Raw genomic sequence first — 57296 nt, 5'->3', positions numbered from 1 at the left:
CTGCGCATCCGCACTCCATTCCGTACGTACCGTCACACGGAGGCTGACGCATGGCCGTTCCCGTTGATTCCCCCGTCACCGGCACAGTCCTCGCGGCGCGCCCCCGACTGGCCCCCTGGGTGGCGATGTACCACTCCGTGGGCGACTGCTCGGACGACCCGTACCGCATCACGGTCAGCCCCGAGCGGCTGGAAGGGCAGCTGGCCTGGCTGAGCCGACGCGGGCTGCGCGGTGTGTCCCTGCGTGAACTGTTCGCCGCCCGCGCCCGGGGGCGGCGAAGGGGCCTGGTCGGCCTCACCTTCGACGACGGATACGCCGACTTCCTCACCCACGCCCTTCCGGCGCTGCTGCGCTGGAACTGCGGCGCCACCCTCTTCGTCCTGCCCGGACGCCTCGGCGGCGTCAACTCCTGGGATCCTCTCGGTCCGCGCAAGCCGCTGCTGAGCGCGGACGGCATCCGGCGCGCGGCCGCCGAGGGCATGGAGATCGGCTCGCACGGGCTGACCCACGTCGATCTCACCCGGGCCGACGACGCCACCCTGAAGGCCGAGGTCGCCGACAGCAGGGCGCTGCTGGCGGAGCTGACCGGCGCTCCGGTCGACGGCTTCTGCTATCCCTACGGCACGGTCGACCGGCGCGCCGTCGCCGCCGTACGGGAAGCCGGGTACACCTACGCCTGCGCCATCGCTCCCGGCCCGTTGACCGGCCCGCACGCCCTCCCGCGGCTGCACATCGGCGAGAACGACACTGCCTGGCGGCTCCACCTCAAGCACCGGCTGCACCGGCTGCGCCGGCGCCCCGTGGCGGGTGTGTGACATGAAGGCTCTGCACGTCATCACCGGTCTCGGCGTCGGCGGCGCCGAACAGCAACTGCGCCTGCTGCTGCGTCATTTCCCCGTGGCCTGCGAGGTGGCCGCCCTCACCAACCCCGGTGCTGTCGCCGACGGGCTGGTCGCCGACGGCGTCCGCGTGCACCACCTCGGCATGGGCGGCAACCGCGACCTGTCCGCGCTCCCTCGCCTGGTCCGCCTGATCCGAGCGGGCGGCTACGACCTGGTGCACACCCACCTCTATCGCGCCTGCGTCTACGGGCGGCTCGCCGCCCGCCTCGCGGGCGTCAGGGCTGTGATCGCCACCGAACACTCCCTCGGCGACTCCCAGATGGAAGGCAGAAAACTGACGGCGGGCGTCCGCGCCCTCTACCTCGCCAGCGAGCGCCTCGGCTCCGCCACGGTCGCCGTCTCTCCCGTGGTCGCCGACCGTCTCAGACGCTGGGGTGTGCCCGCCCCGCGCATCGAGGTCGTCCCCAACGGCATCGACGTCAGCCGTTTCCGCTTCGACCTGTCCCGGCGCCACCACACCCGCCGCCGGCTCGGCCTGCCGGAGCACGCCTACGTCGTCGGCGGGATCGGCCGGCTCACCCCGGGCAAGCGCTTCGACGTCCTGATCCGGGCGATCGCCCGGCTTCCCGACGACCACTGGCTGCTGCTGGTCGGCGCGGGCCCGGAGTCGAGCGTCCTGCGTCGCACGGCCCATGAGGCCGGCGTGGCCGAACGCGTCCTGTTCACCGGCGAACGCCCCAATGTCCCCGACGGCTCCCCCGGCCCCGACCTGCCCTCTCTCACCGCCGCCATGGACCTGCTCGTCTCACCGTCCCTGGAGGAGTCCTTCGGACTGGCGGTCGTGGAGGCCCTGGCTTCCGGGCTGCCCGTGCTCTACGCCTCGTGCCCGGCGATCGAGGACCTGCCCCCGCGGGCCGCCGCCGCGGCCCGGCGGGTGCGCGGCGGTCCGGAGGCGTACGTCCGCGCCGTCGCCGAGGTCCGCGCGGCCGGTGCACGGCCTCGTACGGTCCCGGCCGCCGCCCACCGCTACAGCATCACCCGCAGCGCCGCCCGGCTCATGGACGTGTACGCGGCGGCGGTGTCCAGTTCGTCGTCCCCCTCACCCCAGGGAGCCAGTTCGTCATGACCGAAAACCCCATCCCCTGTTCCCGGCCGTCCGGGCGTCAGTCCCGCGCCGCGGCCTGGCTGCCCTGGGTCCTGCTCGTGGCCGGCACGCTCGTCGGCGGCCTGGCCGGCGGCGCCTACGGCCTGCTGAGAGCCCCGGTGTACACGGCCACCAGCTACGTCGTCGCGGTACCCACCGAGGAGTCCGACCCGGCCTCCGCGCTCGGCTTCGCGCAGGCGTACGGCCGGGCCGCCACGCAACTCGCGGTGCTCGGGGACGCGCAGGTGTCGGCGGACGTGCCGGTACGGACGCTGCAGCGGAGCGTGCGGACGGCCACCTCGCCGGACGCCCCGATGGTCGCCGTCTCGGCCACCTCGCGACGCCCCGGTGCCGCCGCCCGCATGGCCAACGCCGTCGCCCACGCGCTGACCCTGCACGCGAACGACACCAAGTACAGCACCCACGTCCAACTCGTCCAGTTCTCGCAGGCGGTGCGGCCGACCGAGCCGTCGTCCGCGTCGCCGCAGTTGACGACCCTGGTCGGCACCAGCGCGGGCGGCCTGCTCGGCGGCCTGCTGCTGCTCGTCCGTCCGAGGCGCACCACGACCGGGGACGACGAACCCGTCCGACCCGCTTCGGTGCCGGTTCCGGCCCCAGCCGCCGACGTGCACGGACAACTGTGACAGCGGCGTACACCACGGAGATCGTCACCGACACGCACGCCTTCGCCGAGCTGGCCTCGCAGTGGGGGCGGCTGTACGAGCGGTGCGGCGCGGCGACCCCCTTCCAGAACCACGCCTGGCTGCACTCGTGGTGGCTGTCGTACGGCAGGCCCGGCCGGCTGCGGCTGGTGCTGGTGCACGCGGGCGCCGAACTCGTCGCCGCCGCGCCCCTGATGTTCCGGCGCGGTCCGGTGCCCACACTGGTACCCCTCGGCGGGGTGATCTCCGACTACGGGGACGTGCTCATCGAAGACGAGCGGGCGGACCGGGCGGCCGCCGCGCTCACCGAGGCGCTCTCGACCGCCGCCCGCACGGCGCTGATCGACTTCCGCGAGGTGCGGCCGGGCGGTGCGGTCGAACGCGTCTACGACCGTTGGAGCGGCCCGCACCGCCGGATGCAGGACTCGCTGTGCCTGGAACTGCCGGCCGCGCCCATGGACGCGCTGGTGTCCCGGCTACCGTCCCACGGAGCCCAGCGGGTGCGCGCCAAGCTGCGCAGGCTGCGGTCGCTCGGTGTGGAACGGCATGTCGTACGGCCGGACCAGGTGAACGCGGCGCTGCGGCGGCTGCTGGAGCTGCACCGGCTGCAGTGGCAGGGACGGAAAGTGACGCCGGAGCATCTGCGCACCCGTTTCTGCGAGCATCTGGTCCGCTCCGTGGGACCGATGGTGCGCTCCGGCGACGCGGTGATCACCGAGTTCCGGCTCGACGGCGACGTGGTGGCCGTGGACCTCACGCTGCTGTCGCGCCGGATCACAGGCGGATACCTGTACGGCGCCCATCCGCGTCTGCGGGAAAGCAAGGCGGACGTGGCGGTGATGCTCCTCGACGCGTGCACCCAGCACATGGGCATCAGCGGACTGGGCACTCTGAGCCTGCTGCGCGGCGACGAACCCTACAAGCACCGCTGGCGCCCCGAACCCGTCGCCAACCAGCGGCTACTGCTGGCCCGGCGACGCACGGCCCCGCTGATGTCGGCGGTGGTCGGCGACGTGGCCGCGCGTCGCCGGTGCAAGGAGTTACTGAGTCGCTTCCAGTAGTGGTCCACGGCCACCTGTCGGGACGCGAGCACACCTCCGGCCGAGCCAGGACTCGACCCAGTCGCCAAGACGCAGCGGCGAGCAGCCCGTCGAGCGCCACGGTGCGGGACGTGCGGTGGGCACGGGCAGCGTCGCGGGTTCGCCGGTGCGACCGGAGAGCACGGACCGGTACACCCGGGACGAACCCGGATTGGCCGGGCACTGCCAGACACCGTGCGGACAGTAGTCGGTCAGCGTGTTGTACAGCGGCTTGTGCGCATCGATCCAGGCGAGCATCCGCCGCATGTATTCGTCGTTGTCACCGTTACGGAACAGCCCCCATTCTGGATAGGAAATAGGCTTGTTGTGGGATTTTGCGAAATCCACGTGCGCTTGAAGTCCGTAGGGCTCATTCACCTGTTCGTCGAAGGAAGTTCCTCGCGGCTGGTCGTACGCGTCCATGCCGATGATGTCGACGGTGCCGTCCCCCGGATAGCACTGCGTCCAGGGAATGGCGTCCCGACCGCGGCTCGGCGTGAAGTCGAACCGGAATCTCTGGCCCGGCACCGAACGCATGGCGGTGACGATGTTGTTCCAGTACTTCTTCCAGGCCTCCGGGTCGGGCCCGCAGCGATGGGTGTACGTCGTGCCGTTCATCTCCCAGCCCAGCACCAGGATCGTGTCCGGCACGCTCAACGCGACCAGCTGCTCGGCGAGGGTGCGGAAGTGGTGATCGAAGTGTCCGGCAGCGCCCTGTCGCAGCAGCCACCGGACCTCGGCGTCCGAGACACCCGCCTCGTTGCGCTCCAGCATGGGCACGTTGAGGACGAACAGCCGGTCCTCCTTGGCCCTGCGCCAGCGCGCCCACACGTCGAGGAAGCCCGGAGCGCCCTCGATGTTGCTCCAGCGGTCGCCGGGCAGATAGCTGTGACCGACGCGCAGCTCGGCACCCCCCAGCCAGTTGCTGAGTCCCTTCATGCCCACCACGCCCTGGGTCCCGGAGTGGAGGAAAGCGCCGAAGGCGGGGCTCTCCTGGCCGGGCGCCGGGTTCGTCGGCCCGGTGTCGGAAGGGGTCGGCGGGGTCGGCTGCGGCAGCTCGGGGAGGGACGGGACCGGGGTGACCGCGGGCGCCTGCGGCGCCTGCGGGGACGACGACGCGACCGATGCGGTCACCCCGGGCCCTGTCGGCGCCGGGGCGGCCGTCGTCGGAGCGGAAGGACCGGCGGAGGGCGGTGTCCCCGCCGCGAAGCCGGCGCCGGACGCCAGCGTGGCCGAGAGGGCGACTGCCGCGGAGACGACCGTCAGCCGCCCGGTCCGGACCCGGCAATTCCGTAGAACCATGCCTGCTCCTCTCCCCGCTCTCACTCTGTCCTCTGCCCTCGTTCTATCCGTGCCGCTCTACTGACGCCCAGCCACATGCAGTCAGCCACATGAAATGGAATGACGCCATCGCGCTTACGGCTTTCGAGTACCTCGCTCCCCTGTGCGGGTGAGCCGATCCGAAGGAATGAAATCCGTGCCGCTGCTCGACACCCGCGTCCCCGCCGTTCTGCTGCGGATCGACCGGAATCCCTTTCACCACGGAACGCTGGGCGCCGTGCGCTCGCTCGGCAGAGCGGGAGTGGAGGTGCATGTGGTCGCCGATTCCATGGGAAGTCCCGTCACCAGATCGCGCTTCGTCAGCGAAACGCATCCTCCGCCGCCGCCCGGGGCATCCCCCAGCGAGATCGCCGTCGTGCTGCGCCGGGTGGCCACCCGGGTCGCGCGTCCCGCCGTCCTGGTCCCGATGGACGACGCGAGCGCGGTCGCCGTGAGCCGCATGCGCGAGGAACTCACCCCCTCGTATCTGCTGCCCGCCACGCCCGGCGCACTGCTCGAACGCGTCGCCGACAAGGCCGGACTGGCCCTCGTATGCGCTTCTGTGGACATCCCGCACCCAGTCACGCTGATCCCGGACAGCTCGACGCAGGCCGCCGACGCAGCCCGGCGGCTGGGTCTGCCGATGGTGGCGAAGTGGAGCCGGCCCTGGCAGGTGCCGACGGGCAGCGGGCTGCACAGCACGGTGCTGGTGAGGTCCGCGCAGCAGGCGCGGGAGCTGTATCTGCGTACCGCGGAGGCCGGCAGCCCGCTGCTGCTGCAGGCGTATCTGCCACCGGGCCCGGACCGCGACTGGTTCTTCCACGGATACGCCGACCGCTCCTGCGCCGTGCGCGCGGGCGGGCCAGGCCGCAAGCAGCGGGCGTGGCCGCGCGGAGCAGGCCTGACCGTGGTCGGACGCTGGACGGACAACCCGCAGGTGCGGGCGCTCGCCGAGCGGCTCACCGGTGCGCTGGGCTACCGCGGAATCTTCGACCTCGACTTCCGCCGCTGCGACACGACGGGCCGCTACCACCTGCTCGACTTCAACCCCCGCCCCGGCGCCCAGTTCCGTCTCTTCTCCGACACCGCCGGGCTGGACGTCGTACGCGCCCTGCACCTCGACCTGACCTACCGCCAACTGCCGGCGGCCCAGCCGCTGGTGGGACGGTCATTCGTGGTGGAGAACTACGCGCCGCTCGCCGCGCTGCGGCCGGCGCCCCGTGGGCGCGAACTTGCCTGGCACGCCCCGGACGACCCGGCTCCCGGCCGGGCGATGCGGGCCCTGTGGTGCCGCCATGTGTTCCGCCGGATGCGGGAGCGGCTGCGCGCGGCCGCGACGGCTCCCGCACCGACGCGCGTGGTCCGCCAGGCGGCCACGCCGATCGCGTTCGACGACGAGAAAGCGAGTAGCTGCTGATGTACGACCTGCTGGTGGTGGGCGCCGGACCGTACGGCCTGTCCATCGCGGCCCATGCCGCGGCAGCCGGGCTGAACCTGCGCGTCCTCGGGCGGCCCATGGCGTCCTGGCGTGACCACATGCCTCGCGGCATGTTCCTCAAGTCGGAGCCCTGGGCTTCCAACCTCGCTGATCCCGTCGGCCGTTGGCGGCTGGACGCCTACTGCGCGACCCAGGGCCTGACGGCGCGGCACGCCGAACCGATCCCGGTGGCGACCTTCGCCGCGTACGGCCTGTGGTTCGCGCACCACGCCGTACCCCAGGTGGACGAGCGCATGGTGAGCCGGGTGACGGCCCGCGCGGCCGGATTCGAGGCGGTCACGGAGGACGGGGAGGTACTGCGGGCCCGGACGGTGGCACTGGCGGTAGGCGTCATGCCCTTCGTGGAGGTGCCGTCCCCGCTGCGTGGCCTGCACCCCGCGTTCGTCTCCCACAGCAGTCACCACAATGACCTCGGCCGCTTCCGGGGCAGGGACGTCACGGTGATCGGCGGCGGCCAGGCGGCCCTGGAGACCGCTGCGCTCCTCGCCGAACAGGGCACGCGTGTACGGGTACTGGCCCGAGCCGACGGGCTGGGCTGGAACGATGTGCCACCGCCGTGGCAGCGCCCCTGGTGGCAGTCGGCCCGTGCCCCGCACAGCGGGCTCGGCTGCGGCTGGCGCAACTGGTTCTATGCCGAGCGCCCGGGGCTCTTCCGCCGTCTTCCCGAGCCGACCCGGGCCCGCATCACGGCCACCGCGCTGGGACCGGCGGGCGCCTGGTGGGTACGGGACCGGGTCGAGCAGGCGGTGGAAGTGCTGCTCGGCCAAGAGGTCGCAGCGGCCCGTGTGGTGCGGGGCGGCGTTCGGCTGGAGACGGTGAGCCGGGCCGCCAAGCGGTGCTCCCTGGAGACCGGACACGTGATCGCGGCCACGGGGTTCCGGCCGACCCTGGACCGGCTCGGCCTGCTCTCCGAAGAACTACGCGGGAGCCTGGCGACGGCTGCCGACGGCTCCCCCGCGGTCGGGCGGGACTTCGAGTCCTCACACCCGGGACTGTTCATGGGCGGACTGGTGACCGCCTCCACGTTCGGGCCGGCCATGCGCTTCGTCCACGGCGCCACGTTCACGGCCACGACGCTCGTACGAGGGGTGTGCCACCGACTGCGCACCACGCCGCCCGTCGGAACGATCCCCGCAGCGGTGGGCCGGGGGCGCCCGGAAGCGGTGCAGGCACACCCCTGACGGACGGGAGTGGCTCCGGGTGCCGGACACGGTCCGTGTCCGGCACCCGGACCGGGACGCTACCGACGGGACGCGGCCCGGCCTCGGCGGTACAGGATGGCGCCACCCGACATCAGCAACACGGCGGCACCCGCGGCCATGAACGCCTCCTCTCCGGCGCCGGTGTTCGGAAGGGAGGGTGGCTCCGCCGGAGGTGAGACAGGCGGGGTGACGGGCGGCGTGGTGGGGGGAGTTGCAGGCGGCGTCTCCGAGTCGTCGCCGTAACCGCCGTCTTCGCCGTAACCGGCCTCGTCGCCGTAGCCGGCTTCGTCGCCGCCGTAACCGCCGTCTTCGCCGTAACCGGCCTCGTCGCCGTAACCGCCGTCGTCGCCGTAACCGGCCTCGTCGCCGTAACCGGCCTCGTCGCCGCCGTAACCGGCCTCGTCGCCGCCGTAACTGCTGTCGTCGACCTTGCCGCTGTCATCTACCTTGCCGACGACATCCTTACTGCTGCCATCTACCTTGCCGACGACATCCTTACCGCTGTCATCTACCTTGCCGACGACATCCTTGCCGCTGTCATCTACCTTGCCGACGACATCCTTGCCGCTGTCATCTACCTTGCCGACGACATCCTTGCCGCTGTCATCTACCTTGCCGACGACATCCTTGCCGCTGTCATCTACCTTGCCGACGACATCCTTGCCGCTGTCATCTACCTTGCCGACGACATCCTTGCCGCTGTCATCTACCTTGCCGACGACATCCTTGCCGCTGTCATCTACCTTGCCGACGACATCCTTGCCGCTGTCATCTACCTTGCCGACGACATCCTTGCCGCTGTCATCTACCTTGCCGACGACATCCTTGCCGCTGTCATCTACCTTGCCGACGACATCCTTGCCGCTGTCATCTACCTTGCCGACGACATCCTTGCCGCTGTCATCTACCTTGCCGACGACATCCTTGCCGCTGTCATCTACCTTGCCGACGACATCCTTGCCGCTGTCATCTACCTTGCCGACGACATCCTTGCCGCTGTCATCTACCTTGCCGACGACATCCTTGCCGCTGTCATCTACCTTGCCGACGACATCCTTGCCGCTGTCATCTACCTTGCCGACGACATCCTTGCCGCTGTCATCTACCTTGCCGACGACATCCTTGCCGCTGTCATCTACCTTGCCGACGACATCCTTGCCGCTGTCATCTACCTTGCCGACGACATCCTTGCCGCTGTCATCTACCTTGCCGACGACATCCTTGCCGCTGTCATCTACCTTGCCGACGACATCCTTGCCGCTGTCATCTACCTTGCCGACGACATCCTTGCCGCTGTCATCTACCTTGCCGACGACATCCTTGCCGCTGTCATCTACCTTGCCGACGACATCCTTGCCGCTGTCATCTACCTTGCCGACGACATCCTTGCCGCTGTCATCTACCTTGCCGACGACATCCTTGCCGTAAGCGCCGTCGTCGCTGTCGCCGCCGTAACCGTCGCCGTCGGCGTGCCCTCTGAAGGAGTTGTGATCAGCGTGCTCGCGAGGGGCGCTGTCGTCGGACTGGGCACCGACCGATCCCCCCACGGTCCCTTCCGAGTGCGCATCCGCGAACGCCGGGATGCCGCACAGGGACAGGATGCCGGTCGCGGCTGCGGCCACGACCATTCCCTTACTCAGGTTCTGTCGCAATCTCGTCGTCTTCCTATTCGAAGAAGTGGGAAAATCCGACCTGGAACCGAGGGACTGGTCGAAGGTCAGCCGGCCACAGCCAGTCGGCTGGTGCTCACACGCCTAACCATTCGCCAGACTGGCAGGTTCTGTGCGGAAACTTGTACGTGTTGTACGCCGGAATCCGTGGGATTATCTGGCACAGAAGCCGGACCCCAGGGCGGTCGGGAGTGGGTTCGGTTCCCTGCAGCGGGAAGCGAACCGGAAAGACTTTCTCGTCAGCTCCTCCCTCTCTTCCTGCGGCTGCGCCGGGGAGCGGCTTCACGCCTGCCGTGGTTTCGTCGCCACTGGATTTTCTGACTGGTCAGATGATGGGACCCGGTGAAATGCCAGTGCCGGCATCCGGGGCACCTGTAGATCCGGTCCGGAATCTTCTCGATCAGTGGCTGCCTGATGAGCCAGGCACGAGCTTCACTCTCGGTCCGGAATGACGCCTTCCCCGTTTCCGGGCAACGCGGCAGGATGACCGTGTCACTCATGTCCCCTCCGAAGTGCGCTCCACGATGCGGTCGCCTACGGCGTAGTGATTTCTTGCTGAAGGACCGCCTCGGGAAACGGAAAGCGCCTCTCCCCTGGGCGAATGAGGACGTCACCTCATCCGCCCGTCAGGGAAAGACGCTTTCAGGTCAGGTCACGGCCCCCAAGGGGATCAAGAAAGGATGCCCCGAACCGCTGAACTGGACTCGAGCGATCAGCCCGCCACCGGCACGGCGACCTCGTCGCCGTCCAGCAGGTCGATGACCAGGTCAAGGGTGTTCGTCGAGTCGACAGCGGCCGTGGCCGTCGCGGTGTTCTCGTTCTCGTTCTCGTTCTCGTTCACGTTGACGTTGGTGTTCTCGTTCGTGATGGTGATGGGCTGGTCGCCGCCACCAACGGGGGTGCTGTCGCAGGCGCTGGCAGCCGAGGCGGAACCCGCGAGGAGGGCAACCGCCGCGAGGGTCGAGGCGGCGCCCAGCTTCATGCTCTTGCGCATTCGAAATCTCCGTTCTGTTTCTTCCTCTCTGGAAGAACGGAACCGATATTGCCCCGGCGTGGAAGGCCGCACAACTTGAAAGGGCCCAGGCCCCGGAAGTTCATCCACATGGCCCTGTACGGCAGATGGCATGGACTAGGAACACCCAGGCCACACCAGGTCGGCCACCCAATGGAGCAATGACATACAAGACGAGAAACCGACTTGAATGACTGCCATTTCGAACTCCAGCCCGACGTGCGCGGTCGGCAGTCAGCACTTCGACAGCGGTTCTCCCTTTCCACTGACACAGGCACTGCTTTTGACCGAGGGGACTTATGGCATGTCGTTCGGCGGTGGCGCCGCGGGTCGATACCGCGGCAGCCGCCAGACGGGCGCCGCCGAGGGCCCTGTCAGTAGGTACGGAGTGCGGGCCGGCGTTGGTCTGGGCGGCTTTGCAGACCACGACAGCGGACGATCCGCCGCCGTGCTGGGTGCCGGTGAGGTCGACCCAGTCGAAGACACCTGATGTCCACGTCCAGGACCCAGCGGTAGCCGCGGGCCGTAAAAATGAATCTCGGCGATCGCGTCGTGTGCCCGTCGCAGGGGCCGGAAGTCGTAGAGGACCGGCTTGGAGACAGCCTGGGACATCGGCTCCAGCACCAGCTTGAGGATTGCCCGGACCGCCCGGTCAGCGACGGCCGGGATGCCGAGCTCGCGCACCTTCCCACTGCCGTGCGGAGCGAAGATCCTTCAGGACGCACCGCCTCCAGCCCATATCCGCCAGGTTCGAGCTGGTGAGGAGTGATGAGGTGTCAGATCCCGGGTCGGGCGACGAAACCCACAGGGCCCCGCATGCGCGCAAGGACGCACGGAAGCCGACACTCCCGCACGGAAGTACGGACATGCGCCGCCATGGCCGCCGGACCGGGGGGTGATGTGCGTCTGTAGCCGAGCGGGAGGTCACCTGAGTGGAGCAGCAGCATGTTGCGAGCTACTTGCGACATGTGGTCACATCTTCCCGAAAAAGGCGCGTAAGGGGTTTTAGGCGCCGTAATCGAGGGCAACGGCCGCCTGTGGCGGCCTGCTTCCAGTGACACTTTGAGAGGAATCCATGCCTCACCGCATGCTCCGTTCGGCGGCCACCGTGCTGCTGGCTTCCGCGCCGCTCTTCACCGCCGTGCCCGCGCAGGCAGCCGCGCAGCAGGACTTCCCCTGTGACGTGGACGTCAAGAAGGTCGACGACGAACTGACCAGTAAGGTCACCTTCACCATCGCATGTGACGAGGCACGGACCGTCGTTGCGAAGATCGCAGTCGGCGGCGCCATCGTGAACCAGCGCCATACCATTCAGGCCGGTACCGCACAGTCCTTCTCCATCACCGTGAACAAGGTCCCGCAAATCTGCGCCACGCTGGAGACCGACGGTGAGACAACCACGGTCTGCAGCGCCTGACGGGGATCCGTTAGCCTGACCGTTTCGATTCCGGCGGTGTCCGGATCACGACGGAATAGCGAAAGTGCCTTCTGAGCTGGGGCGATGCAGGGCCTGTTCCAAGGTCTCCGTAGTCCGAGCGGGAAGGCACTTTTTGCGCGCGCACTACCGGGTCTCGCCCCGGGCTCGTCGTCTCGTCCGACGGTCGCGGGGTGCTCAACTGCCGGACCCCGCCCGTCGGCCGATCAGCCGATGCCACCGGCCTCAGCCTTCGCCGACACACGGCCTCGGCGACGTCCGAGCGGCACCGGACGCGCCCCGGACGGACCACAATCGATCTGGTGATGCCCGCCGACGGCGGCGAGGCCACCGTGGACCTGTCCCTGCCACGCGACCGGTCCGAGGTGTTCGGGCCATCGGCCCCCACCCCGACTGCCTGGCGTCTGCCGGCCGGCACCGAGCCGCCTCATGGCACTGCGGCCGGCCCGCGCCGCCACACGCAACCTCCTCGTCGGGGATGTCGAGGCCCTCCGTGGTCAGTTCGGGTATGCCCCTCTCGTCCAACCTGCGATGGCCCCAAGCTCAACCCCGCGGCTGTGGCGATGACATCGCGGGCGACGCCGACGCGGCCCGCCAGGCCGGGCCGTGCGGACGTACGGCGGGTGCGCTGGCCGGGCCGAGACGAAGCCGAGAGGAAGCTGTGCGGATGAGCCCACGGCTACCTGAGGTCGCGGGCCCGGTGGATCGCTTCGGCGAGTTGGCGTATCGCCTTGGTGTCGGTGATGACGGCCAGCTTGTCGGCCCGTTCGGCGAGTTCCAGCAGGGACGGGGCGGCCGGGAGCGGGCTCCAGCGGGTGTCGGTACGGCTGTGGGTATCGCCGTAACCGGAGCGTAGAGCGTCTGCGAAGTACGCGGCCGTGGCGGCGACTTGGAGGCCACTGTTCGCGCTCCACAGGGATTGGCCGAGGGAGGCGGTCTCCACTTGGCCCGACTCCTCGTGCGGGGTGCGCGTCTCGGGGTCCTGCCAGCGGACGGTGGCGGTGGCGACATGGCCGTCGGCACCGGACTTGGTGCGGACGGCGTAGAGGGCGGTGACCGTGTGGCCGGGGCCCACCTCGCCGCCGTCGACACGGTCGTCGCGGAAGTCGTCGTCGGCGACGCGGCGGTTGTCGTAGCCGACCAGGCGGAACTCGGCGACCGTCTCCGGGTCGAAGGCGACCTGGGCCTTGGCGTCGCGGGCCGTGAGGTCGATGTTCTTCGGGAGCTGCTCGCAGAAGACCGTACGGGCTTCCTCGGCGTCGGAGACGTACGTCGTGTTGCCGTCGCCCTTGTCGGCGAGGCGTTCCATCAGGGCGTCGCCGTAGTCGCTGCCGACGCCGACGCCGAACAGGGTGATGCCGTGTTCGCGGCGGGCGCCGTCGATGCGTTCGAGGATGGAGTCGGGGTCGGTGTCGCCGTCGTTGGCGAGGGCGTCGGAGACGAGGACGACCCGGTTGGTGGCGCCCTCGCGCAGGCCCTTGACGGCCGTGGCGTAGCCGGTCTCGACGCCGGCGCCCAGGTTGGTGGAGAAGGTCGGCTCCAGGTTGTCGATCGCCTCGTGGATCTCGCCGCGGTTGCCGTCGAGGCGGGTCATCGGCAGGACGGTCTCGGCCTTGTCGCTGAAGGTGACGATGGCGACCGAGTCGTCGTCGCGCAGCCGGTCCGTCATCACGCCCAGGGACTTCTGGGCGAGGTCGAGGCGGCCCGGTTCGGCCATGGAGCCGGAGATGTCGATGACGAAGGTGAGGGCGGCGGGCGGGCGTTCGCCGCTCCGCTCGGCCGCGCCCCGGGTGGCGAGGCCCACGCGGACCAGGGACCAGTCGTCCTGGTCGGTGCGGGCGCCGTCGACGGTCACCGTGAAGCCGTTGCCGTCGGGGCGTTCGTAGTCCTGGCGGAAGCTGTTGACGAACTCCTCGGGGCGGATCGTCGAGGGGTCGGGCCGCTGCCCGTCGGCGAGGGTGCGGCGGGCGTAGCCGTAGGAGGCGGTGTCGACGTCGAGGGCGAAGGTGGAGAGGTAGTCGGGCGAGGGGGCGACCTCGCGGGACTCGTCGTCGGGGCGGTCACCGTCCTGTTCGCCGGTGCCCCGGTTGTGGTCGGGTGCGGGAAAGCCGGTCGCGCCGTCCGCGCTGCTGCGGTCGCCGCTGTCGCCCGCGCCGCAGCCGGTGAGCAGCAGGCCGCCCGCCGCGGTGAACGCGAGCAGGGCGGCGCGCAGCCGCCGTATCCGATATCGCTCCATCTTCCGTGCCCCCTTGGTCCGTTGACGCCTTGTCTGTGACTGTGACGGCGCAGGGGGACGGAACGTGCGCTACGGAGCGTTGCGGATGGATCTCGAAGAGGGCACGGAAGGCGGCCGTCGAGACCGGTAGGTGATCCTCCGGTGACCTACGACACCACGTCCTTGCGGGCGAAACCCCGGAAGGCCAGCGCGAACAGCACCACGGCGTACGTTATGGAAACCGCCGTCCCCTGGATCATGCCGGACCACTCGGGAGTGGGCTGGATGGCATCGGCCCAGGCGAACTGCCAGTGCGCGGGCAGGAAGTGACGCCAGTCGCCGAGGGCCGTCACGGCGTCGAGGACGTTGCCGACGATGGTGAGGCCGACCGCGCCGCCGACCGCGCCGAGCGGGGCGTCCGTCTTGGTCGAGAGCCAGAACGCGAGTCCGGCGGTGACCAGTTGCGACACGAAGACGAACGCCACGACCACCACGAGCCGCTGGGCGGCCGTGCCCGGCGCGAGCGAGCCGCCGGTGGGGATCTCCAGGGCCCCCCAGCCGTAGGCGGCCGAGCCGACGGCCAGGGCCGTCACCGGCAGCAGGATCATCGCGGCCAGGCTGAGGCCGAGCCCGACGACGAGCTTCGACCACAGCAGCCGGGCCCGCGGCACGGGAGCGGCGAGGAGATAGCGCAGGGAGGACCAGCTGGCCTCCGAGGCGACCGTGTCCCCGCAGAACAGGGCGACCGGGACGACCAGCAGGAAGCCCGCGGACACGAACAGGTTGACGGCGGCGAAGTTGGCGCCGGACGCCGTCGCCGTGTCCATCAGCGTGATCCGGTTGCCGCCGCCGTCCGGCTCGCCGCCGATGGCGAAGGCGATGAGCAGGACGAACGGCAGGGCGGCGAGGATCCCGCCCATGACCAGCGTGCGGCGCCGCTTCAGCTGGCGGACCAGCTCCACCCTGAGGGGGAGCGTGCGGTCCGCGCGGTAGCCGGAGGCGACCTCCGGGCGCTCGACGAGCGTGCTCATGCGGAGCCTCCGATCAGGGTGAGGAAGGCGTCTTCGAGCCGGCGGTGCGGGCCCACGGACTCGACGGGCACTTCGAGCCGGACGAGTTCGACGACCAGGCGCTGCGCGCTGCCGTCGGCGCCGAGGCGGACCAGGAGTCCGTCGTCGGTGCGTACGGCCGAGGTCACGCCCGGCAGCGCGGCGATCTTCTCGACGACCGGCTCGTCGACGGCGGTCCTGGTGCCGACGAGCAGGGTGCCACCGGAGCCGATGATCTCCGCGACCGGGCCGGCCTGCACGAGCCTGCCCCGGTCCATGACGACGATGTGCGTGCAGGACTGCTCGACCTCCGCCAGCAGGTGGCTGGAGACGATCACCGTACGGCCGGCGGCCGCGTAGCGGATCATCACCTCGCGCATCTCGCGGATCTGCGGCGGGTCGAGGCCGTTCGTCGGCTCGTCCAGTATCAGCAGGTCGGGCATGCCGAGCATGGCCTGGGCGATGGCGAGGCGCTGGCGCATGCCCTGCGAGTACGTGCGCACCGCGCGGGCCAGCGCGTCGCCGAGGCCCGCGATCTCCAGGGCCTCGTCCAGGTGGGCGTCCTCGGCCGGGCGGCCGGTCGCCGCCCAGTACAGCTCCAGGTTCTCCCGGCCGGACAGGTGCGGCAGGAAGCCCGCGCCCTCGACGAACGCGCCGACCCGGGACAGCACCGGGGCGCCCGGGCGGATCGCCCGGCCGAAGACGCGGATCTCCCCGTCGTCCGGCTTGATCAGGCCCATCAGCATGCGCAGGGTGGTCGTCTTGCCCGCGCCGTTCGGGCCCAGGAGGCCGAGGACCTGGCCCTTCTCCACGCGGAAGGACAGCTCCCTGACCGCGTACCGGTCCGCGGACTTGGCGTACCGCTTGCTCAGATCCGTTATCTGCAGGGGAACTTCGGCGAGGTCCGGGTCGGGGGGCGACGTGGAGGTACGGCGGCGGCCGGTCAGCAGCAGGACCAGGGCGACCACCGCGCCCGCGAGCGGCAGCCACCACACCCACGCGGGCAGCGGGGCGGCCGCGGTCGTCACGCCGGGGGCCGTGGGCAGCTCGAGGTCGCTCTTCAGGGAGACGGTGTACGTCGCCGGGGCGGCCGGGGAGGCGTACCCGAGGTCGGTGGAGGCGAGGACCAGACGCAGCCGGTGGCCCTTCTCGACGTCGTGGTCGACGGCGGGCAGCGTGATCGTCACGTCCTTGCCTGCCTTGGCGCCCTCGACCCTCACGGGGGTGACCAGCTGGGAGGGCAGCACCTGCTGGGTGCCGCCCGGGCCGACGTCGTACACCTTGGCGAAGAGGACGGCGTCGTCGCTGGTCGACCGGACGTGGACGGTGGCCGTCGGCGATCCGGTGATCCGGACGTCGTCGGCGACCGGCTTCGACTCGAAGCGGGCGAACTGGCCGGGGAAGTCCAGCGAGACGCCGACGCCGAGCGAGGAGAGCTGGGCGAGTCCGCCACCGCCGAGGCCGGGAAGGGCCGAGACGGCGGGCGGGTTGGCGCCCGCCGGGTTGGCGAAGCTCTGCTCGCGGCCGGTCAGGGCGAAGGCCTTGCGTCCGCTCTCCAGGCCGGGGTACGTGTCGTCGCTCGCGCCTCGCCGCAGCGCCTGGCCGTCGGTGGAGTCGACGCCTCCGGTGCGGGTGATGCGGAAGGCGGGGCCGGTGTCGGTGGCCTTGTCGTCCTTCAGGTACCGGTCGAACCAGGAGGTGACCCGGGCCTGGACGCGGCTGGTCTCCATGTCGCCGCCGTCGTGGCCGCCCGCGATCCAGTCGACGTCGACCGGGGCTCCGTTGGCGCGGATCGCCTTCGCGGCCGCGTCGGCCTGGCCGAGCGGGAAGAGGGAGTCGGTCTGGCCCTGCATCAGCAGGGTGGGCACCTTGATGCGGTCTCCGACGGCGGCCGGCGAGCGCTCTTCCAGGAGCTTCACGGCCTGCGCGTCCGGGGTGCCGGCCTCGGCGACCCGTTCGTACATCTGGCACAGCTGCGTCTCGAACTTCTCGCAGCCGCCGCCGGAGTTGACGAAGATGCCCGCCCAGAGCTTCTTGAACACGCCGTTCGGGAAGAGGGCGTCGGCGAGGTTCCAGTAGGTGATCGCCGGGGCGATGGCGTCCACCCGGTCGTCGTACCCGGCGGTCTCCAGCGCGATCGCGCCGCCGTACGACGCGCCCGCCATGCCGACGCGCGGGTCGCCGGCCTTGTCGAGCTGGACCTGCGGCTGCTCGGCGAGCCAGTCGATGAGCTTGCGTACGTCGGCGACCTCGCCCTGCGGGTCGTTGAGGCCGATCTTGCCGGTGGACTTGCCGAAGCTGCGCGCCGACCAGGTCAGGACCGCGTACCCGTCCCGGGCGAGGTTCTGGGCCTGCTGCCGGACGTCGGCCTTGCTGCCGCCGAAGCCGTGCGCGAGGAGGACGGCGGGGCGGCGTCCCGCGTCGGGAGACGTGAAGTACGAGGTGTCGATGCGCACCCCGCCCCCCATGTCCATGACCCGGTCGGTGCGGTGTACCGGCGGCGCGTCGTCGTCGGCGGCGGCCGTCCATGTCCCGGCGCCGGCGAGCGCTACGACGGCGGCCGCGGCGGCGCCGAGCCGTCGCGGCCCCCTGAGTAGGCCTCGCAGCCGGGGCAGTCGAAGATCCATGCGTCAACGGTACGGGGTGAAGTAGGCGGTGAGTTGTCGACTGGGGGGTGAACCATGCCCCATCCCCTGGGGGTACGGGGGCGGTTTCGTGTACCGCGGGCGTGGTACGGCTGGTTGGTTCTGTCTCCGGCCGGGTGCGGGTTCGTTGGGGCTGGTCGCGCAGTTCCCCGCGCCCCTTGATGGCCGCGCAGCGGCCGAAAAAACGGGGCCGTCCGTATGACGGACGGCCCCTGAACGGTTCGGTGTCAGTGGTTGCGCGGGAAGCCCAGGTCGACGCCCGCCGGGGCGTCCGCCGGGTCGGGCCAGCGGGTGGTGACGACCTTGCCGCGGGTGTAGAAGTGCGTGCCGTCGTTGCCGTAGATGTGGTGGTCGCCGAACAGGCTGTCCTTCCAGCCGCCGAAGGAGTGGTAGCCGACGGGGACCGGGATCGGGACGTTCACGCCGACCATGCCGGCCTCGATCTCCATCTGGAAGCGGCGGGCCGCGCCGCCGTCCCGGGTGAAGATCGCGGTGCCGTTGCCGAACGGCGAGCTGTTGATGAGGGCCACGCCCTCGTCGTAGGTGTCGACGCGCAGCACGCACAGCACCGGGCCGAAGATCTCGTCCTGGTAGGCCTTCGCGGTGGTCGGCACCTTGTCGAGGAGGGAGATGCCGATCCAGTGGCCGTCCTCGAAACCGTCGACCGTGTAGCCGGTGCCGTCCAGGACGACCTCGGCGCCCTCGGCCGCCGCGCCCTCCACGTAGGAGGCCACCTTGTCGCGGTGGACGGCGGTGATCAGCGGGCCCATCTCGGAGGTGGGGTCGTTGCCGGGGCCGATCTTGATCTTCTCGGCGCGCTCGCGGATCTTGTCGACCAGCTCGTCGCCGATCGCGCCGACCGCGACCACGGCCGAGATGGCCATGCAGCGCTCGCCGGCCGAGCCGTAGGCCGCGCTCACCGCCGCGTCCGCCGCCGCGTCCAGGTCGGCGTCCGGCAGGACCAGCATGTGGTTCTTGGCGCCGCCCAGGGCCTGGACGCGCTTGTGGTTCGCCGAGGCGGTGGTGTGGATGTGGCGGGCGATCGGGGTCGAGCCGACGAAGGAGACGGCCTTGACGTCCGGGTGCTCCAGGAGGCGGTCGACGGCCACCTTGTCGCCGTTGACGACGTTGAAGACGCCGTCCGGCAGACCGGCCTCGGCCAGCAGCTCGGCGATCTTCAGGGACGCCGACGGGTCCTTCTCGGACGGCTTCAGGACGAAGGTGTTGCCGGTCGCGATGGCGATCGGGAACATCCACATCGGCACCATCGCCGGGAAGTTGAACGGCGTGATGCCCGCGACGACACCGAGCGGCTGCCGGATGGACGAGACGTCCACGCGGCTGGCCACCTCGGTGGACAGTTCGCCCTTGAGCTGCACGGTGATCCCGCACGCCAGGTCCACGATCTCCAGGCCGCGGGCGACCTCGCCGAGCGCGTCGCTGTGCACCTTGCCGTGCTCGGCGGTGATCAGCTCGGCGATCGCGTCGCGGTTGGCGTCGAGCAGCGACCGGAACTTGAACAGGATCGTGGTCCGCTTGGCGAGCGACGAGGTGCCCCAGGTCGCGTAGGCGTCCTTGGCGGCGGCGACGGCGGCGTCCACCTCCTCGACGGAGGCGAACGCGACCTTCGTGGTGACCGCGCCGGTCGCGGGGTCGGTGACCGGCCCGTACGTACCCGACGCGCCTTCGACGGTCTTGCCGCCGATCCAGTGGTTGACGATCTTCGTCATGACCGAGTACTCCTTCACAGATGGCGGCGTCGGGTGGAGACGTGCCGTTCGTACAGCTCACGTGCCTTCACCGCGGACGGTCGAGTCGCGGTTTCGGCCACAGGTACATCCCACCAGGCCTGCGCCGGAGGCGGGCCCGACACTGTGTCTGCCGTTTCCGTCTCGACGTAGACACATGTGGGAGTGTCGGCCGCACGGGCCTCGGCGAGCGCGGCCCGCAGATCCCGTACGGTCTTCGCGCGCAGCACGCGCATGCCAAGGCTCGCCACGTTCGCGGCGAGGTCCACGGGGAGCGGCGCCCCCGTGTAGGTACCGTCCTCGGACTGGTAGCGGTAGGCGGTGCCGAACCGCTCGCCACCCACCGACTCGGACAGTCCGCCGATGGACGCGTAGCCGTGGTTCTGGACGAGGAGCATCTTGATGGCTATCCCCTCCTGTACGGCCGTCACGATCTCCGTCGGCATCATCAGATAGGTTCCGTCACCGACCAGCGCCCACACGGGCCGGTCGGGTGCCGCCATCTTGACGCCGATCGCGGCCGGGATCTCGTAGCCCATGCAGGAGTAGCCGTACTCCAGGTGGTACTGGTCCCGCGAGCGCGCCCGCCACAGCTTGTGCAGGTCGCCGGGGAGCGAACCGGCCGCGTTGATGATCACGTCCGACTCGTCCACGAGGGCGTCCAGCGCGCCGAGCACCTGGGACTGCGTCGGCCGTACGTCCGGCTCCTCGGCCTCGTAGCAGGCGTCCACGCGCTGCTCCCAGCGCTCCTTGTCCAGGGTGTACTCGCTGACGTACGTGTCCGTGACCCGGTGCGCGTGCATGCCCAGGGCCTGGGTCAGCTCCTGGAGGCCGCTGCGGGCGTCCGCGACGAGCGGCATGCCGGCGAGCTTGTGACCGTCGTAGGGGGCGATGTTCAGGTTGAGGAAGCGGACCCCGGGCTTTTCGAACAGGGTGCCGGAGGCGGTGGTGAAGTCGGTGTAGCGGGTGCCGACGCCGATGACCAGGTCGGCCAGGCGGGCGAGTTCGTCGGCCGTCGCGGTGCCGGTGTGGCCGACGCCGCCGACGTCCTGGGGGTGGTCGTGGCGCAGGGAGCCCTTGCCGGCCTGGGTGGAGGCGACCGGGATGCCGGTGGCGGCCGCGAACTCGGCGAGGGCTTCCTCGGCGCGGCTGTGGTGGACGCCGCCGCCCGCGATCAGCAGGGGGCGCTCGGCCGCCCGGATCGCGTTGACCGCCTCGGCCAGCTCGGTCGTGTCGGCGCCCGGACGTCGTACGACCCAGGTGCGCTCGGCGAAGAACTCGTCGGGCCAGTCGTAGGCCTCGGCCTGGACGTCCTGCGGGAGGGCGAGGGTGACCGCGCCCGTCTCCACCGGGTCGGTGAGCACCCGCATGGCCTGGAGGGCGGCCGGGATCAGGGCCTCCGGACGCGTGACGCGGTCGAAGTACCTCGACACCGGGCGCAGGCAGTCGTTGACCGACACATCGCCCGCGTACGGCAGTTCCAGCTGCTGGAGGACCGGGTCGGCGACCCGGGTGGCGAAGGTGTCGCCGGGGAGCAGCAGGACCGGGATGTGGTTGATCGTGGCGAGGGCGGCACCGGTGACGAGGTTCGTCGCGCCCGGGCCGATGGAGGTCGTGACCGCGTGGGTGGACAGGCGGTTGGACTGCCTCGCGTAGCCGACCGCCGCGTGCACCATGGACTGCTCGTTGCGGCCCTGGTGGTACGGCATCTCGTCGGCGTACTCGACGAGCGCCTGGCCGAGCCCTGCGACATTCCCGTGGCCGAAGATGCCCCAGGTCGCGCCGATCAGCCGCTGCCGTACACCGTCGCGCTCCGTGTACTGGGCGGCGAGGAAGCGCACCAGCGCCTGTGCGACCGTCAGCCTCGTCGTCGAGGTCATCGGTAACCCCCTGTGCTCTCTACGTGGTCCGGGTGGAAGCAGATCCGCCACTCCCGGGTCTCGCCCGGGCCCGCCATGACGTTCAGGTAGTACATGTCGTGGCCGGGCTGGGCGATCGACGGGCCGTGCCATCCGTCGGGGACGAGGACGGCGTCGCCGGAGCGGACCTCCGCGAGGACGTCCGCTCCGCCCTCGCGTGAAGGGGATACGCGCTGATAGCCGAAACCGTTCGGGCCGTCGATCTCGAAGTAGTAGATCTCCTCCAGCTCCGCCTCCTCGCCCGGCCGGTGCTCGTCGTGCTTGTGCGGCGGGTACGAGGACCAGTTGCCGCCGGGCGTGACGACCTCGACGGCGATCAGCTTGTCGCAGTCGAAGGCGTCCGCCGAGGCGAAGTTGCGGACGTGGCGCGTGCAGTTGCCGCTGCCGCGCACCTCCTGCGGGACCTCCGGCGCGGGGCCGTAGCGGGCGGGGAGTCGTCGCTCGCACTTCGCTCCTGCCAAAGCAAAGCGGCCGCCCGCGCCGGAGGCGATCTGTGCCCGGGCGTCACGGGGCACGTACGCGAAGTCGGTGACTCCGGCGAACACGCTTTCCCGGCCCAGGAGTTGGAACTCACTGCCCTCTGTTTGCACCGTACATCCGCCGTTCAGCGGGACGACGATCCACTCGCTGTCCCCGGCGTCGAAGGTGTGCGTGCCGCCGGGCTCCAGCTCGACGATCCGCAGGCTGCTGTAGGTCCAGCCGGCCCGCTTCGGGTCGATGTCGACGGCGTACTGGGCGCCCGTCGTGGCGCCCTTGGCGAGGTAGAGGTCGTTGCTCGTCATGCGGCCCTCACAGCAGTCCTACGGCGGTGTCCACGGCGGCGGCCACGTCGCCGTCCGCCGGGTACAGCAGCGAACGGCCGACCACCAGACCGCGCACGGTGGGCAGTTGCAGGGCGCCCCGCCACTTCTCGTACGCCCCGTCCTGGTCGTCGCCGACCTCGCCGCCGAGCAGCACGGCGGGCAGTGTGGAGGCCGCCATGACCTCGGCCATGTCGTCGGGGTTCTCGGTGACCGGCACCTTCAGCCAGGTGTAGGCCGAACTGCCGCCGAGCCCGGAGGCGATGGCGATCGACTTGGTGACGGCTTCGGCGGACAGGTCGTTGCGGAGCCTGCCCTCCGCCGAGCGTTCGCTGATGAACGGCTCGACGAAGACGGGGAGCCGGCGCGCGGCCATGTCGTCGATGGCGCGGGCCGTGGACTCCAGGGTGGTGAGGGAGCCCGGGTCCTCGTAGTCGATGCGGAGCAGCAGCTTGCCGGCGTCGAAGCCGAAGCGCTCGATGTCCTCGGGGCGGTGGCCGGTGAAGCGGTCGTCGAGTTCGAAGCTGGCGCCCTGGAGGCCGCCGCGGTTCATCGAGCCCATGACGACCTTGCCGTCGAGGGCGCCGAGCAGCAGCAGATCGTCGAGGATGTCGGCGGTGGCGAGGACGCCGTCCACGCCGGGGCGGCTCAGCGCCAGGCACAGGCGTTCGAGCAGGTCGACGCGGTTGGCCATGGCGAACTTGCGGTCGCCGACCCCGAGGGCGCCACGCGCCGGGTGGTCGGCGGCGACGATCATCAGCCGGCCGGACTCGTTGAGCAGCGGACGGCGGGGGCGGCGGGCGGCCGCCTCCGCGACCGCGTCGGGGTGGTGGGTGCGCAGACGGACGAGTTCGGTGACGTCGACGGAGGGCACGGGGCCGTTGTCGGCGCGGGCGACGGCGGTCACAGGACGGCTCCCGCCGCGAGGGCCGCCGTCACTTCGTCCGGCGTGGGCATCGCGGACGAGCACTCCAGGCGGGAGGCGACGATGGCACCGGCCGCGTTGGCGTGCCGCATGATCTTCTCCAGGTCCCAGCCTTCCAGCAGGCCGTGGCAGAGGGAGCCGCCGAAGGCGTCGCCGGCGCCGAGGCCGTTGAGGACGGTCACCGGGAGGGGCGGGACCTCGGCGGACTCGCCCTTGCTGTTGACGGCGAGGACGCCCTTGGGGCCCTGCTTGACGACGGCGAGTTCGACACCGGCGTCCAGGAGTGCCCGGGCGGCGGCGTGCGGCTCGCGCACTCCGGTCGCCACCTCCACCTCGTCCAGGTTGCCGACGGCGACGGTGGTGTGGCGCAGGGCCTCTTCGTAGAAGGGGCGGGCCGTGTCCGGGTCCGTCCAGAACATGGGCCGCCAGTCCAGGTCGAAGACCGTGGTGCCGGCCTTGGCCCGGTGGGCGAGGGCCGCCAGGGTCGCCGTACGGCTGGGCTCCTCGCTCAGGCCGGTGCCGGTGACCCAGAAGATGCGGGCCTCGCGGATGGCGTCGAGGTCCAGCTCGTGGGCGTCGATCTCCAGGTCGGGCGCCTTGGGCCGGCGGTAGAAGTACAGCGGGAAGTCGTCCGGCGGGAAGACCTCGCAGAAGGTGACCGGGGTCGGCAGGCCGGGGACCGGGGTGACCCAGCGGTCGTCGACGCCGAAGTCCCGCAGCGCCTCGTGCAGGTAGGTGCCGAACGGGTCGTCGCCGGTCCGCGTGATCACCGCCGTGTCCCGTCCCAGGCGGGCCGCGGCGACCGCGACGTTCGCGGCCGAGCCGCCGAGGAACTTGCCGAAGGACGACACCTGCGGCAGTGGGACGCCCGTCTGCAACGGATAGAGGTCCACTCCTATCCGCCCCATGGTGATCAGGTCGTACGCCATCGACTTCCCTTCGTGTCGGCTCTCCACGGCTTTCTAGCCCCGCATGGTGAGCCCTGTCAATGTTTTGTCCAGACATTCGGACCAGGGCTTGACACCCTCGCTCGGGATCCGCACGCTGGCGGCCATGACGTCGTTGTCACCTCAGACCTCACTGTCCCGCATCCGGATCGGATCGGCCCCCGACTCCTGGGGCGTCTGGTTTCCGGACGATCCCCAGCAGGTGCCCTGGCGGCGCTTCCTCGACGAGGTCGCGCAGTCCGGCTACGAGTGGATCGAGCTGGGCCCCTACGGCTATCTGCCGACCGATCCCGCCGTCCTCACCGAGGAGACCTCCCGGCGTGGCCTGAAAGTATCGGCCGGCACGGTCTTCACCGGCCTGCACCACGGCGAGGCCGTGTGGGAGAAGACCTGGGACCACGTCGCGGACAACGCGGTCCTGGCCCAGGCGATGGGGGCATCCCACCTGGTGGTCATCCCGTCCTTCTGGCGGGACGACAAGACCGGTGAGGTGCTGGAATCGGACACCCTCACGCCCGAGCAGTGGCGCAATCTCACCTCCCTGACCGAGCGGCTCGGCAAGGAGGTGCGGGAGCGGTACGGCCTGCAGATCGTCGTCCACCCGCACGCCGACACCCACATCGACAGCGAGGAGAACGTGGTCCGCTTCCTCGACGGCACCGACTCGTCGCTGGTGTCACTGTGCCTGGACACCGGGCACTACGCGTACTGCGGCGGCGACAGCGTCAAGCTCATCGAGACCTACGGCGAGCGGATCGGGTACCTGCACCTCAAGCAGGTCGACCCGGAGATCCTGGCCGACGTGCGGGCCAACGAGGTGCCGTTCGGGCCGGCGGTCGCGCGCGGTGTGATGTGCGAGCCGCCCACCGGGGTGCCCGCGCTGGGGCCCGTCCTGGAGGCCGCGCAGAAACTGGACGTCGACCTGTTCGCGATCGTCGAGCAGGACATGTACCCGTGCGAGCCGGACAAGCCGCTGCCGATCGCACAGCGGACGCGGGCGTTCCTGAGGTCCTGCGGGGCGTAGCCGTCACGACACCGGCGGGGCACGCCGACGGCACGCCGGGCGTCCGCCCGGCCGATCCGGGGGGACACGGTCGCCCGGAAGTCAACGCGCCCCGCCGACGAGCCCGCATACGCCTTTGCGTCACCTCTGTCACAAATACCCCTCTTGTGTCACACATGTCGCAAGGAGGCGGGTGTTGCGTCACACCTGTCGCACAGGCCCTGTCCCGCCCTCACGCGGCCTCGTTCACCGGGTCACAGGCTTTGTGATCGCCAGCGCAGTGCCCGGCTCCCCCGGACGGCCGCCCCCGGCCGCCGCCGCGGTACGCGCACGGAGGGGCAACCCATGACCGACCGAAGGCTCTGGTCCTACAAGGACATCGCGGCGCACATCCGGGTGCAGCCGGACACCGTGCGCTCGTACCGAAAGCACGGGCTGCTGCCACCGCCCGACCACGTCGAGGGCGGCAAGCCCTTCTGGTACGCGGACACCGTCCGGGCGTGGGTGGCGTCCCGCCCGGGCAACCGGGGGCGAAGAGAGTTCTGACGCCCCGGAAAAGGATCCCCAAAAAAGGAACCTGTGCCCCACCCGCGCGTGGGGCACAGTCGTCCCATGGACTTCTCCGTCAAACCCACCCTGACCGGCGAAAAGACCGTGCTGCGACCGTTCACCGCGGCCGACGCCGAGCGCATCTGGGCGATCGTCCAGGACCCCGAGGTCGTCCGCTTCACCTTCGAGCCGTCGACCGAGCTCACCTTGGAGGGACTGCGCTCCTGGTACGGCTCCCGGGCCGGCCGGTCGGACCGCCTCGACCTCGCCGTCACCGACCGCGCCACCGGCGAACTCGTCGGCGAGGTCGTCCTGTACGAGTGGGACCGGCACGCCCGCAGCTGTACCTTCCGTACGCTCATCGGCCCCCGCGGCCGAGGCCGAGGGCTCGGCACCGAGGCCACCCGGCTCATCGTCGGCCACGGCTTCGAGCGGCTGGGGCTGCACCGGATCCAGTTGGAGGTCTACGGCGACAACCACCGAGCCCGGCGCGTATACGAGAAGGTCGGCTTCGTGGTCGAGGGTGTCCGGCGGGAGGCGGCGCTGCGCGAGGGTGCGTGGACGGACGAGGTGCTGATGTCCCTCCTCGACCACGAGTGGGCCGCCCTCAGTTCCACGGCTCGATGACGGTCACCCCCGCCCCCGGTGCCGTGCCCATAGCGGCCAGCGCGGACGGGGTCGCGTCGAGGGTGATCGTGGACGTGACCAGCAGGTCGGGCCGCAGCACTCCCGCCCGGACCAGTTCCATCATCGGCGGGTAGGTGTGGGCGGCCATGCCGTGGCTGCCGAGGAGTTCCAGTTCCAGGCCGATCGCACGGGCCATCGGCACCGGGGTCGTGCCGGTCGGGGAGGGCAGCAGGCCGACCTGGACGTGACGGCCGCGGCGGCGCAGGCCGTTCACCGAGGCCGCGCAGGTGACGGGCGAGCCGAGGGCGTCGAGGGAGAGATGCGCGCCCCCGCCGGTCAGCTCGCGGACCGCGGCCGCGGTGTCCTCGGTGCGGGACGCGTCCACGCACTGTGCCGCACCGAACTTCCTGGCCAGGTCCAGGGCTTGAGGCGACACGTCGACGGCCACGACCCGCGCCCCCGAGGCCGCCGCGATCATCACCGCCGACAGGCCGACGCCCCCGCAGCCGTACACCGCGACCCACTCCCCCGCCGCCAGCCGGCCCTGCTGCACCACCGCCCGGAACGCCGTGGCGAACCGGCAGCCGAGCGAGGCGGCGGTGGCGAAGGACATCTCGTCCGGGACCGTGACGAGATTCACCTCCGCGTGGTCCAGTGCCACGTACTGGGCGAAGGAACCCCAGTGTGTGAAGCCCGGCTGCGTCTGCCGCTCGCACACCTGCTGGTCGCCCGCCGCGCAGGACGGGCAGGTGCCGCAGGCGCAGATGAAGGGGACGGTCACGCGATCACCCGGTCGCCATCCGGTCACCCGGGCGCCCACCGCCTCGACGACACCGGCGAGTTCGTGCCCCGGCACGTGGGGCAGCGCGATGTCCGGGTCGTGGCCCTGCCAGCCGTGCCAGTCACTGCGGCACAGTCCCGTCGCCTCGACCCGCACCACGACCCCGTGCTCCGCCGGCTCCGGGTCGGCCACCTCCCGCACCTCGGCCGGCTCCCCGTACCGCTCGAACACCACTGCCCGCATACGCCCGCCCCGCCTTGTCCGATCACCTCTGACGGCGGAACGCTATCCGCGCGCCTCCACCTTGTCCCGGTCCCGCGTCACGGCGGCCCGCTCGGGACCGGCGTCGCCCTCGCTGAGCCCGAACCGCTGGTGGAACCGCCGCAGCGGCCCCGGCGCCCACCACGTCGCCCGGCCCGTGAGGCGCATGACCGCCGGGACCAGGAGGCTGCGGACGATCATCGCGTCCATCAGGACCGCCAGGGCGATGCCCAGGCCGAGCATCTTGGTGTTGGTCACCCTGGACGTACCGATCGCGACCATCACCACCGCGAGGATGACCGCGGCCGCGGTGATCAGCCCGCCCGTGCGCTGGAGCCCGTGCCGCACAGCCTGGTCGTGGTCACCGGTCTCGTCGTACTCCTCCTTGATGCGGGAGAGCAGGAAGACGCCGTAGTCCATCGACAGTCCGAAGGCCACGCAGAACATCAGGACCGGAAGGGTGGTCTCTATGGATCCGGGGCTGGTGAAGCCGAGCAGGCCCGACAGATGGCCGTCCTGGAAGATCCAGACCACCGCGCCGAACATCGCCGTCAGGCTGAGCGCGTTGAGCACGACCGCCTGGATCGGTATCAGCACGCTGCCTGTCAGCAGGAACACCAGGAGCAGGGTGACGATCACGATGAAGGCGCCCGCGAGGGGCAGTTGCTCGGCTATCGCGTCCTTGGAGTCGACCAGCACTGCCCCCGCGCCCGTCACCTTGGTGTCGAAGGGGGCGTTCGTGGCGCGCAGTTCGCCGACCAGGCGTTGGGCCGGGTCGTCGACCGCCTCTCCCTTCGGCAGCACCGAGAAGTACGCCGAGTCGCCCTTGACGAGCGGGCCGTCGACCCGCTGCACCTCGGGCAGGTCCGCTATCCGCTCCTTGTACGCGGCGTACTGCGCCTGGGTCGCCGGCCCGTCGGCGAGCACTTCGAGTCCGCCGCCGGGGCTGCCGGGGAAGCCGTCCCGGATGTGCTGCTGCACGACGTGGGACTCGGCGGAGGAGGGCAGTTGACGGTCGTCGGCGGTGCCGAACTTCACGCCCAGGAAGGGCAGGCCGAGGAGGACGAGCACGGCCGTGGTGCCGAGGGCGAAGAAGGGGGCGCGGCGCATGACGAGGCTCGCGGTGCGCGCCCAGGCGCCACTCCCCGCCGCGGCCGCCCGCGGTGGCCCACCACGCCGGAACACGCGACGCAGGTCGAGGGCGTTGACCCGGTGGCCCAGCAGGACCAGGGCCGCCGGGAGCAGAACCAGCGCGGCCGCCGCGGCCAACAGGACGACCGCTATGCCGGCGTACGCGAAGGACCGCAGGAAGTACTGCGGGAAGAGCAGCATCGCCGCCAGTGAGACCGCGACCGTGAGCGCGGAGAAGAGCACGGTGCGGCCGGCTGTCCGCAGGGTCGTGGCGACCGCTGTCAACGGTTCGGCGCCGGTGGCCAGTTCCTCGCGGAAGCGCCGGACGATGAACAGGGCGTAGTCGACGGCGAGGCCGAGTCCCAGGGCCGTGGTGAGATTCAGTGCGAAGACGGAGACGTCGGTGACCTCGGTGAGGCCGCGCAGTACCGCGTTGGTGCCGAGTATCGCGACGATGCCGATGCCGAGCGGCAGCAGGGCGGCGACCGCGCTGCCGAAGACCATCACCAGCAGCACCAGTGTCACCGGCAGGGCGATGATCTCGGCGCGGGTCAGGTCCTCCTGGATGATCGTCTGCATCTCGTGCCGGACGGCGACCGGGCCTCCCACCCTCACGTCCACCGGGCCGTGCGCGCCTCGGTAGGAGGAGGCGATGCGGTCCAGGGTCTCGCCCATCTGCTTCTCGTCGCCGGTGATCCGGGCGGCGATCAGCGCCTCGTGGCCGTCCTTCGCGCGCAGGGCGGGGGCGCCCGACCGCCAGTAGGAGCTGACGCCCACGACGCCCCGCTCACCTGCCAGCCGCCCCGCGAGGCGCTCGGCTTCCGCCGCGACCGCCGGGGCGTCGACCGAGGCGCCGCCCGAGTCCACCAGAAGCAGGAAGTTGGGCTGGGAGTCGGGGAACTCGCGCTCCAGCGCCTTGGTCGCGTACGTCGACTCGGCGCCCGGATCCTCCCAGCCGCCGGCGCCCAGCCGGTCGGCGACCCCGCCGCCGGCCAGCACGGCGAGCACAGTGACCACCAGGGCCGCGAGCAGCGACAACCGGGGCCGGGCGGTCACGAATCGGGTCCAGCCGCCGACGTGGGGCGGGTCGTTGACTTCGGTCATCGTGCGGTGTCCCCTTCACCGTGGAACGCATAAAATGGCAAACACGAGAGATCGCTCGCGTTTCACCAGAATGCGAGCGACCGCTCGTGTTTGTCAACCGCGTTCGGAGACTTGGGGAAAACGCGTGCCCGACAGCCAGGAGCAGCAGGAGAAGCAGGACAACGAGCAGCCGCCGCGCCGCCGCCAGGCCCGCGGTGAGCGCCGTATCGCCCAACTCCTCGAAGCCGCCGCCAACGTCTTCTGCACCACCGGCTACACGGCCGCGAGCACCAACGCCATCGCTCGTGAGGCGGGCGTCTCGCCGGGCACGCTCTACCAGTTCTTCCCGAACAAGGAAGCGATCGCGATCGAGCTGGGCGACCGGCTCATGCACGAGATGCGGGAGACGTACGGCGAGGCGCTCGCCCCGATCGACCCGGTGACCCCGCTGGAGGAGGCCGTCGGAGCCGCCGTCGAGCGGTTCATCGACTTCAACTGCGAGCACCCGGTGTTCTTCGCGCTGATGCACGGCCCCGACATCCCCGGCCGGATCACCGAGGCGCACGACGCACTGCACGCCACCCTGCTCTCCCGCATCGAGGGCCTGCTCTCCTCGTTCCTGCCCGACGCGGCTCCGGCCGACCTCACCCGTACCGCGCACATGTGCCTGGGGCTGTACAAGGCGGGCCTGGAGCTCGTCCTCGCCCACGAGGGCGCCGAGCGGGCGGCCTACATCCAGGAACTGAAGAACGCCCTGGTCCGCTACCTCGACCCGCTGGTCGGGGAGAGACTCGGCCACCCCGGCCCCTAGCCGGCACGCAGCGAACCGGTGTTGGAGAAATACCCCCTAGGGGTATAGCGTATGCGGGTGAGTTCCACCCGCCCCGACGAGGAGAACGAGATGACCGCCCAGACCGACACCCCCGGCTCCGTCACCACCGTCTACAAGGTGAGCGGCATGAGCTGCGGACACTGCGAGGGATCCGTCTCCGGCGAGATCTCCGAGATCCCCGGCGTCAGCTCGGTGAAGGCCGTCGCCGCGACCGGTGAGGTCACCGTCGTGTCCGCGGCCCCCCTCGACGAGGAGGCCGTGCGCGCCGCCGTCGACGAGGCCGGCTTCGAACTCGCCGGCAAGGCCTGAGCACCGACCCCACCACTGCCCGAGCGCCGGCCCTCACCGGCCCCCACCCCGGACCATGCCGACCGACCGACCGGCCGGCCGACACCGGTTCCGTACGGTCCGGCCCGCGGTCCGGTCCGGTCCGCGGTCCGGTCCGCTGTCCGGTCCGGTCCGCGGTCCGGAGCGGGCCCCGCATCAGGGGCGAAGCGATCGTGGGCGTTCGTGGTGACGAACAGGTTCCGGCCGCGGACATTCCGTCAGCGGACCGGCGAAGTGCGCCGTTGTTACTCCTGGGTTGGTCCAAGTCGAGGCCAAAGCCCCCCTGGAGTCCTGCGCCCGCCTCACATAAGCTCTTCACAAGGCTCGCGCATCATCCTTACGCTTGGGTCTCGTTCGCTGTATCCGGCTCTTGCGCATCTAACGGACATATGCAAGAGACCCAGATCACAGTGATGCGAACGTAACCATCGAAGGGGTTCAAAGGTCTAAGTTGACGATGTCAGGAAGCGTCTTGGGGGGCGCCTACTGGCATCTGAGGATGTCTTGGGGGACTTCCTCAGAGATGCGTTGCCGGGGCACGCACACCGGGGAGCTTTGAGCGGCCCTCCCAGCGTGCGCTGTCCCGGCAGACCGCACACAGCAGTAGTACGACGAGTTCTGCTCGTTTTGCTCAACAGCGAATTTCAGGCGCTGGTTTTCTCACAGACGCCCGGCCGGATCCCGTGGGGGGAATCCGCACCGGGACATGGGAAGGCGCCCTGGACGCCGGCCCGTGGGGGGACCGTCGACAGGGCGCCTTCCGCTTTCTTGCGCTTGCGGCCGCCGGCTAGGCGGCCGCGGTGATCATCGCGCCTCGACCGGAACGAAGTCGCGCTCGACGACACCCGTGTAGATCTGGCGCGGGCGGCCGATGCGGGAACCCGGCTCCTTGATCATCTCGTGCCACTGGGCGATCCAGCCCGGCAGGCGGCCGAGGGCGAACAGGACCGTGAACATCTCGGTCGGGAAGCCCATGGCGCGGTAGATCAGGCCGGTGTAGAAGTCCACGTTCGGGTAGAGGCTGCGCGAGACGAAGTAGTCGTCGGAGAGCGCGTGCTCCTCCAGCTTCAGCGCGATGTCCAGCAGCTCGTCGGACTTGCCGAGGGCGGACAGCACGTCGTGCGCGGCGGCCTTGATGATCTTGGCGCGCGGGTCGAAGTTCTTGTAGACCCGGTGGCCGAAGCCCATCAGACGGACGCCGTCCTCCTTGTTCTTCACCTTGCGGATGAAGGAGTCGACATCGCCGCCGGTGGCCTGGATGCCCTCCAGCATCTCCAACACCGACTGGTTGGCGCCGCCGTGCAGTGGGCCCCACAGGGCGGAGATGCCGGCGGAGATCGAGGCGAACATGTTCGCCTGCGAGGAGCCGACCAGGCGGACGGTGGAGGTCGAACAGTTCTGCTCGTGGTCCGCGTGCAGGATGAGCAGCTTGTCCAGGGCGGAGACGACGACCGGGTCGAGTTCGTAGTCCTGCGCCGGGACCGAGAAGGTCATGCGGAGGAAGTTCTCGACGTAACCGAGGTCGTTGCGCGGGTAGACGAACGGGTGACCGATCGACTTCTTGTACGCGTACGCCGCGATCGTCGGAAGCTTGGCGAGCAGGCGGATCGTCGAGAGGTTGCGCTGCTTCTCGTCGAACGGGTTGTGGCTGTCCTGGTAGAACGTGGACAGCGCGGAGACCACCGACGACAGCATGGCCATCGGGTGGGCGTCCCGCGGGAAGCCGCGGTAGAAGTTCTTGACGTCCTCGTGCAGCAGGGTGTGCTGCGTGATGTCGGTCTTGAACGAGGTGAGCTCGTCGACGGTCGGCAGCTCGCCGTTGATCAGCAGGTAGGCAACCTCCAGGAAGGTGGAGCGCTCGGCCAGCTGTTCGATCGGGTAGCCGCGGTACCGGAGGATGCCGGACTCGCCGTCGAGATAGGTGACGGCGGATTTATAGGCGGCCGTGTTGCCGTAGCCGCTGTCCAGAGTCACCAGACCGGTCTGGGCGCGGAGCTTCCCGATGTCGAAGCCCTTGTCGCCGACGGTGCTGTCGATCACCGGGTAGGTGTACTCGCCGTCGCCGTACCGCAGTACTACAGCGTTGTTGGTGTGCTCGCTCACGTCATCCCTCACCGACGTTGTGCCTCTTCTTCGAGGTTGCCCTGACTGTCTCTACCATCCCCCATTTGGCGCAGGAGAGTGCACTCGGGGTCGACCATTGGGCTTATCGGCGGCACTGAGTGCCGCCAACTCGCTCATCCTGCCTCTCCTCAACCCGCTTCCGGAAGAGCTCTGTGACCCACATGACTCATTTGATCGATCATTTTTTGCGGTCACCGGGCCGAGAGCCGGAAATCGAGCGCCGTGCAGCGGCGTCCCGCGGACACCGTGCGCACCGCCTGGCCGATCGCCTTGCGCGAACCGACCAGGACGACCAGCTTCTTGGCGCGGGTCACCGCCGTGTACAGGAGGTTCCGCTGGAGCATCATCCAGGCGCTGGTGGTCACCGGGATCACCACGGCCGGATACTCGCTCCCCTGTGACCGGTGAATGGTCACCGCGTACGCGTGGGCCAGTTCGTCCAGCTCGTCGAATTCGTACGGAACCTCCTCGTCCTCGTCCGTCAGCACCGTCAGGCGCTGGTCGACCGGGTCGAGCGAGGTGACCACGCCCACGGTGCCGTTGAAGACACCGTTGGTGCCCTTCTCGTAATTGTTGCGAATCTGGGTGACCTTGTCGCCGACCCGGAAGACCCTGCCGCCGAACCTCTTCTCGGGCAGCTCGGGACGCCCCGGGGTGATGGCCTGCTGGAGCAGGCCGTTCAGGTTGCCCGCGCCCGCGGGTCCGCGGTGCATGGGGGCGAGCACCTGGACGTCCCGGCGCGGGTCCAGCCCGAACTTGGCCGGAATCCGCCGTGCCGCCACGTCCACGGTGAGCCGGCCGACCTCCTCCGTGTCGTCCTCGACGAAGAGGAAGAAGTCCTTCATGCCGTCCGTGACCGGGTGCTGCCCGGAGTTGATCCGGTGGGCGTTGGTCACCACGCCGGACTGCTGGGCCTGCCGGAACACGCGCGTGAGGCGCACCGCCGGGATCGGACCGCCCTCGGCGAGCAGGTCACGGAGCACCTCGCCGGCGCCGACGCTGGGCAGCTGGTCCACGTCCCCCACGAACAGGAGGTGGGCGCCCGGAGGCACCGCCTTCACCAGCTTGTTGGCGAGCAGCAGGTCCAGCATGGACGCCTCGTCGACCACCACCAGGTCGGCGTCCAGCGGGCGGTCCTTGTCGTAGGCCGCGTCACCGCCGGGCTTCAACTCCAGCAGGCGGTGGACGGTGGAGGCGTCGGAGCCGGTGAGCTCGGCGAGGCGTTTGGCGGCGCGGCCGGTGGGGGCGGCGAGGACGACCTTCGCCTTCTTGGCACGGGCCAGCTCCACGATCGAGCGCACCGTGAAGGACTTGCCGCAGCCGGGGCCGCCGGTGAGAACGGCGACCTTCTGGCTGAGCGCGAGCCGGACGGCGGCCTCCTGCTCGGGCGCGAGATCGGTGCCGGTGCGCGAGGCGAGCCAGCGCAGCGCCTTGTCCCAGGCCACGTCCTTGAAGCCGGGCATCCGGTCCTGGTCGGTGCGCAGGAGGCGCAACAGCTGGGCGGAGAGGGACAGTTCGGCCCGGTGGAAGGGGACGAGGTAGACGGCGGTGACGGGGGCGCCGTCCGGGCCGGGCACCTTCTCGCGGACGACACCGGGTTCCTCCCCCTCCTCCGGGGGCGCCGCGAGCTCGGCGAGGCACTCGATGACAAGGCCGGTGTCGACCTGGAGGAGCTTGACCGCGTCGGTGATCAGCTGGTCTTCGGGGAGGTAGCAGTGGCCCTGGTCGGTGGACTGGGAAAGGGCGTACTGCAGGCCCGCTTTGACGCGCTCCGGGCTGTCGTGCGGGATACCGACGGACTGGGCGATCCGGTCGGCGGTGAGGAAGCCGATGCCCCAGACGTCCGAGGCCAGCCGGTAGGGCTGGTTCTTCACCACGGAGATGGAGGCGTCGCCGTACTTCTTGTAGATGCGCACCGCGATGGACGTGGACACCTCGACGGTCTGGAGGAAGAGCATGACCTCCTTGATCGCCTTCTGCTCCTCCCAGGCGTCGGCGATCTTCTTCGTCCGCTTGGGGCCGAGGCCGGGGACCTCGATCAGGCGCTTGGGCGCCTCCTCGATGATCTGAAGGGTCTCCAGCCCGAAGTGCTGGGTGATGCGGTCGGCGAAGACCGGGCCGATGCCCTTGACCAGGCCCGAGCCGAGGTAGCGGCGGATGCCCTGCACGGTGGCCGGCAGCAGGGTCGTGTAGTTCTCGACGGTGAACTGCTTGCCGTACTGCGGATGGGAGCCCCAACGGCCCTCCATCCGCAGGGACTCGCCGACCTGGGCGCCGAGCAGCGCGCCGACGACGGTGAGGAGGTCGCCGCCGCCCCGGCCGGTGTCGACTCGGGCGACCGTGTAGCCGTTCTCCTCGTTGGCGTACGTGATGCGCTCCAGCACGCCTTCGAGCACGGCGAGTCGCCGCTCCCCGCTCCCCGATTCCTGAGCCATGATCCGACGGTACCGTCCGGCACCGACAACTCACCCGGCGTGTGAGACCACGTGGTCGAGGACCTTCTGGAAGTCCTCGGTCGGGGAGAACTCGACGAACTCGCAGTCCTCCAGGGCCACCGGGACGTGGCCGGGCCCCCAGTAGTACGCCTGGCCCGCCTCGTAGATCTCCTCGCCCGCGGGTGTCAGCATCCGCAGCCGGCCCTTCAACAGATAGCCCCAGTGCGGGCACTGGCACGCGTCGCCGTCGAGGCCCTTCAGGGCGGGGCCCATGTCCGTGCCCTGCGGCAGACGGAAGAACCCGACGGACATGCCGCCGCCCATCGGCTTGGTACGTACGTCCAGGCCGTCGCCTTCGAGTGCGACGGGTACGTCGTCGCGAGTCGCCGCTGTCATGGGTCCTCCGCTCCGGCCCGCCCGGGCCTTGGGAAACGCCCCCACGTCTCCAGCCTGAACCGCGCCGCGGGCCCCCGCGACATCACGATCCGGTGTCGGGGTCTTGCCTCCTCGCGTGTAATCGATTCCAATCCTCTCAGCACAGGGATGTAATCGATTCCATACGTGGATCCGTACGTCGATTCGGGTACGTCCCCCGATTTCCACAAGGAGGTGGAGCCGCGATGGCGAGCATCAAGGACGTCGCTGCCGAGGCGGGAGTCTCCGTGGCCACGGTCTCGCGCGTCCTGAACGACCATCCGTCGGTCAGCGCGGACGCACGCACGCGCGTGCTGGCCGCCGTCGAGGTGCTGGGCTACCGCCGGAACGCCGTCGCCCGATCGCTGCGCACCGACCAGACCCACACCCTCGGCCTGGTCATCAGCGACGTGATGAACCCCTACTTCACCGAGCTGGCCCGTTCCGTGGAGGAGGAGGCCCGCGCGCTGGGCTACAGCGTCATCATCGGCAACGCCGACGAGCGGCCCGACCTCCAGGACCACCACGTACGCAACCTGCTGGACCGTCGTATCGACGGACTCCTCGTCTCCCCGACCGACGGCGGGTCGCCGCTGATGCTCGACGCCGCGCGCGCGGGGACGCCGATGGTCTTCGTGGACCGGTGGATCCCGGGCGTGGAGGTGCCCGTGGTCCGGGCGGACGGGCTGGAGGCCGTGCGCGACCTCGTCGCCCATCTGCACGGCCTCGGTCACCGACGGCTCGCGATCATCGCGGGGCCGGCGGCGACCACGACCGGCCAGGAGCGTGTGACGGCCTTCAGAGCGGCGCTGCACGCGTACGGTCTCGGACTCCCCGACGTCTACATCGGCCAGGGCGACTTCCAGGCCGCCAGCGGCCGGCGGGTCACCGAGGGCTTCCTCGACCTGCCCGAGCCGCCCGAGGTCGTCTTCGCCACCGACAACCTGATGGCCCTGGGCGCCCTCGACGCGATCCGCGCGCGCGGGCTGCGCGTCCCTGAGGACATCGCGCTGGCCGCGTTCGACGACATCCCCTGGTTCGTACACACCGATCCGCCGATCACCGCGATCGCCCAGCCCACGGGCGAGCTGGGACGCGCCGCCGTGCGCGCGCTGGTCGACCGCATCGAGGGGCGGTCCCCCGAGTCCGTCACCCTCCCCGCCCGTCTCGTCGTACGCCGCTCGTGCGGCGAGCCGGCCGAGCCGTCGGCTTCCCCCGAGCCGCCCCCCGCGCAGTCCCCCGCTGTGCGGTCCCCCGTAAGAAGGAGCCAGTCGTGAGCAACCAGGACGAGTTGCTGCGCATCGAGGGCATACGGAAGGTTTTCCCCGGCGTGATCGCGCTCGACGGCGTCGACTTCGATCTGCGCCGGGGCGAGGTGCACGTACTCCTCGGTGAGAACGGCGCGGGCAAGAGCACCCTCATCAAGATGCTCTCCGGCGCCTACACGCCCGATGGCGGACGGATCCTGGCCGGTGGCAGGGAAGTGCGCATCCATGGTGCGCAGGACTCCGAGCGCCTCGGGATCGCCACCATCTACCAGGAGTTCAACCTCGTTCCCGATCTGACGGTCGCCGAGAACATCTTCCTGGGGCGGCAGCCGCGCCGCCTGGGCATGATCGACCGGAAGAGGATGGAGGCCGACGCGGCCGTCCTCCTGGAGCGGGTCGGCGTGAACGTGTCCCCCCGCGCACGTGTGCGTGAACTCGGCATCGCGCGCCTCCAGATGGTCGAGATCGCGAAGGCGCTGAGCCTGGACGCGCGCGTGCTGATCATGGACGAGCCGACCGCCGTCCTCACCTCCGAGGAGGTCGACAAGCTCTTCTCCATCGTGCGCAGGCTGCGCGAGGACGGGGTCGGCATCGTCTTCATCACGCACCACCTGGAGGAGATCGCCGCCCTGGGAGACCGGGTGACGGTCATCCGCGACGGCAGGAGCGTCGGGGAGGTCCCCGCCGACACGCCCGAGGACGAGCTCGTACGCCTGATGGTGGGGCGGTCGATCGAGCAGCAGTACCCACGCGAGCGGGCCGCCGTCGAGGCGGGGGCCGGAACCGCGCTGCTCACCGTCGAGGGCCTCACCCGGGACGGTGTCTTCCGCGACGTCACCTTCGAGGTGCACGCCGGCGAGGTCGTCGGTGTCGCGGGGCTGGTCGGAGCGGGCCGTACGGAGGTCGTACGGGCCGTGTTCGGGGCGGACCCGTACGACAAGGGGGCCGTGAAGGTCTCCGGTGCCCCGGTCCCCAAGGACGACGTCAACGCGGCGATGACCTCGGGTATCGGACTGATCCCCGAGGACCGCAAGGGCCAGGGGCTGGTGCTGGACGCGTCTGTGGAGGAGAACCTCGGGCTGGTGACCATGCGGTCGGCGACCCGCGCCGGGCTCGTCGACCTCAAGGGCCAGCGCGAGTCTGCCGCGCGGATCGCCGAGCAGCTCGGCGTGCGGATGGCCGGACTCGGCCAGCACGTCAGGACGCTCTCCGGCGGCAACCAGCAGAAGGTCGTCATCGGCAAGTGGCTGCTCGCCGAGACCAAGGTGCTGATCCTCGACGAGCCGACACGCGGGATCGACGTCGGCGCCAAGGTCGAGATCTACCAGCTGATCAACGAACTGACGGCCGCCGGTGCCGCCGTCCTGATGATCTCCAGCGATCTGCCCGAGGTGCTCGGCATGAGCGACCGGGTGCTGGTGATGGCCCAGGGCCGGATCGCGGGCGAACTGTCCGCGGACGAGGCCACGCAGGACGCGGTGATGGCACTCGCCGTAAGCAACCCCACCACCACAGAACCGGAGGCCGGCCGTGGCCGCTGACACGCTCACCAGCACAACGGGCGCCGGTGGCGCCGCGGCGGTCCGCCGCCTGCTCCTCGACAACGGCGCGCTGACCGCGCTGATCGTCCTCGTCGTCGCCATGTCGGCGCTGTCGGGCGACTTCCTGACCACGGACAACCTGCTCAACGTCGGTGTCCAGGCGGCCGTGACCGCCATCCTCGCCTTCGGCGTGACCTTCGTGATCGTCTCGGCGGGCATCGACCTGTCGGTCGGCTCGGTGGCCGCCCTGTCGGCCACCGTCCTTGCCTGGAGCGCCACTTCGCACGGCGTCCCGGTTGCCATGGCGGTCGTCCTGGCGGTCGCCACCGGCATCGCGGCCGGCCTGGTCAACGGCTTCCTCATCGCCTACGGCAAACTGCCGCCGTTCATCGCGACGCTCGCCATGCTGTCGGTGGCCCGCGGACTGTCGCTGGTGATCTCCGAGGGCTCCCCGATCGCCTTCCCCGACTCCGTCTCGCACCTCGGGGACACCCTCGGCGGCTGGCTGCCGGTCCCGGTGCTCGTGATGATCGTGATGGGGCTGATCGCCGCCTTCGTGCTCGGCCGGACGTACATCGGCCGCTCCATGTACGCGATCGGCGGCAACGAGGAGGCCGCCCGGCTGTCCGGCCTGCGCGTGAAGAGGCAGAAGCTCGCCATCTACGCCCTGTCCGGCGTCTTCGCCGCCGCCGCGGGCGTCGTGCTCGCCTCCCGGCTGTCCTCCGCGCAGCCGCAGGCCGCCGACGGCTACGAACTGGACGCGATCGCCGCGGTCGTCATCGGCGGCGCCTCACTCGCGGGCGGCACCGGCAAGGCGTCCGGCACGCTGATCGGCGCGCTGATCCTGGCCGTGCTGCGCAACGGGCTCAACCTCCTGTCCGTGTCCGCCTTCTGGCAGCAGGTCGTCATCGGTGTCGTGATCGCGCTGGCCGTGCTGCTCGACACCCTGCGCCGCAAGGCCGGCTCGACCCCGCTGGCCGCGAGCGTGTCCGGCGGGGGCAGGGGCAAGCAGGCGACGACGTACGCGCTGGCCGCGGTGGTCACCGTGGCGATCGTCGGCGCGACCTCGTTCCTGCACGGCGGCAGCGCGTCGTCCTCGACCCCGAAGATGGGCCTGTCGCTGTCCACCCTCAACAACCCCTTCTTCGTGCAGATCCGGGCGGGCGCCCAGGCCGAGGCGAAGAAGCAGGGCGTGGACCTGACCGTCACGGACGCGCAGAACGATGCCTCCCAGCAGGCCAACCAGTTGCAGAACTTCACCAGTTCCGGCTTCGACGCGATCATCGTCAACCCGGTGGACTCGGACGCGGCGGGCCCGTCGGTACGGTCCGCCGACAAGGCGAAGATCCCGGTCGTCGCCGTCGACCGGGGCGTCAACAAGGCCACCACCGACGCCCTGGTCGCCTCCGACAACGTCGCGGGCGGCGAACTCGCCGCGAAGACGGTCGCCGAGAAGCTGGGCGGCAAGGGCAAGATCGTGATCCTGCAGGGCCAGGCGGGCACCTCCGCCGCCCGGGAGCGCGCCGAGGGCTTCGCCAAGGGCCTCAAGGCCTACCCGGGCATCCAGGTGGTGGCCCAGCAGCCCGCGGACTTCGACCGCACCAAGGGCCTCGACGTGATGTCGAACCTGCTCCAGGCGCACCCGGACGTCCAGGGCGTCATCGCCGCGAACGACGAGATGGCCCTCGGCGCGATCAAGGCGCTGGGCTCCAAGGCGGGCACGTCCGTCCAGGTCGTCGGCTTCGACGGCACCCCGGACGGCCTCAAGGCGGTCGCGGCGGGCACGCTGTACGCGTCCGTGGCGCAGCAGCCGACCCAGCTGGGCCGGATCGCCGTGGACAACGCGCTGAAGGCGCTGAAAGGCGAGAAGGTCGAGGAGACGGTGAAGGTGCCGGTGAAGGTGGTCACGAAGGAGAACGTGGCCGGCTTCAGCGGCTGACAGTGGCCGGCTTCGGCGGCTGACATCGGCGAGCGGGCGGGCGGCACCGGGCCGCCCGCCCCGAGTCACTCACTAGGGGAGTCCATTCATGTACGACCACGACCTACTGGTCGTAGGGTCGGCCAACGCCGACCTGGTGATCGACGTCGAACGACGGCCCGGCGCCGGAGAGACCGTCCTCGGTTCCGACCTGGCCGTCCACCCGGGCGGCAAGGGCGCCAACCAGGCGGTCGCCGCCGCCCGCCTCGGCGCCCGTACGGCCCTCCTGGCCCGGGTCGGCGACGACGCGCACGGCCGGCTGCTGCTCGACTCGCAGCGGGCGGCCGGCGTCGACACGGCGGGCGTCCTGGTGGGCGGCGCGCCGACCGGGGTCGCACTGATCACGGTGGACCCGTCGGGCGACAACAGCATCGTGGTCTCGCCGGGCGCGAACGGCCGGCTGACGCCGGCGGACGTGCGGGCCGCCGCCGGTGCCATCCACGCCTCGCGCGTGGTGTCGACGCAGCTGGAGATCCCGCTGGAGACGGTCGTGGAGGTCGTACGGAACCTGGCGCCGGACTGCCGCTTCGTCCTCAACCCGTCACCACCGCGCTCCCTCCCACCGGAGATCCTGGCGGCCTGCGACCCGCTGATCGTCAACGAGCACGAGGCGAAGGTGATCCTCGGGGACGCCCGCGTCGGCGAGCGGCCCGAGGACTGGGCGCGGAGCCTGCTCGCGAAGGGCCCCCGGTCGGTCGTGGTGACCCTCGGCGCCGAGGGCTCGCTGGTGGCGTCCTCGCAGGGCGTGACCCGTGTCCCGTCCGTGAAGGTGACCGCCGTGGACACGACGGGAGCCGGTGACGCGTTCACCGCGGCGCTGGCCTGGCGGCTCGGCGCCGACGCGTCGCTCGAGGAGGCGGCGGCGTACGCGTCGCGGGTCGGGGCGGCGGCGGTGACCCGGCGGGGCGCGCAGGAGTCGTTCCCCACGGCGGCCGAGGTCGAGGCCCTGTGAAGAAGGGCGGGATCCTGAACCGCCATCTCTCCGGCGCCCTCGCCGAGCTGGGCCACGGGGACGGGGTGCTGGTGTGCGACGCCGGCATGCCGCTCCCCGACGGGCCGCGGATCGTCGACCTCGCCTTCCGGGCCGGGGTGCCGTCCTTCTCCGAGGTGCTGGACGGGCTGCTGGCCGAGCTGGTGGTGGAGGGCGCGACGGCGGCGACGGAGGTACGGGACGCGAACGCGGAGGCTTCGGCACTGCTGGGCGACCGCTTCCCGGGCCTCGCCCTGGTCCCGCACGAGCGGCTCAAGGAGCTGTCGGCGGGGGCACGCCTGGTCGTCCGGACCGGTGAAGCACGCCCGTACGCGAACGTGCTGCTGCGGTGCGGGGTCTTCTTCTGAGACTCGGTGCCACCGGGCGGGAAAAAACTTCGAGGGGGTCCGGTCCGTCGACCGGCCCCCCTCGGGTTTTCCCCTCCGCATCAGAACCCCCGCGATCCCCCCGGATCCCCCTCCGAGAAGTCCTGATGCCATGTACGACACGGCATGGGCGGAAAGGGTTGCACGGGTTCCGCGGATTTTTTTTCAGGCCGTCCGGCCCAGGGGCACGGCAGAACGTAGGGGGTACGGCCACCGGGCCGCCGGGCGTCCCCGCCCGGCGGCCGTCGCCTCGTCCAGGGGGCCCGGTGACGCGTTCGCCTCGCTCACGCGCTCATCGGATCACGTGCTCCACGAACCGTGCCGCGGTCTCCGCGAGTACCTCCCGCCCGTCGCGGGCCCACAACCCGTCGTTGAACAGCTCGACTTCGATGGGGCCGGTGTAGCCGGCCGCCTCGACGTGGGCCTTCCACTCCCGCATGTCGATGGAGCCGTCGCCGATCTGGCCGCGGCCGTTGAGGACGCCCTCCGGCAACGGGGTGGTCCAGTCGGCGAGCTGGAAGGTGTGGATACGGCCGCCGGCGCCCGCGCGGGCGATCTGTTCGGGTGCGGCGTCGTCCCACCAGATGTGGTACGTGTCGACCGTGACGCCGACCTGGTGGGCCGGGAAGCGTTCCGCGAGGTCGAGGGCCTGCGCGAGGGTGGAGACCACGCAGCGGTCGGCGGCGTACATGGGGTGCAGCGGCTCGATGGCCAGCTTCACGCCGTGTTCCTCCGCGTAGGGGCCCAGTTCGCCGAGCGCGTCGGCGATCCGCTCCCGTGCGCCGCGCAGGTCCTTGGAGCCGGCGGGCAGCCCGCCGGAGACCAGGACCAGCACGTCGGTGCCGAGGGTGGCGGCCTCGTCGACCGCCCGGCGATTGTCGTCCAGGGCGCCGGCGCGCTCGTCCGGGTCGATCGCCGTGAGGAAGCCGCCGCGGCACAGGGTGGTGACGTTCAGGCCGGCGTCGCGCACCAGCTTCGCCGTCGCCTCCACACCGTACGACTGGACCGGTTCGCGCCAGAGGCCGATTCCCGGTACGCCCAGGTCGAGGCAGGTGTCGACCAGTTCGGGCATCGACAGCTGCTTGACCGTCATCTGGTTGATCGAGAAGCGTTCGAGTCCGGTGCTCACTGGGTCACTCCGTACAGGCTCAGCAGGGTCTTCATGCGTTCCTCGGCCAGCTTCGGGTCGGGGAACAGGCCCAGCCCGTCCGCGAGTTCGTAGGCGCGGGCGAAGTGCGGGAGGGAGCGGGCCGACTGGAGGCCGCCGACCATGGTGAAGTGGCCCTGGTGGCCCGCGAGCCACGCCAGGAACACCACGCCCGTCTTGTAGAAGCGGGTCGGCGTCTGGAAGAGGTGACGGGACAACTCGACGGTGGGGTCGAGCAGTTCGCGGAAGCCGGGCACGTTGCCGGTGTCCAGCACCCGTACCGCCTCGGCCGCCAGGGGCCCCAGCGGGTCGAAGATGCCGAGCAGCGCGTGGCTGAAGCCCCGCTCGTCGCCCGCGATCAGCTCGGGGTAGTTGAAGTCGTCGCCCGTGTAGCAGCGCACGCCCTTGGGGAGCCGGCGGCGCAGGTCGATCTCGCGCTGGGCGTCCAGCAGGGAGACCTTGATGCCGTCGACCTTGTCGGGGTGGGCGGCGATGACCTCGAGGAAGGTGTCGGTGGCGGCGTCGAGGTCCGTCGAGCCCCAGTAGCCCTCCAGCGCCGGGTCGAACATCGGGCCCAGCCAGTGCAGGATCACCGGCTCGGTGGACTGGCGGAGCAGGTGGCCGTAGACGTCGAGGTAGTCCTCGGGGCTCTTGGCCGCCGCTGCGAGGGCGCGGGAGGCCATCAGGATCGCCTGGGCGCCGGACTCCTCGACGAGGGCGAGCTGCTCCTCGTAGGCCGCGCGGACCTCTTCCAGCGTCCCGGAGGCGATCTGGTCGGTGCCGACACCGCACGCGATGAGCCCGCCGACCGCCTTGGCCTCGGCGGCGCTGCGGCGGATCAGCTCGGCGGCGCCCGCCCAGTCCAGGCCCATGCCGCGCTGGGCGGTGTCCATGGCCTCGGCGACGCCGAGTCCGTGGGACCACAGGTGGCGGCGGAAGGCGAGGGTGGCGTCCCAGTCGACGGCGGCGGGCGAGTCGGGCGACACGTCCGCGTACGGGTCGGCCACCACGTGGGCCGCCGAGAAGACCGTACGGGAGGTGAAGGGGGCGCCGGAGGTGACGGCGAGGGGTTCGGGGCGGGGCTCGTAGGTCCGCAACCCGCCCTTGGAGTCGGGGAGTTGGATGGTCACAGCGCGATCTCCGGAACGTCGAGACGGCGGCCCTCGGCGGACGACTTCAGGCCCAGCTCGGCGAGCTGGACACCACGGGCGCCGGCCAGCAGGTCCCAGTGGTAGGGCGCGTCGGCGTAGACGTGCCGGAGGAACAGCTCCCACTGGGCCTTGAAGCCGTTGTCGAACTCGGCGTTGTCGGGCACTTCCTGCCACTGGTCGCGGAAGACCTCGGTGGCCGGGATGTCCGGGTTCCAGACCGGCTTGGGGGTGGCTGACCGGTGCTGGACCCGGCAGTTCCTGAGTCCGGCCACCGCCGAGCCCTCCGTGCCGTCCACCTGGAACTCGACGAGTTCGTCGCGGTTGACGCGGACCGCCCACGAGGAGTTGATCTGGGCGATGGCGCCGCCGTCGAGCTCGAAGATGCCGTAGGCGGCGTCGTCGGCGGTGGCGTCGTAGGGCTTGTCGTTCTCGTCCCAGCGCTGCGGGATGTGGGTGGTGGCGATGGCCTGGACGGACTTCACGCGGCCGAACAGCTCGTGCAGGACGTACTCCCAGTGCGGGAACATGTCGACGACGATGCCACCGCCGTCCTCGGCCCGGTAGTTCCAGGACGGGCGCTGGGCGGCCTGCCAGTCGCCCTCGAAGACCCAGTAGCCGAACTCGCCGCGGACGGACAGGATGCGGCCGAAGAAGCCGCCGTCGATGAGGCGCTTGAGCTTGAGCAGGCCCGGGAGGAAGAGCTTGTCCTGGACCACGCCGTGCTTGATGCCCTTGGCGTTGGCCAGGCGGGCGAGTTCCAGGGCACCTTCGAGGCCGGTGGCGGTCGGCTTCTCGGTGTAGATGTGCTTGCCCGCGGCGATCGCCTTCTGGAGCGCCTCCTCTCGGGCGGAGGTGACCTGGGCGTCGAAGTAGATGTCGACCGTCGGGTCGGCGAGGACCGCGTCCAGGTCCGTGGAGATGTGCTCCAGGCCGTGCTGCTCGGCGAGCGCGCGCAGGGCGGGCTCACGGCGGCCGACCAGGATCGGCTCCGGCCACAGCACGGTGCCGTCGCCGAGGTCGAGGCCGCCCTGCTCGCGGAGGGCCAGGATGGAGCGGACCAGGTGCTGGCGGTAGCCCATGCGCCCGGTCACGCCGTTCATGGCGATACGCACCGTCTTGCGTGTCACGTCATTCCCTTCGTAGGCGTCGTACGCGGCGTTCGCGCGCGTGTCGTACGCGGTTGTGCGCGCCGCGTACGCCTAGGCCGGGGCGTCGGATTCCCGCCCTGCTGATGAGCGTTACAGCAAGCGCTTTCTATCTGATGAGAAGCTAGCCTCTGAGCAGCGGTCCAGACAAGACCGTGACGGGGTTGAGTTGTTCGAGGGGGCGAACAACCGGGGGCTGGGGCTTTAAGGTCTGCTCGACACCGTTGGCCCACCTCTACAACGAGGGACCGGCGTTGGTCGGTGTGTGTACGACGAGGTACGACGAGATGCGCGACCGGAGGACGACGAGATGACGGTGACCCTGGCGGACGTGGCGGCCCGCGCCCAGGTCTCCCCCGCGACGGTGTCGCGCGTACTGAACGGGAACTACCCCGTGGCGGCGACCACCCGTGAGCGGGTGCTGCGGGCCGTGGACGAGCTGGACTACGTGCTGAACGGGCCGGCGAGCTCCCTGGCCGCGGCCACGTCCGACCTGGTCGGCATCCTGGTGAACGACATCGCCGACCCGTTCTTCGGGATCATGGCCGGCGCCATCCAGTCGGAGATCGGCGGGCCGGGCGGGCGCGCGGGGGGCGAGCGGCTGGCGGTCGTGTGCAACACCGGGGGCTCCCCGGAGCGCGAGCTGACCTACCTCACGCTGCTGCAGCGGCAGCGGGCGGCGGCCGTCGTACTGACCGGCGGCGCCATGGAGAACGTGCCGCACGCGGCGGCCATGACCTCGAAGCTGCGCAAGATGGCGGACGCGGGGACGCGGGTGGTGCTGTGCGGGAGACCGCCGGCGCCCGACACCCAGGCGATCGCACTGACCTTCGACAACCGCGGCGGCGGGCGGGAGCTGACCGAGCACCTCATCGGGCTCGGACACCGGCGGCTGGGCTACATCGCGGGTCCCGAGGAACGTACGACGACCCGCCACCGGCTGGAGGGACACCGGGAGGCGCTGGAGGCCCACGGCATCGACGAGGACGCGCGCTGGACCGTTTACGGGCGGTACGACCGGCGGTCCGGTTACGAGGCCACCCTGGAGCTGCTGCGGCGGGATCCGTCGCTGACGGCGGTGGTGGCGGCCAACGACTCCGTCGCGCTGGGGGCGTGCGCGGCGCTGCGGGACTCCGGGCTGCGGATTCCGGACGACGTGTCGGTGGCCGGGTTCGACGACCTTCCCTTCAGCATCGACGCGGTGCCCGCTCTCACGACGGTACGGCTGCCGCTCGCGGAGGCGGGGGTGCGGGCGGGGCGCATCGCGATGGGGCGCGAGGAGCCGCCGCCGGGCGGGATCGCGACGATCCGCGGGGAGCTGATGGTGCGGGGGTCCTCCGGGGCGCCGCGGGGGTGAGCTTGCCGGCGCCTGTGGGGTGACGCGGCGTTCGTCCACCGGGGGCGCTCCGCCCCCGGACCCCCGGGCCTTTGCCCACCCCGCCGCCCGTCTCGGTCGGTCGAGGGGTGGGCCTCGCTCTGGGGGCTGCGCCCCCAGACCCGCTGTCAGCCCTGAAGGGGCCTCGTCCTCAAACGCCGGACGGGCTGGATGATGCGCACCGATGAGTTTTGCGCCGCACCCTGGTCTGTACAGCCGTAATCGCCGATCACGGCATCCGCGAGCAGCTGGAGTGAGTCCCATGCGCATCTTCATCACCGCGTTCATCAGCCTGGACGGCGTCGTGCAGGCGCCCGGCGGGGCGGAGGAGGACACCGACGGGGGGTTCGCTCACGGTGGCTGGACGCACCCGTTCTTCGACCCGGAGGTGGTCGGCGGGGCCTTCGACGGGGCGCTGCGGGAGGCGGACGCGCTGCTGTTCGGGCGGCGGACGTGGCAGGCGATGGCGGGGGCGTGGCCGGAGCGGGCGGGTGACCCCTTCGCCGACCGGATGAACTCCATCCCGAAGTACGTCGTGTCCCGGACGCTCACGGACGACCAGCTGACCTGGGACAACACCACCCGTATCGCCGGTGACGAGGCCGTCGCCCACCTCCGCAAGCTGCGCGAGAGCGACGGCGGCAACCTCCTGATCATGGGCAGTCCCACGCTCGCCCGCACGCTCCTGAGCGAGGGCCTGGTCGACGAGCTGCGGCTCATCGTCATGCCGGTGATCCTCGGCGGCGGCAAGTCGATCTTCCCGGACGACGGGACCAAGGCCGCCTTCGAGCTGGTGTCGACGGCGACCGCGCCGACGGGCACGCAGGTGTGCGTGTACCGGGCCGCCGCCCAGGACGCGTAAAAGCTCCGGAGGACGAGGGCCGGGCGCCGCGGCGGCATGGACGCGCGGCCCGCCCTCGGCTTAGGCTCGGTCCGACGGTATCTCTGACTGAGTCAACCATCCGGGGGTCGATGATCATGACCGTCCAGGACATCCGTGCCTTCAACCGCTTCTACACGAACGTCATCGGCGCCCTCGACTACAGCCGCAGGCTCTACGCCCCCTACACCCTCACCGAGTCCCGCGTCCTGTACGAGCTGGCGCACTCCCCGCGCACGGACGCGGCCGATCTGCGCGGCGAACTCTCGCTGGACGCCGGGTACTTGAGCCGGATCCTGAACAAGTTCGAGCAGGACGGACTGATCGAGCGAGCTCCCTCCGACCTCGACCCCCGCCGGCGCCACGTCTCGCTCACCGCACACGGACGCGAGACCGCCGGCCTGCTCGCCGAGCGGGCGAACGAAAGCGTCGGCGCGCTGCTGGCCACCGTGCCGTCCGCCGAGCGACCCCGCCTCTCCGAGGCCATGCGGACCGTGCGGGAGCTCCTGTCCGACGGCCGCCCGCCCCGCCGCGAGGACGTCGTCCTGCGCGAACCGGGACCCGGCGACCTCGGCTGGATCGTGCAGCGCAACGCCGCGCTGTACGCGGCGGAGTACGGCTGGAACGCCGACTACGAGGGGCTGGTCGCGAGGATCGTCGCCGACTTCGCGGAGGACCACGACCCGCACCTGGAGCGGGTGTGGATCGCCGAGCTGGACGGGCGGCCGGTGGGCTGTGTGATGTGCGTACGGGACGAGGCGCCCGCCACCGCCCGGCTGCGGCTGCTGCTGGTCGAGCCGGACGCGCGCGGGCTCGGCATCGGCGACCGGCTGGTCGGGGCGGTCGTCGACTTCGCGCGCGGTGTCGGCTACCGCGACCTGGTCCTGTGGACCAACGACGTCCTCTCCTCCGCCCGCCGCATCTACCAGCGCCACGGCTTCGTCCTCGTCGCCGAGAAAGCCCACCGCTCGTTCGGAAAGGACCTGAACGGCCAGGACTGGCGCCTGGACCTCAGCGGCACCGGCGAGTGACAGTAGGGACCATGAAACTGGCGTTCTCCACCCTCGGTGTCCCCGGCCTGCCCCTCCCCGAAGTGCTGCGACTCGCGACCACGTACGGCTACCACGGTGTCGAACTGCGCGCGGATCCGGAGGAGCCGGTCCATCCCGGTCTCGACCTCGCCCGACGCACGGACGTGGCCGCCGAGTTCAAGGAAGCGGGCGTGGAGATCCTGGGGATCGCGGGGTACGCGCGGGTGGCCGCGCCTGGCGACGACGCCCCCGTGATCGAGGAGATGCGGCGTCTGCTCGACCTCGCCCGCGACCTGGGCGCCCCCTTCATCCGGGTGTTCCCCGGCGGCGCCGCCCAGCAGAGCCGGGAGGAGGCCGACGCCACGGCCGCCCGGCGCCTCGGCACGGCCGCCGAGTACGCCGGCGACGTCGGCGTCCGCATCCTCCTCGAGACCCACGACTCGCACCGCACCGGCGCCGACGCCATCCGCGTCCTCGGCCCGGTCGGCCACCGTCAGGTCGGCGCCCTCTGGGACGTCATGCACACCTGGCTGGGCGGCGAACAGCCCTCGGAGACGTACGCGGCCCTCTCGCCGTACCTCGGATACGTGCAGGTCAAGGACATCGCCTCCCCCGACGACACGACCCCCCTGCGCCTCGGCGCCGGCGTCCTCCCCCTCACCGAGTGCGTCGACGTCCTGTCCCGCCACGGCTGGGACGGCTGGCTGTGCTGGGAGTACGAGAAGCGGTGGTACGAGGCTGCCGCCCCGCTCCCCGACCTGCTGCGCGCGGGCCGCGACCACCTGGCCCGGCTGCTCAACGAGTCCGCGTAGCGCGGAGCCGGGGCGGTGGGGGACGTGACAGGGCTGGCGCGGTGCCGTGTGGGCGGTCCGGGGCGGGCCTCGGCGGGACGAGTTGGTGGCGTCCGCCGCCGGGGTGTCCGCCGCCGGGGTGTCCGGCAAGTCGGGGCTCAGTCCCACCAGTTGAACAGCAGGTCGCTCAGCACATCGGGCCGCCGGTAACGGATGTCGGCGGTGTACTCCGCCGCCGGCAGACCGTGGACATCCACCTCGGCGATCGGCGTCCCGAGCTCGCGGACAGGCAGGACCCGGAGGCCGACGGCCTCGAAGCGGGCCGCCCAGGCCGCTGGGTCCACGAAGCCCGCCACCGGTCGCCCGGGGACGGGCTTCGTGGCCGTGACGGCGACGAGTGGCAGGGCCGCATGGCGCAGAACGGTGTGCGCCTCGCCGCGGCCGGTGATCGTGACCGCGTGGAAGCTGGAGATGCCGGGGAAGGCGAGCACCTCGACGGCGGCCCCGGTCTCCCGGGCGGCCTCGAAGCACGCTCCCCGGAACGACGTCACGTGCACTTCCCTACGCACGCGCCACGAACCCCACCGCCGGCTCCCTACGCACGCGCCACGAACCCCGCCACCCGCTCCCTACGCACGCGCCACGAACCCCGCCACCCGCTCCTCCAGCCGCCCCCGGCACTCAGGCCACTCCGCCGCCGTGACCGAGAAGATCGCGGAGTCGCGCAGCCGGCCGTTCTCGCCCGGTGCCCAGGAGCGGGACCAGTTCCGCAGGACGCCCTCGAAGCGGGCGCCGACGCTCTGGATCGCCGCACGGGAGCGCTCGTTGCGGGCGTCCGTCTTCAGGTCCACCCGGGACACGCCCCACTTCTCGAAGGCGTGCCCGAACAGCAGGAGTTTGGCCTCGGCGTTGACGCCCGTGCCCTGGGCCGGGCCGGCGAGCCAGGTGAAGCCGACCTCGACGGCGTCGAGCCGGTCGTCCGTCAGCCAGGAGCGCGGCTCCCAGTAGGAGGTGGCGCCGACCACCTGTCCCGTGAGCGTCGAGACCTGGACGTAGGGCGCGAGTCGTCCCGTGGCCGCGCGGGCGAGCTGGGCGTCGATGTAGGCGCCGACCTCGTCGGCCCTCGGCACCCAGGTGAACTCGTAGGTGCCCCGGTCCGCTTCCGCCGCCGTCGCCAGCCCGGCCGCGTGCCGGTGCTCCAGCGGTTCCAGGCGGACCAGCGTCCCCTCCAGGACCGGCCCCTCCAGCTTGAAGCTCACCCTTTGCCGCCTCTCACAGCCGTGCGCGCAGCGCCCCGAACTCCTCGTGGAAACCGGGGAAAGTCTTGCGTACGCATCCGGGGTCGTCGAACGAAATACCCGGCACCCGCAGCGCGGTGACCGCGAACGACATGACGATGCGGTGGTCGCCGTAGGACGTGATCTCCGTGCCGGAGGCGGCGGCGGGCAGCCCCGGGCGGATCTCGATCCAGTCCGGACCCGTCTCCACCGCCACGCCCAGCCGTCGCAGGTTCTCCGCGCAGGCCTCCAGGCGGTCGCACTCCTTGACGCGGGTGTTCGCCACGTCCTCGATCCGTACCGGACCGGAGGCGAAGGGGGCGATCGCGGCCAGGGTCGGCATGGTGTCCGAGATGTCCCGCATGGCGACCGTGAGGCCGTCCAGCCGGCCGGTTCCCCTGACCGTGGTGCCGTCCGCGCGGACCGACACCTCGGCGCCCATCCGCCGCAGCACGTCCACGAAGCCCAGGTCGCCCTGGAGTGCCCCCGTCCCGAGGCCCGGGACCGTGACCTCGCCGCCCGTCACGGCCGCCGCCGCGAAGAAGTAGCTTGCGGTGGACGCGTCGGGCTCGATCGCGTAGGTCGTCGCGCGGTAACCGCCCGGCGGGACGACGAAGACGTTCCCGTCCCTGCGCACCTCCACCCCGAACGCCCGCATCATCGCGAGGGTGATCTCCACGTACGGCACCGAGACGAGGTCCGTCACCTCGATCCGCAGACCGGTCCGGGTCAGCGGGCCCAGCAGCAGCAACGCCGTCAGGTACTGCGAGGACTGGCCCGCGTCCAGCGTGACCTCGCCGCCCTCGACGCCCGCCGCCACCACCGTCAGCGGGTGATGGCCCTCCGCCTCCTCGTGCCGCAGGTCCACGCCCAGGTCGCGCAGGGCGCGGGTCAGGGGGAGCAGCGGGCGTCGGCGCATCTGGGGCGACGCGTCGAAGCGGTACGTGCCGTGGCCGGCCGCCGCCAGGGTCGGCAGGAAGCGGGCCGTGGTCGCGCCGTCGCGGCAGTACACGTCCGCCTCGGCCACCGCCGGGCCCTGGGGGCGGCCGTCGACCTGCCAGGCGCCCGGGGTCCGGCCGACCCGATACCCGAGCCGTACCAGGCCCTCGGCGAAGCCCTCCGTGTCGTCCGAGCGGAGCGGTCGTACGAGGGTGGTGACACCGTCGGCCGCCGCCGCCAGGAAGAGGGCGCGGGCGGTGATGGACTTCGAGCCTGGGATGTCGACTACGGGCATGCCCCGATGATCGCCCCACCTCCGCGTCCCGCGCCGGGACGTCCACGGGATGGAACGCGTTTCGCCACGCCCCGTTCAACCCACCGGCCCCAGGCCCACCAACTTCGGAAATACGGCCCGAGCGGGGAACCTGGCCCCGCCCCCGCTCGTCCAACCCGCAAGCTGTCGGAGAGTCACCGTGGTGCGGTGTCGGCCTCGCTGCTGGCTGCGAACGCTGACCCACCCTCTCCGCCGTACCGCGGCCGGCAGCACGCCGCCATCGGCGCGCCCCCCTCCAACTGCGCCGATGGCGGCCCCTTACTGGTTACTGTGCGCTCCCTTGACCGGCAGAAACTTCCCGGATATTGGTGACCTCTCGGAAGTTTCCTTCAGTGGCTCTCCTCCGGAAGGAGCACACGTGCCCGACACCAGCACGGGAAGCACAGGAAGCTCGGGAAACACCGCACGCCCCTCCAGACGTACCGTCCTCGCCGCCACCGCCGGCGCCACCGCCGCACTGACGGTCGGCGGAACCTCGTACGGCGTCGCCGATGCCGATGCCGATGCCGTGGCCGACGCCGCCGCCGCCGACGACAAGGCCCTCCGCATCCTCGTCTCCCGCATGACCTTGGAGGAGAAGGTCGGTCAGCTCTTCGTGACGCGGGTCTACGGCCACTCGGCCACCGCCCCCGACCAGGCCGACATCGACGCCAACCTCAGGGAACTCGGCGTGCGCACGGCTGCCGAACTGGTCGCCAGGTACCGGGTCGGCGGCATCATCTACTTCAGCTGGGCGCACAACACCCGCAGTCCGCACCAGATCGCGGACCTGTCGAACGGGATCCAGAAGGCGTCCCTGGAGCGGCCGCGCGGGCTGCCCGTGCTGATCTCCACCGACCAGGAGCACGGCATCGTCTGCCGGGTCGGGAAGCCCGCCACCCTCTTCCCGGGCGCCATGGCCATGGGTGCCGGCCGCTCCCGCGCCGACGCCCGCACCCTCGGCCTCGTCGCGGGCCGCGAACTGCGGGCGATGGGTATCCGGCAGAACTACTCCCCCGTCGCCGACGTGAACGTCAACCCGGCGAACCCGGTGATCGGCGTCCGGTCCTTCGGTGCCGAGCCGCGCGCCGTGGCCACGTTGGTCGCCGCCGAGGTCGCCGGCTACCGGCGTTCGCGGATCGCCGCGACCGCCAAGCACTTCCCGGGGCACGGCGACACCGCCGTCGACAGCCACTACGGCTTCCCGGTCATCACCCACACCCGCGCCCAGTGGGAAGAGCTCGACGCGCCGCCCTTCCGGGCCGCCATCCGCGCCGGCATCGACTCGATCATGACCGCGCACATCATGGTCCCGGCCCTCGACGACTCCGGCGACCCGGCCACCCTCTCCCGCCCGATCCTCACCGGCATCCTGCGCGAGGAGCTCGGTTACGACGGGGTCGTGGTGACGGACGCCCTCGGCATGAAGGGCGTCCGGGAGAAGTACGGCGACGACCGTGTGCCGGTGCTCGCGCTGAGGGCGGGAGTGGACCAGCTCCTCGACCCGCCCTCCCTCGACCTCGCGTGGAACGCCGTCCTGAAGGCCGTACGGGACGGGGAGCTCACCGAGACGCGGCTGGACGAGTCGGTCCTGCGGGTGCTGCGGCTGAAGGCGAAGCTGCGGTTGTTCGAGGAGCCGTACGTCAGCCAGGCCGGTGTCACCGACACGGTCGGCACCGCGGCGCATCTGGCGGCGGCCGACCGCATCGCGGAGCGGACGACCACGCTGCTGGTGAACCAGGGGCGGCTGCTGCCGCTGTCCCGGCGTACGCATGCCAAGGTGCTCGTCGTCGGGGCCGATCCCGCCTCGCCGTCGGGGACGACCGGCCCGCCCACCGGGGTGCTCGCGGGCGCGCTCACCGAACTCGGCTTCACCGCCACCGCCCTGTCGACGGGCACCGCCCCCTCGGCCGCCACGATCGCCACGGCCGTCGCGGCGGCGCGGGACGCGGACGCGGTGGTGGTGGGGACGTACAACGTCACCGCGGCCAGCGCCCAGAAGACGCTCGTCGAGCAGCTGGTGGCGACCGGGAAGCCGGTGGTGGCGGTCGCGATCCGCAATCCGTACGACGTGGCCCACCTGCCCTCCGTGCCGGCCTGCCTGGCGGCATACTCCTGGACCGACGTCGAACTGCGGGCCGCCGCCCGGGTGATCGCGGGACGGGTGTCGCCGCGCGGGAAGCTGCCGGTGCCGGTGGTGCGGGCGGACGATCCGGCGCGGGTGCTGTATCCCGTCGGGCACGGGCTGTCGTATCAGACGTAGCCCTCATACGTCACGCAACCGGTGTACGACCCCCAAAAGGCTCAAAGCGCCCTGCACGTCTGGCGTGTGCCCGCCGCGGCGGGTCACGCTGGGCGGGGGGACCCGGGGGGATGGCGATGCGCGAGAGATGTTCTGTGGGGGTCGTGTGCGCCCTGCTGGCGCTGCTGGCCGCCCTGTTGGCGGGATGTTCGGGACCGGCGTCCGGTGCGGGCGGCGGCGAGGAGGACGGGCGGCTGGGCACGGGGGCCTCACCCTCGTCCTCGCGGACCTCCGGGTACGGCGCGGTGTTCCTCGCGGTCGACGAGTGCAGCTCCTTCGGCACCACCAGTTTCACCGAGGTGGCCTGCACCGGTGAACGGGCGGCCGCCAGGGTCGTGGCCCGCCACGACGGCACGGTCGCCGACGGGCCGCAGTGCCCCGCGACCACCGACTTCGTCCTGCACATCAGCGAACAGAGCCAGGGCTCCGACGAGGACGGCGACGGGGCGATCCCCCAGGGCTACGCCTGCATGCGCAACCTGAGCCCACCGCACCCCGGCGACCCCGGCGGCGGAGGCGGACCGCGCACCATCGTCGGCGACTGCGTCTACGGCCTGGGCGACGGCCAGGTCCGCGAGACCGCCTGCGACGGCAAGGGCGACAAGAAGCCCGAACACAAGGTGACCAAGGCGGTCGACAAACGCACCCAGTGCCCCCTGTCGACGGCCCTCTACGTCCAACTGGGCGGCGACCATCCGGTGGGCTGCGCCCGGCCTGTGTGACCCCCCAGAAGGGGCAGACGGCCGGGCGCAACACGGGAGTTACGGACGCAGCGCGGGCTCCCGCTCCACGTCCCGCTTGTCCAGCTTGGCGTCGAACTTCGCCAGCGGCTTGGCCGCGGACGGGTTCGCCTGGACGGTGGCGGAGGCGACGCCCGCCCACTGGAGGATCCGGGCCGTGGCGAGCGCCTGCTGGTCGGGGACCAGGCCGGCCACGTTGGCGCCGTGGTTCAGGCCGGGTGCCGTGAAGACGTACGAGTCCTTCGCGCCCTTGGCGAGGCGGAACGGCTCCGCGCCCCACGGGTCGTTCTGGCCGTAGACGAAGAGCATGTGGCGGGCGTTGTGCTTCACCCAGGTGTCCACGTCACGCATCGCGTACGGCTGGAACTTCATCGGGATGTCGCGCGGGACGAAGTTCCGGGGCGGCTGGTAGCCGTAGCGGATGTACTTCTTCTCGATGTGCGGGAACCCGATCGTCGGCGCGCCGAGCTGTGTGCCCGCCTGGTAGTAGTACGGCGTGTACGGCGACAGGCCCTGGTCGGTGTAGAAGGAGAACCCGGAGATCGTGTCGATCGAGGTCCAGATGTCGTCGTCGGTCGCGTTCTTCGCGTCCGCCGGGATCGTGTCGCAGTCGGAGAGCAGGCTGTACTGCCAGAAGCCCCAGACGTAGTCGAGGACGACCGCCTCGTAGGCGCGGTCCAGGCTGCCGATCGTGGTGAAGGTGAAGCCCTCGGCGGCGGCGTAATCCGCGTACCTCTTCTCCAGCGGCTCCCGGCGCACCAGCGCCTCGCGCTGCACCGCGTTCAGCCGGTCGCGGCACTCCTTGGTGCCGACGGTGGCGAAGAAGCGGTCGTAGGCCGAGTCCTCCTTGTTCACGACGTCGTTGGGGGCGACGTACGCGACGACTCCGTCCATGTCCTTCGGGTAGAAGCGCTCGTAGTAGGTGGCGGTCATGCCGCCCTTGGAGCCGCCCGTGGAGATCCACTTCTTGGTGTAGATCGTCTTCAGCGCCTTGAAGATGCGGTGCTGGTCGCTGGCGGCCTGCCAGATGTCCAGCTTGGTCCAGTCGGCCGGGTCGGGCCGGGACGGCGTGAAGAAGCGGTACTCCATGGAGACCTGGTTGCCGTCCACGATCTGGGTCGGCTCGCGGCGGCCCGGGTTCGTGGAGACGCTGTAGCCGCCGGTGTAGAAGACCGTCGGGCGGGAGACGTCCTTGTGCAGCACGGTGATCCGCTGCTGGAACGTGCCCTTGGACGGGTGCCGGTGGTCGACCGGCTGGGTGTAGTTGAGGACGAAGAAGCGGTAGCCGGTGTAGGGCTTCTCCTCGATCAGGCTCATCCCCGGTATGGAGAGGAGTTGTTCCTTGATGTCCGTGGCCGCGGTGGTGCCGGTGGTGCCTGTGCTGCCTGTGGCCTCCGGCTCGGCGGCTGTGGCCGCCCCCACCGTGCTCAACGTGCCAATGAGCACCGTGAGCGCCAGCAGCCATCTGAGCGCCTTGCGCATGCACCCTCCCCTGTGAGTACAGATGTGCGCCGGAAGCTAGCGGAGCAAGTCGCCTCAGCACCAGGGGAGATGGGCTTTTGATGGGGAAAACCCTGTAGGAAGTCTGTGGGTTCGGCCTGTGGTTCGGCCTGTGGTTCGGCCTGTGGTTCGGTCTGGGGTGCGGTCAGGGGTTCGGTCTGGGTGCGGTCAGGGGTTCAGCACAGGATCCAGCCGGATTTGTACGATCCGCCGCCCACCGCCCCTTTGACCCGCACGCAGCGCTGACCGGCGTGCGTCTCCCTCGGTCCGGCGAAGCGCGCGTACTGCCCCTCGTCCACGACCGGATGGAGGCCGTACGCCTGCACGCTGACCATCATGTAGCGCCGCGTGCCGGGGTTCTTGGACAGCGTGACCGCGCAGACGTACCCGCGCCGCTTGTACACCTCCACGGTGCCGGTGGAGAACGGGAACGACTTGACCTTGCGCCCCGCGCAGGCCGAGGCGGCAGCCTGCGCCTCCCCGGGCGCGGCAACAGCGAGCAGCCCGGACGCGGTCAGCACGGCCAAGCCGAGCGCCATCCGCCGACGAATCCCAGCACCCGTGTTCACAGGCGTCCCTCCCGTATCGCGCGATGAGCGTACTGGTGTACGGACGCGGGACAGGTGTCGGATGGTTGCCCATGTCCGGCCGCCAGGCGTGAGGCCGCCGCCGGGCCGCCGGGTCTCCGGGTCGTCAGGCCGCCGCGGGCTCGTCCTCGCCCACGAAGGTCCGCCACAGCTCGGCATACCGCCCGCCCCGCGCGAGCAGCTCGTCGTGCGTGCCGTCCTCGGCGACGCGGCCGTGATCCATGACGACCACCCGGTCGGCGCGAGCCGCCGTGGTCAGCCGGTGGGCGACCACGAGTGTCGTACGGCGGCCCGCG

49 protein-coding genes (2 of these 49 cut by a window edge) are annotated in these 57296 nt (G+C 70.8%); 24 read left to right on the top strand and 25 right to left on the bottom strand.

Going from position 1 to position 57296, the window contains the following annotated elements:
• The 5 genes in view from murJ to ACWBNA_RS25755 are tightly spaced (at most 1 nt apart) and all read left to right on the top strand, a layout consistent with a single transcriptional unit that may run on beyond the window.
• Nucleotides 1-67: the 3' portion of a murein biosynthesis integral membrane protein MurJ gene (gene murJ / locus ACWBNA_RS25775; RefSeq protein WP_482706886.1), read on the top strand. It extends 1634 nt beyond the left edge of the window; the window shows 67 of its 1701 coding nt (coding positions 1635-1701); its start codon lies beyond the left edge, outside the window; the stop codon is at nt 65-67.
• The gene (locus tag ACWBNA_RS25770) at nt 51-815 is read left to right on the top strand and encodes a polysaccharide deacetylase family protein (protein WP_482706885.1); all 765 of its coding nucleotides are present in this window, start codon (nt 51-53) and stop codon (nt 813-815) included. Before murJ ends, ACWBNA_RS25770 begins: the two co-directional genes overlap by 17 nt.
• A 1-nt stretch (nt 816) precedes the next feature.
• A complete protein-coding gene (locus ACWBNA_RS25765; protein WP_482706884.1) occupies nt 817-1968 on the top strand; it encodes a glycosyltransferase in 1152 nt (383 codons plus the stop codon).
• On the top strand, nt 1965-2630 hold the full coding sequence (locus tag ACWBNA_RS25760; protein WP_482706883.1) for a YveK family protein: 666 nt from the start codon (nt 1965-1967) through the stop codon (nt 2628-2630). The genes ACWBNA_RS25765 and ACWBNA_RS25760 overlap by 4 nt, the downstream gene beginning before the upstream one ends.
• Nucleotides 2627-3709 (top strand): GNAT family N-acetyltransferase, encoded by a 1083-nt coding sequence (locus ACWBNA_RS25755; RefSeq protein WP_482706882.1) that lies wholly within the window; start codon nt 2627-2629, stop codon nt 3707-3709. The genes ACWBNA_RS25760 and ACWBNA_RS25755 overlap by 4 nt, the downstream gene beginning before the upstream one ends.
• Here the strand turns inward: ACWBNA_RS25755 and ACWBNA_RS25750 are convergent.
• Nucleotides 3689-5029, bottom strand: coding sequence for a glycoside hydrolase family 26 protein (locus tag ACWBNA_RS25750; protein WP_482706881.1), 1341 nt, complete (start codon nt 5027-5029; stop codon nt 3689-3691). The two genes, ACWBNA_RS25755 and ACWBNA_RS25750, sit on opposite strands and share 21 nt — an antisense overlap.
• 175 nt (nt 5030-5204) lie before the next feature.
• Here ACWBNA_RS25750 and ACWBNA_RS25745 point away from each other — a divergent pair, with 175 nt between their 5' ends.
• Nucleotides 5205-6464 (top strand): carboxylate--amine ligase, encoded by a 1260-nt coding sequence (locus ACWBNA_RS25745; RefSeq protein WP_482706880.1) that lies wholly within the window; start codon nt 5205-5207, stop codon nt 6462-6464.
• On the top strand, nt 6464-7726 hold the full coding sequence (locus ACWBNA_RS25740; RefSeq protein WP_482706879.1) for an NAD(P)-binding domain-containing protein: 1263 nt from the start codon (nt 6464-6466) through the stop codon (nt 7724-7726). The genes ACWBNA_RS25745 and ACWBNA_RS25740 overlap by 1 nt, the downstream gene beginning before the upstream one ends.
• 59 nt (nt 7727-7785) lie before the next feature.
• On the opposite strand, the gene ACWBNA_RS25735 is transcribed toward ACWBNA_RS25740, so the two are convergent.
• Together ACWBNA_RS25735 and ACWBNA_RS25730 are read right to left on the bottom strand one after the other, a co-directional pair.
• Entirely contained in the window at nt 7786-9369 is a 1584-nt protein-coding gene (locus ACWBNA_RS25735; RefSeq protein ID WP_482706878.1) for an LPXTG cell wall anchor domain-containing protein, read from the bottom strand.
• 760 nt (nt 9370-10129) lie between these two features.
• Nucleotides 10130-10411 (bottom strand): hypothetical protein, encoded by a 282-nt coding sequence (locus tag ACWBNA_RS25730; protein ID WP_482706877.1) that lies wholly within the window; start codon nt 10409-10411, stop codon nt 10130-10132.
• Between the two features lie 1093 nt (nt 10412-11504).
• Between ACWBNA_RS25730 and ACWBNA_RS25725 the strand changes: the two genes are divergently transcribed.
• Nucleotides 11505-11846: a hypothetical protein gene (locus tag ACWBNA_RS25725; RefSeq protein WP_482706876.1), complete on the top strand. Its 342-nt coding sequence runs from the start codon at nt 11505-11507 to the stop codon at nt 11844-11846.
• Nucleotides 11847-12543: 697 nt separating this feature from the next.
• Here ACWBNA_RS25725 and ACWBNA_RS25720 read toward each other — a convergent pair.
• From ACWBNA_RS25720 to iolC, 8 genes are all read right to left on the bottom strand, one after another.
• Nucleotides 12544-14100, bottom strand: coding sequence for a vWA domain-containing protein (locus ACWBNA_RS25720; RefSeq protein WP_482706875.1), 1557 nt, complete (start codon nt 14098-14100; stop codon nt 12544-12546).
• 146 nt (nt 14101-14246) lie between these two features.
• Nucleotides 14247-15110 (bottom strand): ABC transporter permease, encoded by an 864-nt coding sequence (locus ACWBNA_RS25715; protein WP_482706874.1) that lies wholly within the window; start codon nt 15108-15110, stop codon nt 14247-14249.
• Nucleotides 15107-17755, bottom strand: a complete 2649-nt coding sequence (locus ACWBNA_RS25710; protein WP_482706873.1) for an alpha/beta fold hydrolase — start codon at nt 17753-17755, stop codon at nt 15107-15109. Before ACWBNA_RS25710 ends, ACWBNA_RS25715 begins: the two co-directional genes overlap by 4 nt.
• Nucleotides 17756-18000: 245 nt before the next feature.
• Entirely contained in the window at nt 18001-19503 is a 1503-nt protein-coding gene (mmsA, locus tag ACWBNA_RS25705) for a CoA-acylating methylmalonate-semialdehyde dehydrogenase (protein WP_482706872.1), read from the bottom strand.
• A 14-nt stretch (nt 19504-19517) separates the two neighbouring features.
• Nucleotides 19518-21401: a 3D-(3,5/4)-trihydroxycyclohexane-1,2-dione acylhydrolase (decyclizing) gene (gene iolD / locus ACWBNA_RS25700; protein ID WP_482706871.1), complete on the bottom strand. Its 1884-nt coding sequence runs from the start codon at nt 21399-21401 to the stop codon at nt 19518-19520.
• Nucleotides 21398-22222 (bottom strand): 5-deoxy-glucuronate isomerase, encoded by an 825-nt coding sequence (gene iolB / locus ACWBNA_RS25695; RefSeq protein ID WP_482706870.1) that lies wholly within the window; start codon nt 22220-22222, stop codon nt 21398-21400. Before iolB ends, iolD begins: the two co-directional genes overlap by 4 nt.
• Before the next feature lie 7 nt (nt 22223-22229).
• On the bottom strand, nt 22230-23114 hold the full coding sequence (locus ACWBNA_RS25690) for a Cgl0159 family (beta/alpha)8-fold protein (protein WP_482706932.1): 885 nt from the start codon (nt 23112-23114) through the stop codon (nt 22230-22232).
• A gap of 29 nt (nt 23115-23143) precedes the next feature.
• Nucleotides 23144-24094 carry a 5-dehydro-2-deoxygluconokinase gene (gene iolC / locus ACWBNA_RS25685; protein ID WP_482706869.1) on the bottom strand — a complete coding sequence of 317 codons (951 nt, stop codon included), beginning with the start codon at nt 24092-24094 and terminating at the stop codon, nt 23144-23146.
• A gap of 124 nt (nt 24095-24218) precedes the next feature.
• Here iolC and ACWBNA_RS25680 point away from each other — a divergent pair, with 124 nt between their 5' ends.
• The 3 genes from ACWBNA_RS25680 (at nt 24219) to ACWBNA_RS25670 (ending at nt 26291) form a co-directional block, all read left to right on the top strand.
• Nucleotides 24219-25136: a sugar phosphate isomerase/epimerase family protein gene (locus ACWBNA_RS25680; RefSeq protein WP_482706868.1), complete on the top strand. Its 918-nt coding sequence runs from the start codon at nt 24219-24221 to the stop codon at nt 25134-25136.
• A 324-nt stretch (nt 25137-25460) separates the two neighbouring features.
• Nucleotides 25461-25661 (top strand): helix-turn-helix transcriptional regulator, encoded by a 201-nt coding sequence (locus ACWBNA_RS25675; RefSeq protein ID WP_468648130.1) that lies wholly within the window; start codon nt 25461-25463, stop codon nt 25659-25661.
• 66 nt (nt 25662-25727) lie between these two features.
• Nucleotides 25728-26291 carry a GNAT family N-acetyltransferase gene (locus ACWBNA_RS25670; RefSeq protein ID WP_482706867.1) on the top strand — a complete coding sequence of 188 codons (564 nt, stop codon included), beginning with the start codon at nt 25728-25730 and terminating at the stop codon, nt 26289-26291.
• Here the strand turns inward: ACWBNA_RS25670 and ACWBNA_RS25665 are convergent.
• Together ACWBNA_RS25665 and ACWBNA_RS25660 are read right to left on the bottom strand one after the other, a co-directional pair.
• Nucleotides 26272-27315, bottom strand: coding sequence for a zinc-dependent alcohol dehydrogenase family protein (locus tag ACWBNA_RS25665; protein WP_482706866.1), 1044 nt, complete (start codon nt 27313-27315; stop codon nt 26272-26274). The two genes, ACWBNA_RS25670 and ACWBNA_RS25665, sit on opposite strands and share 20 nt — an antisense overlap.
• A gap of 42 nt (nt 27316-27357) precedes the next feature.
• Entirely contained in the window at nt 27358-29568 is a 2211-nt protein-coding gene (locus ACWBNA_RS25660) for an MMPL family transporter (RefSeq protein WP_482706865.1), read from the bottom strand.
• Nucleotides 29569-29692: 124 nt separating this feature from the next.
• Between ACWBNA_RS25660 and ACWBNA_RS25655 the strand changes: the two genes are divergently transcribed.
• Nucleotides 29693-30358: a TetR/AcrR family transcriptional regulator gene (locus ACWBNA_RS25655; protein ID WP_482706864.1), complete on the top strand. Its 666-nt coding sequence runs from the start codon at nt 29693-29695 to the stop codon at nt 30356-30358.
• A 90-nt stretch (nt 30359-30448) separates the two neighbouring features.
• Nucleotides 30449-30688 (top strand): heavy-metal-associated domain-containing protein, encoded by a 240-nt coding sequence (locus tag ACWBNA_RS25650; protein ID WP_217240390.1) that lies wholly within the window; start codon nt 30449-30451, stop codon nt 30686-30688.
• Nucleotides 30689-31510: 822 nt separating this feature from the next.
• On the opposite strand, the gene ACWBNA_RS25645 is transcribed toward ACWBNA_RS25650, so the two are convergent.
• The 3 genes from ACWBNA_RS25645 to ACWBNA_RS25635 form a co-directional block, all read right to left on the bottom strand.
• Nucleotides 31511-32809: a citrate synthase gene (locus tag ACWBNA_RS25645; protein WP_468648139.1), complete on the bottom strand. Its 1299-nt coding sequence runs from the start codon at nt 32807-32809 to the stop codon at nt 31511-31513.
• A gap of 212 nt (nt 32810-33021) precedes the next feature.
• Nucleotides 33022-35265 (bottom strand): SF1B family DNA helicase RecD2, encoded by a 2244-nt coding sequence (gene recD2, locus ACWBNA_RS25640; protein WP_482706863.1) that lies wholly within the window; start codon nt 35263-35265, stop codon nt 33022-33024.
• A gap of 30 nt (nt 35266-35295) precedes the next feature.
• On the bottom strand, nt 35296-35661 hold the full coding sequence (locus ACWBNA_RS25635; RefSeq protein WP_482706862.1) for a cupin domain-containing protein: 366 nt from the start codon (nt 35659-35661) through the stop codon (nt 35296-35298).
• A gap of 224 nt (nt 35662-35885) precedes the next feature.
• Here ACWBNA_RS25635 and ACWBNA_RS25630 point away from each other — a divergent pair, with 224 nt between their 5' ends.
• The 5 genes from ACWBNA_RS25630 (at nt 35886) to rbsD (ending at nt 41804) form a co-directional block, all read left to right on the top strand.
• Nucleotides 35886-36956, top strand: coding sequence for a LacI family DNA-binding transcriptional regulator (locus ACWBNA_RS25630; protein WP_482706861.1), 1071 nt, complete (start codon nt 35886-35888; stop codon nt 36954-36956).
• Entirely contained in the window at nt 36953-38488 is a 1536-nt protein-coding gene (locus ACWBNA_RS25625) for a sugar ABC transporter ATP-binding protein (protein ID WP_482706860.1), read from the top strand. Before ACWBNA_RS25630 ends, ACWBNA_RS25625 begins: the two co-directional genes overlap by 4 nt.
• A complete protein-coding gene (locus ACWBNA_RS25620; RefSeq protein ID WP_482706859.1) occupies nt 38478-40427 on the top strand; it encodes an ABC transporter permease/substrate-binding protein in 1950 nt (649 codons plus the stop codon). The genes ACWBNA_RS25625 and ACWBNA_RS25620 overlap by 11 nt, the downstream gene beginning before the upstream one ends.
• Nucleotides 40428-40515: 88 nt before the next feature.
• Nucleotides 40516-41418: a ribokinase gene (locus ACWBNA_RS25615; RefSeq protein WP_482706858.1), complete on the top strand. Its 903-nt coding sequence runs from the start codon at nt 40516-40518 to the stop codon at nt 41416-41418.
• Nucleotides 41415-41804 (top strand): D-ribose pyranase, encoded by a 390-nt coding sequence (gene rbsD / locus ACWBNA_RS25610; RefSeq protein WP_482706857.1) that lies wholly within the window; start codon nt 41415-41417, stop codon nt 41802-41804. Before ACWBNA_RS25615 ends, rbsD begins: the two co-directional genes overlap by 4 nt.
• A 310-nt stretch (nt 41805-42114) precedes the next feature.
• On the opposite strand, the gene ACWBNA_RS25605 is transcribed toward rbsD, so the two are convergent.
• From ACWBNA_RS25605 to ACWBNA_RS25595, 3 genes are read right to left on the bottom strand one after another with little or no spacing between them, the layout of a single operon-like run.
• Entirely contained in the window at nt 42115-42915 is an 801-nt protein-coding gene (locus tag ACWBNA_RS25605; protein ID WP_482706931.1) for a sugar phosphate isomerase/epimerase family protein, read from the bottom strand.
• Nucleotides 42916-42947: 32 nt separating this feature from the next.
• Nucleotides 42948-44099, bottom strand: a complete 1152-nt coding sequence (locus tag ACWBNA_RS25600; RefSeq protein WP_482706856.1) for a dihydrodipicolinate synthase family protein — start codon at nt 44097-44099, stop codon at nt 42948-42950.
• A complete protein-coding gene (locus ACWBNA_RS25595) occupies nt 44096-45247 on the bottom strand; it encodes a Gfo/Idh/MocA family protein (protein ID WP_482706855.1) in 1152 nt (383 codons plus the stop codon). Before ACWBNA_RS25595 ends, ACWBNA_RS25600 begins: the two co-directional genes overlap by 4 nt.
• Nucleotides 45248-45575: 328 nt before the next feature.
• Between ACWBNA_RS25595 and ACWBNA_RS25590 the strand changes: the two genes are divergently transcribed.
• From ACWBNA_RS25590 to ACWBNA_RS25575, 4 genes are all read left to right on the top strand, one after another.
• Entirely contained in the window at nt 45576-46622 is a 1047-nt protein-coding gene (locus tag ACWBNA_RS25590) for a LacI family DNA-binding transcriptional regulator (RefSeq protein ID WP_482706854.1), read from the top strand.
• A gap of 280 nt (nt 46623-46902) precedes the next feature.
• Nucleotides 46903-47502, top strand: coding sequence for a dihydrofolate reductase family protein (locus tag ACWBNA_RS25585; protein WP_482706853.1), 600 nt, complete (start codon nt 46903-46905; stop codon nt 47500-47502).
• 116 nt (nt 47503-47618) lie between these two features.
• Entirely contained in the window at nt 47619-48551 is a 933-nt protein-coding gene (locus ACWBNA_RS25580) for a bifunctional helix-turn-helix transcriptional regulator/GNAT family N-acetyltransferase (protein WP_482706930.1), read from the top strand.
• A gap of 11 nt (nt 48552-48562) precedes the next feature.
• On the top strand, nt 48563-49363 hold the full coding sequence (locus ACWBNA_RS25575) for a sugar phosphate isomerase/epimerase family protein (RefSeq protein ID WP_482706852.1): 801 nt from the start codon (nt 48563-48565) through the stop codon (nt 49361-49363).
• Between the two features lie 137 nt (nt 49364-49500).
• On the opposite strand, the gene ACWBNA_RS25570 is transcribed toward ACWBNA_RS25575, so the two are convergent.
• The 3 genes from ACWBNA_RS25570 to aroA all read right to left on the bottom strand — a co-directional run bounded on the left by ACWBNA_RS25570 (nt 49501) and on the right by aroA (nt 51853).
• Entirely contained in the window at nt 49501-49893 is a 393-nt protein-coding gene (locus tag ACWBNA_RS25570) for a hypothetical protein (protein WP_482706851.1), read from the bottom strand.
• Nucleotides 49894-49971: 78 nt separating this feature from the next.
• Nucleotides 49972-50601 (bottom strand): GNAT family N-acetyltransferase, encoded by a 630-nt coding sequence (locus tag ACWBNA_RS25565; RefSeq protein ID WP_482706850.1) that lies wholly within the window; start codon nt 50599-50601, stop codon nt 49972-49974.
• Between the two features lie 13 nt (nt 50602-50614).
• Nucleotides 50615-51853 (bottom strand): 3-phosphoshikimate 1-carboxyvinyltransferase, encoded by a 1239-nt coding sequence (gene aroA / locus ACWBNA_RS25560; RefSeq protein WP_482706849.1) that lies wholly within the window; start codon nt 51851-51853, stop codon nt 50615-50617.
• Nucleotides 51854-52250: 397 nt separating this feature from the next.
• On the opposite strand from aroA, the gene ACWBNA_RS25555 reads away from it, so the two are divergent.
• Together ACWBNA_RS25555 and ACWBNA_RS25550 are read left to right on the top strand one after the other, a co-directional pair.
• On the top strand, nt 52251-54134 hold the full coding sequence (locus tag ACWBNA_RS25555; protein ID WP_482706848.1) for a glycoside hydrolase family 3 protein: 1884 nt from the start codon (nt 52251-52253) through the stop codon (nt 54132-54134).
• A gap of 116 nt (nt 54135-54250) precedes the next feature.
• Nucleotides 54251-54895 carry a hypothetical protein gene (locus tag ACWBNA_RS25550; RefSeq protein ID WP_482706847.1) on the top strand — a complete coding sequence of 215 codons (645 nt, stop codon included), beginning with the start codon at nt 54251-54253 and terminating at the stop codon, nt 54893-54895.
• A 39-nt stretch (nt 54896-54934) separates the two neighbouring features.
• Here the strand turns inward: ACWBNA_RS25550 and ACWBNA_RS25545 are convergent, their stop codons facing one another.
• The 3 genes from ACWBNA_RS25545 to ACWBNA_RS25535 form a co-directional block, all read right to left on the bottom strand.
• Complete coding sequence (locus ACWBNA_RS25545; protein WP_482706846.1) at nt 54935-56395, bottom strand: S28 family serine protease; 1461 nt, start codon at nt 56393-56395, stop codon at nt 54935-54937.
• Between the two features lie 194 nt (nt 56396-56589).
• The gene (locus ACWBNA_RS25540; protein ID WP_482706845.1) at nt 56590-56952 is read right to left on the bottom strand and encodes a hypothetical protein; all 363 of its coding nucleotides are present in this window, start codon (nt 56950-56952) and stop codon (nt 56590-56592) included.
• A 154-nt stretch (nt 56953-57106) separates the two neighbouring features.
• Nucleotides 57107-57296: the end of an ABC transporter ATP-binding protein gene (locus tag ACWBNA_RS25535; RefSeq protein WP_482706844.1), read on the bottom strand. It continues 3536 nt past the right edge of the window; only the last 190 of its 3726 coding nucleotides appear in the window; the start codon falls outside the window, past its right edge; the stop codon is at nt 57107-57109.

This window comes from Streptomyces sp. Q2 (genome assembly GCF_056820935.1).
This window is presented reverse-complemented; position numbering and strand designations above follow the sequence as displayed.

Coding starts and splice junctions, on each gene's coding strand:
- ACWBNA_RS25585 (WP_482706853.1), top strand. CDS start 46,903: ATGCGCATCTTCATCACCGCGTTCATCAGCCTGGACGGCGTCGTGCAG.
- mmsA (WP_482706872.1), bottom strand. CDS start 19,503: ATGACGAAGATCGTCAACCACTGGATCGGCGGCAAGACCGTCGAAGGC.
- ACWBNA_RS25580 (WP_482706930.1), top strand. CDS start 47,619: ATGACCGTCCAGGACATCCGTGCCTTCAACCGCTTCTACACGAACGTC.
- ACWBNA_RS25575 (WP_482706852.1), top strand. CDS start 48,563: ATGAAACTGGCGTTCTCCACCCTCGGTGTCCCCGGCCTGCCCCTCCCC.
- ACWBNA_RS25615 (WP_482706858.1), top strand. CDS start 40,516: ATGTACGACCACGACCTACTGGTCGTAGGGTCGGCCAACGCCGACCTG.
- ACWBNA_RS25590 (WP_482706854.1), top strand. CDS start 45,576: ATGACGGTGACCCTGGCGGACGTGGCGGCCCGCGCCCAGGTCTCCCCC.
- ACWBNA_RS25710 (WP_482706873.1), bottom strand. CDS start 17,755: ATGGATCTTCGACTGCCCCGGCTGCGAGGCCTACTCAGGGGGCCGCGA.
- ACWBNA_RS25545 (WP_482706846.1), bottom strand. CDS start 56,395: ATGCGCAAGGCGCTCAGATGGCTGCTGGCGCTCACGGTGCTCATTGGC.
- ACWBNA_RS25665 (WP_482706866.1), bottom strand. CDS start 27,315: ATGCGGGCAGTGGTGTTCGAGCGGTACGGGGAGCCGGCCGAGGTGCGG.
- ACWBNA_RS25725 (WP_482706876.1), top strand. CDS start 11,505: ATGCCTCACCGCATGCTCCGTTCGGCGGCCACCGTGCTGCTGGCTTCC.
- ACWBNA_RS25715 (WP_482706874.1), bottom strand. CDS start 15,110: ATGAGCACGCTCGTCGAGCGCCCGGAGGTCGCCTCCGGCTACCGCGCG.
- aroA (WP_482706849.1), bottom strand. CDS start 51,853: ATGCCCGTAGTCGACATCCCAGGCTCGAAGTCCATCACCGCCCGCGCC.
- ACWBNA_RS25650 (WP_217240390.1), top strand. CDS start 30,449: ATGACCGCCCAGACCGACACCCCCGGCTCCGTCACCACCGTCTACAAG.
- ACWBNA_RS25675 (WP_468648130.1), top strand. CDS start 25,461: ATGACCGACCGAAGGCTCTGGTCCTACAAGGACATCGCGGCGCACATC.
- ACWBNA_RS25740 (WP_482706879.1), top strand. CDS start 6,464: ATGTACGACCTGCTGGTGGTGGGCGCCGGACCGTACGGCCTGTCCATC.
- ACWBNA_RS25720 (WP_482706875.1), bottom strand. CDS start 14,100: ATGGAGCGATATCGGATACGGCGGCTGCGCGCCGCCCTGCTCGCGTTC.
- ACWBNA_RS25670 (WP_482706867.1), top strand. CDS start 25,728: ATGGACTTCTCCGTCAAACCCACCCTGACCGGCGAAAAGACCGTGCTG.
- recD2 (WP_482706863.1), bottom strand. CDS start 35,265: ATGGCTCAGGAATCGGGGAGCGGGGAGCGGCGACTCGCCGTGCTCGAA.
- ACWBNA_RS25770 (WP_482706885.1), top strand. CDS start 51: ATGGCCGTTCCCGTTGATTCCCCCGTCACCGGCACAGTCCTCGCGGCG.
- ACWBNA_RS25605 (WP_482706931.1), bottom strand. CDS start 42,915: ATGACGGTCAAGCAGCTGTCGATGCCCGAACTGGTCGACACCTGCCTC.
- ACWBNA_RS25680 (WP_482706868.1), top strand. CDS start 24,219: ATGACGTCGTTGTCACCTCAGACCTCACTGTCCCGCATCCGGATCGGA.
- ACWBNA_RS25540 (WP_482706845.1), bottom strand. CDS start 56,952: ATGGCGCTCGGCTTGGCCGTGCTGACCGCGTCCGGGCTGCTCGCTGTT.
- iolC (WP_482706869.1), bottom strand. CDS start 24,094: ATGGCGTACGACCTGATCACCATGGGGCGGATAGGAGTGGACCTCTAT.
- ACWBNA_RS25630 (WP_482706861.1), top strand. CDS start 35,886: ATGGCGAGCATCAAGGACGTCGCTGCCGAGGCGGGAGTCTCCGTGGCC.
- ACWBNA_RS25550 (WP_482706847.1), top strand. CDS start 54,251: ATGCGCGAGAGATGTTCTGTGGGGGTCGTGTGCGCCCTGCTGGCGCTG.
- ACWBNA_RS25730 (WP_482706877.1), bottom strand. CDS start 10,411: ATGCGCAAGAGCATGAAGCTGGGCGCCGCCTCGACCCTCGCGGCGGTT.
- ACWBNA_RS25660 (WP_482706865.1), bottom strand. CDS start 29,568: ATGACCGAAGTCAACGACCCGCCCCACGTCGGCGGCTGGACCCGATTC.
- ACWBNA_RS25760 (WP_482706883.1), top strand. CDS start 1,965: ATGACCGAAAACCCCATCCCCTGTTCCCGGCCGTCCGGGCGTCAGTCC.
- ACWBNA_RS25750 (WP_482706881.1), bottom strand. CDS start 5,029: ATGGTTCTACGGAATTGCCGGGTCCGGACCGGGCGGCTGACGGTCGTC.
- iolD (WP_482706871.1), bottom strand. CDS start 21,401: ATGACCTCGACGACGAGGCTGACGGTCGCACAGGCGCTGGTGCGCTTC.
- ACWBNA_RS25765 (WP_482706884.1), top strand. CDS start 817: ATGAAGGCTCTGCACGTCATCACCGGTCTCGGCGTCGGCGGCGCCGAA.
- iolB (WP_482706870.1), bottom strand. CDS start 22,222: ATGACGAGCAACGACCTCTACCTCGCCAAGGGCGCCACGACGGGCGCC.
- ACWBNA_RS25635 (WP_482706862.1), bottom strand. CDS start 35,661: ATGACAGCGGCGACTCGCGACGACGTACCCGTCGCACTCGAAGGCGAC.